Source organism: Corynebacterium sp. HMSC056F09 (genome assembly GCF_001815785.1).
In the GTDB taxonomy this organism is placed as follows: Bacteria; Actinomycetota; Actinomycetes; order Mycobacteriales; family Mycobacteriaceae; genus Corynebacterium; species Corynebacterium hiratae.
In genome coordinates, this window is record NZ_KV821943.1 from 1 (window position 1) to 49656 (window position 49656).

The 49656-nt window shown below is 60.6% G+C and carries 49 protein-coding genes and 1 pseudogene; 14 read left to right on the forward strand and 36 right to left on the reverse strand.

The features are described from left to right. From HMPREF3056_RS13060 to HMPREF3056_RS07845, 12 genes and pseudogenes are all read right to left on the reverse strand, one after another. Nucleotides 1–432 (reverse strand): annotated as a pseudogene (locus tag HMPREF3056_RS13060) (MFS transporter); the annotation flags it as partial. Nucleotides 433–744: 312 nt separating this feature from the next. Further along, complete coding sequence (locus HMPREF3056_RS07795; RefSeq protein ID WP_070545353.1) at nucleotides 745–1335, reverse strand: Maf family protein; 591 nt, start codon at nucleotides 1333–1335, stop codon at nucleotides 745–747. Between the two features lie 4 nt (nucleotides 1336–1339). After that, the gene (locus HMPREF3056_RS07800; protein ID WP_046647024.1) at nucleotides 1340–1534 is read right to left on the reverse strand and encodes an acyl-CoA carboxylase subunit epsilon; all 195 of its coding nucleotides are present in this window, start codon (nucleotides 1532–1534) and stop codon (nucleotides 1340–1342) included. A gap of 9 nt (nucleotides 1535–1543) precedes the next feature. Next, nucleotides 1544–2875 (reverse strand): carboxyl transferase domain-containing protein, encoded by a 1332-nt coding sequence (locus HMPREF3056_RS07805; RefSeq protein ID WP_070545351.1) that lies wholly within the window; start codon nucleotides 2873–2875, stop codon nucleotides 1544–1546. Between the two features lie 59 nt (nucleotides 2876–2934). Then, entirely contained in the window at nucleotides 2935–4548 is a 1614-nt protein-coding gene (locus HMPREF3056_RS07810; RefSeq protein ID WP_046647022.1) for an acyl-CoA carboxylase subunit beta, read from the reverse strand. Between the two features lie 235 nt (nucleotides 4549–4783). Beyond that, nucleotides 4784–5047, reverse strand: a complete 264-nt coding sequence (locus tag HMPREF3056_RS07815) for a hypothetical protein (RefSeq protein ID WP_046647021.1) — start codon at nucleotides 5045–5047, stop codon at nucleotides 4784–4786. A 161-nt stretch (nucleotides 5048–5208) separates the two neighbouring features. Further along, nucleotides 5209–6711: an alpha-amylase family protein gene (locus HMPREF3056_RS07820; protein ID WP_070754491.1), complete on the reverse strand. Its 1503-nt coding sequence runs from the start codon at nucleotides 6709–6711 to the stop codon at nucleotides 5209–5211. Continuing rightward, entirely contained in the window at nucleotides 6708–6893 is a 186-nt protein-coding gene (locus HMPREF3056_RS07825) for a hypothetical protein (RefSeq protein ID WP_049156366.1), read from the reverse strand. Before HMPREF3056_RS07825 ends, HMPREF3056_RS07820 begins: the two co-directional genes overlap by 4 nt. Then, on the reverse strand, nucleotides 6893–7714 hold the full coding sequence (locus HMPREF3056_RS07830; protein WP_049156365.1) for a carbohydrate ABC transporter permease: 822 nt from the start codon (nucleotides 7712–7714) through the stop codon (nucleotides 6893–6895). Before HMPREF3056_RS07830 ends, HMPREF3056_RS07825 begins: the two co-directional genes overlap by 1 nt. Next, complete coding sequence (locus HMPREF3056_RS07835; RefSeq protein ID WP_049156364.1) at nucleotides 7711–8688, reverse strand: carbohydrate ABC transporter permease; 978 nt, start codon at nucleotides 8686–8688, stop codon at nucleotides 7711–7713. The genes HMPREF3056_RS07830 and HMPREF3056_RS07835 overlap by 4 nt, the downstream gene beginning before the upstream one ends. A gap of 165 nt (nucleotides 8689–8853) precedes the next feature. Then, a complete protein-coding gene (locus HMPREF3056_RS07840; RefSeq protein ID WP_070754492.1) occupies nucleotides 8854–10143 on the reverse strand; it encodes an ABC transporter substrate-binding protein in 1290 nt (429 codons plus the stop codon). 119 nt (nucleotides 10144–10262) lie between these two features. Next, entirely contained in the window at nucleotides 10263–11252 is a 990-nt protein-coding gene (locus tag HMPREF3056_RS07845) for an ABC transporter ATP-binding protein (protein WP_070515993.1), read from the reverse strand. 71 nt (nucleotides 11253–11323) lie between these two features. Between HMPREF3056_RS07845 and HMPREF3056_RS07850 the strand changes: the two genes are divergently transcribed. Further along, nucleotides 11324–12229 (forward strand): biotin--[acetyl-CoA-carboxylase] ligase, encoded by a 906-nt coding sequence (locus HMPREF3056_RS07850; RefSeq protein WP_046647015.1) that lies wholly within the window; start codon nucleotides 11324–11326, stop codon nucleotides 12227–12229. 42 nt (nucleotides 12230–12271) lie between these two features. Here the strand turns inward: HMPREF3056_RS07850 and rbsD are convergent, their stop codons facing one another. The 6 genes from rbsD to HMPREF3056_RS07880 are packed head-to-tail and all read right to left on the reverse strand — an operon-like array spanning nucleotide 12272 to nucleotide 17939. Further along, nucleotides 12272–12646, reverse strand: coding sequence for a D-ribose pyranase (rbsD, locus tag HMPREF3056_RS07855; protein ID WP_046647014.1), 375 nt, complete (start codon nucleotides 12644–12646; stop codon nucleotides 12272–12274). Beyond that, a complete protein-coding gene (locus tag HMPREF3056_RS07860; RefSeq protein ID WP_049156354.1) occupies nucleotides 12639–13547 on the reverse strand; it encodes a ribokinase in 909 nt (302 codons plus the stop codon). Before HMPREF3056_RS07860 ends, rbsD begins: the two co-directional genes overlap by 8 nt. After that, nucleotides 13544–14458 carry a D-ribose ABC transporter substrate-binding protein gene (locus tag HMPREF3056_RS07865; RefSeq protein ID WP_070754493.1) on the reverse strand — a complete coding sequence of 305 codons (915 nt, stop codon included), beginning with the start codon at nucleotides 14456–14458 and terminating at the stop codon, nucleotides 13544–13546. Before HMPREF3056_RS07865 ends, HMPREF3056_RS07860 begins: the two co-directional genes overlap by 4 nt. Before the next feature lie 12 nt (nucleotides 14459–14470). Beyond that, nucleotides 14471–15412 (reverse strand): ABC transporter permease, encoded by a 942-nt coding sequence (locus HMPREF3056_RS07870; RefSeq protein ID WP_070754494.1) that lies wholly within the window; start codon nucleotides 15410–15412, stop codon nucleotides 14471–14473. A 2-nt stretch (nucleotides 15413–15414) separates the two neighbouring features. Further along, nucleotides 15415–16953: a sugar ABC transporter ATP-binding protein gene (locus HMPREF3056_RS07875; protein WP_070754495.1), complete on the reverse strand. Its 1539-nt coding sequence runs from the start codon at nucleotides 16951–16953 to the stop codon at nucleotides 15415–15417. Beyond that, complete coding sequence (locus HMPREF3056_RS07880) at nucleotides 16950–17939, reverse strand: LacI family DNA-binding transcriptional regulator (protein WP_046647010.1); 990 nt, start codon at nucleotides 17937–17939, stop codon at nucleotides 16950–16952. Before HMPREF3056_RS07880 ends, HMPREF3056_RS07875 begins: the two co-directional genes overlap by 4 nt. 465 nt (nucleotides 17940–18404) lie before the next feature. Here HMPREF3056_RS07880 and HMPREF3056_RS07885 point away from each other — a divergent pair, with 465 nt between their 5' ends. After that, nucleotides 18405–18848 carry a hypothetical protein gene (locus HMPREF3056_RS07885; protein WP_046647237.1) on the forward strand — a complete coding sequence of 148 codons (444 nt, stop codon included), beginning with the start codon at nucleotides 18405–18407 and terminating at the stop codon, nucleotides 18846–18848. Here the strand turns inward: HMPREF3056_RS07885 and budA are convergent. Next, nucleotides 18845–19564, reverse strand: a complete 720-nt coding sequence (gene budA, locus HMPREF3056_RS07890; RefSeq protein WP_070509501.1) for an acetolactate decarboxylase — start codon at nucleotides 19562–19564, stop codon at nucleotides 18845–18847. The two genes, HMPREF3056_RS07885 and budA, sit on opposite strands and share 4 nt — an antisense overlap. Here budA and HMPREF3056_RS07895 point away from each other — a divergent pair. From HMPREF3056_RS07895 to HMPREF3056_RS07905, 3 genes are all read left to right on the forward strand, one after another. Then, nucleotides 19550–20812, forward strand: coding sequence for a 5-(carboxyamino)imidazole ribonucleotide synthase (locus HMPREF3056_RS07895; protein WP_070754496.1), 1263 nt, complete (start codon nucleotides 19550–19552; stop codon nucleotides 20810–20812). The genes budA and HMPREF3056_RS07895 overlap by 15 nt on opposite strands. Before the next feature lie 42 nt (nucleotides 20813–20854). Next, nucleotides 20855–21355, forward strand: coding sequence for a 5-(carboxyamino)imidazole ribonucleotide mutase (gene purE, locus HMPREF3056_RS07900; RefSeq protein WP_046647007.1), 501 nt, complete (start codon nucleotides 20855–20857; stop codon nucleotides 21353–21355). An 86-nt stretch (nucleotides 21356–21441) separates the two neighbouring features. After that, nucleotides 21442–21897, forward strand: coding sequence for a YdcF family protein (locus tag HMPREF3056_RS07905; protein ID WP_070545378.1), 456 nt, complete (start codon nucleotides 21442–21444; stop codon nucleotides 21895–21897). On the opposite strand, the gene HMPREF3056_RS07910 is transcribed toward HMPREF3056_RS07905, so the two are convergent. Together HMPREF3056_RS07910 and HMPREF3056_RS07915 are read right to left on the reverse strand one after the other, a co-directional pair. Continuing rightward, nucleotides 21894–22355, reverse strand: a complete 462-nt coding sequence (locus tag HMPREF3056_RS07910; RefSeq protein ID WP_049156335.1) for a hypothetical protein — start codon at nucleotides 22353–22355, stop codon at nucleotides 21894–21896. The genes HMPREF3056_RS07905 and HMPREF3056_RS07910 overlap by 4 nt on opposite strands. Nucleotides 22356–22393: 38 nt before the next feature. Next, nucleotides 22394–23434 carry a ribonuclease HI gene (locus HMPREF3056_RS07915; protein WP_070754497.1) on the reverse strand — a complete coding sequence of 347 codons (1041 nt, stop codon included), beginning with the start codon at nucleotides 23432–23434 and terminating at the stop codon, nucleotides 22394–22396. Nucleotides 23435–23527: 93 nt separating this feature from the next. Between HMPREF3056_RS07915 and HMPREF3056_RS07920 the strand changes: the two genes are divergently transcribed. Beyond that, nucleotides 23528–24022, forward strand: a complete 495-nt coding sequence (locus tag HMPREF3056_RS07920; protein ID WP_046647003.1) for an RNA polymerase sigma factor — start codon at nucleotides 23528–23530, stop codon at nucleotides 24020–24022. Further along, the gene (locus HMPREF3056_RS07925; protein WP_070754498.1) at nucleotides 24015–25064 is read left to right on the forward strand and encodes a hypothetical protein; all 1050 of its coding nucleotides are present in this window, start codon (nucleotides 24015–24017) and stop codon (nucleotides 25062–25064) included. The genes HMPREF3056_RS07920 and HMPREF3056_RS07925 overlap by 8 nt, the downstream gene beginning before the upstream one ends. Here HMPREF3056_RS07925 and HMPREF3056_RS07930 read toward each other — a convergent pair. After that, complete coding sequence (locus tag HMPREF3056_RS07930; protein ID WP_046647001.1) at nucleotides 25061–25618, reverse strand: TetR/AcrR family transcriptional regulator; 558 nt, start codon at nucleotides 25616–25618, stop codon at nucleotides 25061–25063. The two genes, HMPREF3056_RS07925 and HMPREF3056_RS07930, sit on opposite strands and share 4 nt — an antisense overlap. Nucleotides 25619–25862: 244 nt before the next feature. Here HMPREF3056_RS07930 and HMPREF3056_RS07935 point away from each other — a divergent pair, with 244 nt between their 5' ends. Both HMPREF3056_RS07935 and HMPREF3056_RS13065 read left to right on the forward strand, forming a co-directional pair. Continuing rightward, nucleotides 25863–27038, forward strand: coding sequence for an acyl-CoA dehydrogenase family protein (locus tag HMPREF3056_RS07935; RefSeq protein WP_070509510.1), 1176 nt, complete (start codon nucleotides 25863–25865; stop codon nucleotides 27036–27038). 363 nt (nucleotides 27039–27401) lie between these two features. Continuing rightward, nucleotides 27402–28313, forward strand: coding sequence for a DUF559 domain-containing protein (locus tag HMPREF3056_RS13065; RefSeq protein ID WP_083317797.1), 912 nt, complete (start codon nucleotides 27402–27404; stop codon nucleotides 28311–28313). A 311-nt stretch (nucleotides 28314–28624) separates the two neighbouring features. On the opposite strand, the gene HMPREF3056_RS13905 is transcribed toward HMPREF3056_RS13065, so the two are convergent. Both HMPREF3056_RS13905 and HMPREF3056_RS07950 read right to left on the reverse strand, forming a co-directional pair. Beyond that, complete coding sequence (locus HMPREF3056_RS13905; RefSeq protein WP_070754499.1) at nucleotides 28625–30871, reverse strand: 3-hydroxyacyl-CoA dehydrogenase/enoyl-CoA hydratase family protein; 2247 nt, start codon at nucleotides 30869–30871, stop codon at nucleotides 28625–28627. Beyond that, a complete protein-coding gene (locus tag HMPREF3056_RS07950; protein ID WP_070754500.1) occupies nucleotides 30872–32032 on the reverse strand; it encodes an acetyl-CoA C-acyltransferase in 1161 nt (386 codons plus the stop codon). A 218-nt stretch (nucleotides 32033–32250) separates the two neighbouring features. Here HMPREF3056_RS07950 and HMPREF3056_RS07955 point away from each other — a divergent pair, with 218 nt between their 5' ends. Further along, nucleotides 32251–33504, forward strand: a complete 1254-nt coding sequence (locus HMPREF3056_RS07955; RefSeq protein WP_070754501.1) for an NRAMP family divalent metal transporter — start codon at nucleotides 32251–32253, stop codon at nucleotides 33502–33504. Continuing rightward, the gene (locus tag HMPREF3056_RS07960) at nucleotides 33495–34274 is read left to right on the forward strand and encodes a putative hydro-lyase (protein ID WP_246822487.1); all 780 of its coding nucleotides are present in this window, start codon (nucleotides 33495–33497) and stop codon (nucleotides 34272–34274) included. The genes HMPREF3056_RS07955 and HMPREF3056_RS07960 overlap by 10 nt, the downstream gene beginning before the upstream one ends. 254 nt (nucleotides 34275–34528) lie before the next feature. Here the strand turns inward: HMPREF3056_RS07960 and HMPREF3056_RS07965 are convergent, their stop codons facing one another. The 7 genes from HMPREF3056_RS07965 to HMPREF3056_RS07995 all read right to left on the reverse strand — a co-directional run bounded on the left by HMPREF3056_RS07965 (nucleotide 34529) and on the right by HMPREF3056_RS07995 (nucleotide 41710). After that, nucleotides 34529–35128: a GntR family transcriptional regulator gene (locus HMPREF3056_RS07965; RefSeq protein ID WP_070754502.1), complete on the reverse strand. Its 600-nt coding sequence runs from the start codon at nucleotides 35126–35128 to the stop codon at nucleotides 34529–34531. A 22-nt stretch (nucleotides 35129–35150) separates the two neighbouring features. Beyond that, complete coding sequence (locus tag HMPREF3056_RS07970) at nucleotides 35151–36947, reverse strand: acetyl/propionyl/methylcrotonyl-CoA carboxylase subunit alpha (RefSeq protein ID WP_070754503.1); 1797 nt, start codon at nucleotides 36945–36947, stop codon at nucleotides 35151–35153. A 24-nt stretch (nucleotides 36948–36971) separates the two neighbouring features. Further along, complete coding sequence (locus HMPREF3056_RS07975) at nucleotides 36972–38519, reverse strand: 5-oxoprolinase subunit B/C family protein (RefSeq protein WP_070754504.1); 1548 nt, start codon at nucleotides 38517–38519, stop codon at nucleotides 36972–36974. Further along, entirely contained in the window at nucleotides 38519–39280 is a 762-nt protein-coding gene (locus HMPREF3056_RS07980; RefSeq protein ID WP_070754505.1) for a LamB/YcsF family protein, read from the reverse strand. Before HMPREF3056_RS07980 ends, HMPREF3056_RS07975 begins: the two co-directional genes overlap by 1 nt. A gap of 194 nt (nucleotides 39281–39474) precedes the next feature. Further along, entirely contained in the window at nucleotides 39475–40038 is a 564-nt protein-coding gene (locus HMPREF3056_RS07985) for a prolipoprotein diacylglyceryl transferase (RefSeq protein ID WP_070754506.1), read from the reverse strand. 265 nt (nucleotides 40039–40303) lie between these two features. After that, a complete protein-coding gene (locus HMPREF3056_RS13760; protein ID WP_070754507.1) occupies nucleotides 40304–41008 on the reverse strand; it encodes a hypothetical protein in 705 nt (234 codons plus the stop codon). Between the two features lie 246 nt (nucleotides 41009–41254). Continuing rightward, nucleotides 41255–41710 carry a hypothetical protein gene (locus HMPREF3056_RS07995; protein ID WP_070754508.1) on the reverse strand — a complete coding sequence of 152 codons (456 nt, stop codon included), beginning with the start codon at nucleotides 41708–41710 and terminating at the stop codon, nucleotides 41255–41257. A 413-nt stretch (nucleotides 41711–42123) separates the two neighbouring features. Between HMPREF3056_RS07995 and HMPREF3056_RS08000 the strand changes: the two genes are divergently transcribed. Next, complete coding sequence (locus tag HMPREF3056_RS08000; RefSeq protein ID WP_070754509.1) at nucleotides 42124–43704, forward strand: peptide ABC transporter substrate-binding protein; 1581 nt, start codon at nucleotides 42124–42126, stop codon at nucleotides 43702–43704. 80 nt (nucleotides 43705–43784) lie between these two features. Here HMPREF3056_RS08000 and HMPREF3056_RS08005 read toward each other — a convergent pair whose 3' ends face one another. The 5 genes from HMPREF3056_RS08005 to HMPREF3056_RS08025 all read right to left on the reverse strand — a co-directional run bounded on the left by HMPREF3056_RS08005 (nucleotide 43785) and on the right by HMPREF3056_RS08025 (nucleotide 48189). Then, nucleotides 43785–44387: a hypothetical protein gene (locus HMPREF3056_RS08005; RefSeq protein ID WP_070702408.1), complete on the reverse strand. Its 603-nt coding sequence runs from the start codon at nucleotides 44385–44387 to the stop codon at nucleotides 43785–43787. A 176-nt stretch (nucleotides 44388–44563) separates the two neighbouring features. After that, entirely contained in the window at nucleotides 44564–45460 is an 897-nt protein-coding gene (locus HMPREF3056_RS08010) for a hypothetical protein (protein ID WP_070754510.1), read from the reverse strand. Between the two features lie 291 nt (nucleotides 45461–45751). Then, a complete protein-coding gene (locus tag HMPREF3056_RS08015; protein WP_070754511.1) occupies nucleotides 45752–46606 on the reverse strand; it encodes a sortase family protein in 855 nt (284 codons plus the stop codon). A gap of 41 nt (nucleotides 46607–46647) precedes the next feature. Then, a complete protein-coding gene (locus tag HMPREF3056_RS08020; protein WP_070754512.1) occupies nucleotides 46648–47601 on the reverse strand; it encodes a DUF2891 family protein in 954 nt (317 codons plus the stop codon). 60 nt (nucleotides 47602–47661) lie between these two features. Further along, nucleotides 47662–48189 (reverse strand): hypothetical protein, encoded by a 528-nt coding sequence (locus HMPREF3056_RS08025; RefSeq protein ID WP_070754513.1) that lies wholly within the window; start codon nucleotides 48187–48189, stop codon nucleotides 47662–47664. A 316-nt stretch (nucleotides 48190–48505) separates the two neighbouring features. Between HMPREF3056_RS08025 and HMPREF3056_RS08030 the strand changes: the two genes are divergently transcribed. Together HMPREF3056_RS08030 and HMPREF3056_RS08035 are read left to right on the forward strand one after the other, a co-directional pair. Next, nucleotides 48506–49348, forward strand: a complete 843-nt coding sequence (locus tag HMPREF3056_RS08030; RefSeq protein ID WP_083317798.1) for a RelA/SpoT domain-containing protein — start codon at nucleotides 48506–48508, stop codon at nucleotides 49346–49348. A 1-nt stretch (nucleotide 49349) separates the two neighbouring features. After that, on the forward strand, nucleotides 49350–49580 hold the full coding sequence (locus tag HMPREF3056_RS08035) for a hypothetical protein (RefSeq protein WP_070517199.1): 231 nt from the start codon (nucleotides 49350–49352) through the stop codon (nucleotides 49578–49580). Nucleotides 49581–49656: the final 76 nt, after the last annotated feature.

Here is a 49656-nt window from a genome sequence, read left to right on the forward strand (position 1 = left end):
CCCGCTACGCACTCCAAAACCGGAAGAGCCGGTTAGCCCTCCGAAGGTGCCTGTAATCATCCCAGCAAAAACGCTGAAGAAGAATAAGGAGATGAAGGCGAATTTACCCAGGCAGAGGAGTAGGGAAAAGGAAGACCAGATAGCAATCTGACTCAGGCCGTAAAGGAGAAGCAGATTCTTCTTATCGACGCGATCAATGATCATTCCGGCTGGGATGGTCATGATCAAGGAGCCAGCTGAGCTTGCTGCTCCGATGAGACCTGCTTGGCTTAGACTTCCAGTGAGGTGGAAGCTCGCAAGCGAAACGGGGATGGCAATGAGGGATGAACCCAAAGCGCTTGTTGTGTCGGCGAAGAACCACCGTAAGTAATCGGGATGACGCTTGCGTACAATAGTCCAAAAATTTCCACCAGTAGTATTGTGATCTTGCATCGGTTCTCTCTATGTTTTGACAACCGCGACTGGAAACTCATGCGCGCAGCATGAACCCAGCGTCGGATTTTCGGGGTAGACAATTCTCTCGGCGGTGAAATATTGACCCGTCGAAAGCAGCGGTGTGTCAAATAGAAATTACTGATGCAGCAATGAGGACATGGTGTGCTCCAAGTTCCTTACTTAAGCTCTGTGCGAGTTCCTGAAGCGATTTAAAACCTGTAGATTGCAGGATCTAATTCCGCTCTCTCGCATGCAGTGAAATGTGAATCACATAATATCGGTGATTAAAAATCCAGTCAATAGGTTTGATTAAACCCAGAAGCCGGAAACGTTGAGCCCAAAGGAATACAGCGCGCGGCGCAGCACCGGCAGCGAAAGGCCGATGACGGAGGAGGGATCGCCCTCAATGCGGTCGATGAACCAGCCGCCGAGGGCTTCCAAGGTAAAGGCGCCGGCGCATTCCAGCGGCTCGCCGGTGCGGGCGTAGGCCTCGATATCGGCGTCCGAGGCCTGGGCAAAGTACACCGTCGTGCGCGAGGCTTCAACGAAGCGCTCGTTGCCGTAGAGCACGCAGTGGCCGGTGATGAGCTCCGCGGCACGACCGGCCTGCGCGTGCCAGCGATCCACGGTCGCCTCGGGGGTGTGGGGTTTGCCTTGGAGGGCACCGTCGAGAAGCAGCATGGAATCCCCACCCACCACGACGTCCTCGGGATAGTCGGGACCAATGGCCTCCGCCTTCGCGGCAGCCAAGGCGCAGACGATCTCGGCGGGATCAGCACCCGCCAGGCGCTCCTCGATGGCCCGCTCGTCCACGTGGGCCGGGGCGATGACGGGTTCCACGCCCGCACCCCGCAGGATGGACAGGCGGGAGGGGGACTGGGAAGCCAGAACCAGGCGCATGCGCTTAGTAGTAGCGGACGTTGCGGAAGGCGGACGGGTTGAATACGTCACCCGGCTGTCCCCACAGGTCGCGCTCAGAGCGGGTATCGGCGGCCTTGGCGCGCGCCTCAGAGTCGAGCTGGCTGAGCACCGTGGACAGGGCCGCCACCTCAGCGTCGGTGGGGTTGCCGCGCAGAACGGTAAACAGGGAAGCGGTCATTGGACACCTCTACAAAACGATATTGCCGTGCTTCTTCGGCAGGGTCGGAATAATCTTGCGATCCAGCAGGCGCAGGCCCTCAATGAGGGAGCCACGCGTGGCTGCCGGGGTAATAACGGAATCGACGAGACCGCGCTCAGCGGCCTGGTACGGGGTCAGGTAGGCGGCGGCCTCCTCCTCGCTCAGCTCTAGCTCGGAGGCCAGTGCGGGGGCATCGGCCACGGCGATCTCGGCCGTCGGCCACGCATAGGACAGATCCGCGCCGAGCTCCTTGGAGCCGAAGGCGATGTATCCGGTACCGTGCGCGCGGCGGACGATGACGCTGATCTTGCCCACGCTCGCCGCGGAGTAGGCGTGCACCAGCTTGGCCAGCGCCGCCTTCTCCACGTCCAGTGCCGGAGTATCGACGAACTCGATGATGGCAGTATTGAAGGCATCGCACAGGCGGATGAAACGCGCGGCCTTAGCGGCAGCTTCCGCATCGAGGGTGCCGCGGTTAGCGATGATGCCCACCGTGCGTCCCTCGACGCGACCGAAACCGGTGAAGACACCGCGCACCTGGGCGCCGAGCTCAAAGACATCCTCACAGGTGGCGGTGACCACGTCGGCGAGATCGACGGCGCCGTCATCGCCCACGAGGGTATCGAGGACATGGTCGGCGTCGGTGATGTTCTCCTCCACAGAGCCCGCAACGATGGTGGCCTCGGTGCGGGGAGCGGCGGCACGGTTATTCGAGGGCAGGTAGGAGAGCACGCGCTTGGCGACGCTCACCTCGTGCTCCCCATCCGCCTGCAGGTCACCGTCCGGAGCGATAACGACATCGGACAACGCAGCCACGAGCGAGGCCTCCTTCGAGTCCGCGTAGACCGCTGTGACCTGCGGGATGAGGCCGGAAGCGGTGGTGGCGCGGGCAAGGATGCGGGCCTGCATGGCGGAGGAGACAATGCCTTCCTGGGCGCGGGGCTTGTCGCTGGCGACGAGTGCGACGATGGGCACGCCGGTCTTAATGGCGAGGTCGTAGAGCTTGGTGACCTTTTCGCCGTAGACCTCGCCCATGGTGCCGTCGAACAGCGAGGCGTCCTGCGCATAAGCGCAGACCTTGCGGCCGTCCACGGTGCCGAAACCGGTGACGACACCGTCGGTGTAGGGCCGGACGTGCTCGCGGCCGAACTCGGTGGAGCGGTGGCGAGCAAGCGCGTCGGTCTCTACGAAGGATCCGGCATCGAAGAGCGCCTCGATGGCGCTGCGAGCCGCAGGGACCTCTCCCTGCGGCGCACGGGACTCGGTGAGCTTGGCGCTGAGGTCCTCGATCTTGCCAGCGGTCGTCTTCAAGTCAGTCATGGGACACTAGTGTAATACAGTGCGTCTTCTGTACTAATCTGTGCCGATCCGAGTGCGCGTTAGAGCGGGATGTTGCCGTGCTTACGCGCCGGGCGCGCGACGTTCTTGTCGGCGAAGAAGCGCAAGTTTTTGGCAATTGCACTGCGGGTTTCGGAGGGGAGAATGACGGCGTCGATAAGCCCGCGCTCCGCTGCCTTATACGGGTTGAGCATGTGGTCTTCATACTCGCGCTCGAAGGACTTGGTCAGCTCAGCCACGTCGAGGCCCTTTTCGTGGGCTGCCTTGATCTCCTTGCGGTAGATAAAACCGACGGCGCCGGCTGCGCCCATGACGGCGATCTGGGCGGTGGGCCACGCCAGGTTGACGTCCGCGCCGAGGCCCTTGGAACCCATCACGCAGTAGGCACCACCGTAGGCCTTGCGCAGGGTGACGGTGATCTTCGGAACGGTGGCTTCGGCGTAGGCGTAGAGCAGCTTGGCGCCGCGGCGCAGGATGCCATCGTGTTCCTGGTCGGCGCCGGGGAGGAAGCCGGGGACGTCGACCAGCATGATGATCGGGATGTTAAAGGCATCGCAGGTGCGCACGAAGCGGGCGGCCTTCTCGGAGGAATCAATGTCGAGGCAGCCGGCGAAAACCTGCGGTTGGTTGGCCACAAAGCCCACGGTCTGGCCCTCGATGCGGCCGAAGGCGGTCACCACGTTATCGGCGCGATCAGCCTGGATCTCCAGGTAATCGCCGTCATCGGTGAGGGTTTCGATGACTTCCTTGACGTCATAGGGCTGGTTCGGGGAGTCCGGGATGATTTCATCCAGCAGGAGGTCATTGGCAGTCTCTTCGCCCAGCTCCTCGTAGGGCTCAGCCGGTGTCAGCTGGCGGTTATTGGAAGGCAGGTAGGTCAGCAGGTCGTGGACCCAATCCAGTGCTTCCTCGTCGCTAGAAGCGGTGTAGTGCGAGGTGCCCGACTTGTGCATGTGGACTCCGGCGCCGCCGAGTTCCTCTTGGGAGATCTCCTCGCCGGTGACGGTCTTGATGACGTCGGGCCCGGTGACGAACATCTTGGACTTCTCATCCACCATCACGACGAAGTCGGTCAGCGCAGGGGAGTAGGCGTTGCCGCCGGCGCAGGCGCCCATGATGACGGAGATCTGCGGGACGACGCCGGAGGCCTTGACGTTTTGGTAGAAGGTCTTGGCAATCCAGTCCAGGGAGACGGCACCGTCCTGGATTCGGGCGCCGGCACCTTCGTACAGGCCGATGAGTGGACGACCGGTAGTGATGGACAGCTCCATGATCTTGATCATCTTCTCGCCGTAGACCTCGCCGAGGGCGCCTCCGAAGACGGTTCCGTCCTGGGAGAAGATGCAGACCTCGCGGCCGTCGATGGTGCCCCAGCCGGTGACGATGCCGTCAGTGACCGGGCGCTTCTTGCCCATACCGAAGTCCGTGGTGCGGTGCACGGCGAGCATGTCAGTCTCGACGAAGGAACCTTCATCGAGGAGGTAGTCCAAGCGATCCCGGGCGGTGAGGCGGCCCTGGGCGCGGACCTTTTCGTGGGCCTGTTCGCCCATGGGCTGCGCCGCTGCTTCGCGACGCCTCTTCAGTTCAGCGATCTTGCCTGCGGTGGTGTCGGCGCTCAGGGAGTCAAGCTCCGACAAATGTGAGGAAATAGTCATGTTTCGACAGTGTAGAGAAGTTTTGTATAGGAATGTATAGCGGCACGCGGGTGATTTCTCTCACAGTTCACGTTTGTGCAGGTGAATGGTGGTGTAAAAGGTGAGGGAATCCTCGCATACGGCGCGTCGGGTGCATGTGGGTCAGTGTAGTGGGTGTGTAGTGAGGGGCGTCGAAAGGTGACTCAATGAAAAAGCCTCGCCCCGTAAAAGGGGGCGAGGCTTAGGTTATGTGGTTTTATTCGGGGGTGTCTGCCAGCCAACCGAGGCTGTAGAGGAAGAGTTCGGCATCTACGAGATCCTCTTCCTTGGGGAAGGTGCCCGTAAGTGTGGCGTAGGACTCTTCGATGTCCGTGTGGGTGGCTGGGATGAGACCGTGCTTGAGCAGATCTTCAGCGATGTGCGACACCAGTGGCGCCGGGTGCACCGTGTCAAGGTTGATTCCGGTGGCACTCTTGAATTCGTTAGTGATGGCGGAAAGGAATCCGGTCAGGGTATTCATTTGGCTCACCTCTCTATTTCTTGTCGTAATGATGCGGCTGTCCGCATCATGGGGTTGAACCAACTATATAGGTAAAATCCTCCAAAAGCTAGCTTTCGTTCACGGCGAGTTAACTTTTAGTTAACCTAGCGGGAAATGTGAGGTGAGTTACGAAGCACCCTTTAGGCCTCTACAGGCAGCCAAGCGTAGCCATAGGGGCCCAGCTCCACAGGGCCTAAGTCGACGGTCTGATCCGTGAAGTTGTGCAGGCACAACAACTCACCGCGCTGGAATCCCAGCACGCCCGCATAGCCGGTCTCTACGGCCTCAAAGGGCGCGGTACCGAGCTCCGGATGTGCCTTACGCTGCTGGATCAGCCCGCGCAGGCGGTGGAGGAGCGAGTCATCGTCGGCAAGCTGCTCCTCTACCGAAACCCCTACGCCGCCGACGATGGGCCGGCGCGGGTGGGCGGACGTAGTGAAGCCTGCACCCTCGCCCGGCTCCCACTGCATGGGCGTGCGCACAGCATCGCGGTCAGGCAGCTCGGGGGCATCGTTCATCCCAATCTCATCGCCGTAGTACAGAAAGGGAGCGCCCGGCAGGGTCATGAGTAGTGAATAAAAAAGCTCAATCTTGCGGTAATCATTGCCCAGCAGCGGGGCAAGGCGCCGCGCGATGCCCACGTGGGCGCGCATCTGATCATCGGGCAGGTAGTGCTCGTACATGATCGCGCGCTGGTCCGCGTTGACCATCTCTAGGGTCAGCTCGTCGTGGTTGCGCAGGAAGGTTCCCCACTGGCAGCCTTCGGGCAGTTCCGGAAGCTCCGCCATGATGTCGTAGACCGGTGTGGCATCACCCAGCGCCAGCGCCTGGTAAAGCCGCGGCATCACTGGGAAGTTGAAGACCATGTGGAAGCGGTTGCCCGTGCCGTAGAACTCCATGGTTTCCACCGGTGGCTGGTTGGCCTCCGCGATCATGATGGCCTCGGGGTAGTTCTCGTTGATGAAGGCGCGGACCTTCTCCACAAATTCGACCGTCTCCGGCAGAGACTCGCCGCCCAGTCCATCGCGTTCGTAGAGGTAGGCGATGGCATCGAGGCGGAAGCCATCCACCCCCTTGTCCAACCAGAAGGAGAGGATCTTGAAAATTTCCTCGTGGACTTTCGGGTTGTCGTAGTTCAGGTCCGGCTGGTGGGAGTAGAAGCGGTGGAAGTAAAACTGCTTGCGCTCCGGGTCCCATGCCCAATTCGAGGTCTCCGTATCGGTGAAGATGATGCGGATCTCGGGGTAGCGCAGGGGATCATCGCCCCACACATAATAGTCCCCATAGGGCCCTTCCGGATCGGTTCGGGAGGCTTGGAACCACGGGTGATCGGTAGAGGTGTGGTTAAACGCGAGATCCGTCATGAGGCGCATGCCGCGCGCGTGGAGCTCGGCGACGAGCTCGTCGAAGTCCTCCATCGTGCCGTAGTCAGGGTGGATGGAGTAGTAATCGGCGATGTCATAGCCGTCATCGCGCAGCGGGGAAGCATAGAACGGGGAAAGCCACAGGCAGTCAACGCCAAGCCACTTGAGGTAGTCAAGCTTCTCAATAACCCCGCGCAGCGTGCCCACGCCTTCGCCGGTGGTGTCCTTGTACGAGCCCACGAGGGCTTGGTAGAAAATGGCGTTGTTGTGCCAGCTCATCGGAGATCCTTCCGTTTAGCCCGCCACAGCAGATACTCCGCCAGGCACAGCGCGCCCGCGAGGAGCCCCGGCCAGATGGCGGGGGAGGGGTGAAAAAGATTGAGAACTGCCTGCACCAGCGCCAGGAAGGCGAAGAAGCCAACGAATCCCAGCGCGGTGTCCCACAGCAGTGCGCGGCGCATTAGGCCTTAACACCTCCGGCGGTGAGGCCGGCGACGATGCGGTGCTGGAAGATGAGCACCATGATGATCAGCGGAACAGTCACCAGCGCGCCCGCAGCCATGGTGGCGGCGTAGGGGTACTCGAAGGCTGAGGGGCCGGAGAAGCGTGCGATGGCCACGGTCACCGGCTCGGTGGCGGTGGTGGAGAGCTGCTTGGCCAGCATGAACTCGTTCCACGTGGTGATGAAGGCGATGATAGCCGTAGTAAACAGTGCCGGCGCAGCCAAGGGCAGGAGCACCAGGCGGAAGGCCTGACCGCGGGAAGCACCGTCCACGCGAGCGGCCTCCTCCAGTTCCCAGGGCAGCTGGCGGAAGAAGCTCAGCAGCGTGTAGACCGTCAGGGGCAGCGCGAAGGAGATATTCGGGATGATCATCGCGCGGTAGGTACCGATCCATTCGAGGTTGCCGAAGAGCTGGAATAGCGGGGTTACCAGCGCGATGGCCGGGAACATCGAGGCGGCCAGAATGATGCCGGTGACAACGCCCTTACCCGGGAAGTCATAGCGCGCCAAGGCATAGGCGGTAAACACGCCGATGAGGACCGCCACCGCGGTCGTGGCCAGGGAGATGAGCAAAGAGTTCCCTAAGGCATTGAGGAAGTCATTGCCCTTGTCCGTGGCTAATGCATCCCGGAAATTATCGAGGGTCACATGCGTGGGCCACGGGGTGGTGTCGAAGGTGTGGGACTTGTGCCGCAGGGCGGTGACAACCATCCAGTAGAAGGGCGCTAGCCCCCAGAACATGATGAAGAGGATGCCTAGGTAATGGCCGATCTTTTTCATGACTTCTTCTCCTTCTTCTGGCGGGCAGTACCGGAGACATCAGCGCCGAGGAAGCGCACCAAGATGAACGCGACGGTGAAGATAAGCAGGAAGATGAGCGTGGACAGTGCGGAGGCCGAGTTGAAGTGGCCCTGGCGCATGTCCTCCACGACGAGCTGGGAAATGGTCGCTGTCGGGGAGTTGGAGGAGGCCGAGATCATGATGACCGGCAGGTCGTACATGCGCAGTGCATCCAGCGTGCGGAAGAGGATCGCCACCATGAGCGCCGGGCGTACCAGCGGCAGGGTGATGGTGAAGAAGGTTTGGATGCGCGAAGCGCCGTCCACGCGGGCGGCATCGTAGACATCGCGCGGAATCATCTGCAAACCAGCCAGGATGAGCAACGCCATGAAGGGGGCGGTCTTCCACACGTCGGCGATAATCACCGCGAGACGGGCATAGAACGGGTCTGTGGTCCACGCGATGCGCGTGCCGACGAGCGCGTTGACGATGCCATCCGGCGCGAACATGAACTGCCACAGCTTCGCGGTCACCGCGGTGGGGATAGCCCAGGGAACCAGCACTGCCGCGCGCACGAGGCCGCGACCGCGGTACTCACCGTTCATCACCAGCGCCATGAACATGCCCAGGATGGTCTCCAGGGCAACCGTGACCACGGTGAAAAAGAGAGTGATCTTCACCGCCGGCCAGAAATCGGTGGCGATGACGCCGTCCGGGCAGGCGGTGGCCTGACCAGTGGCAGACATGCAGCGATTGGTAATCCAGTAAAGGTAGTTTTCAAGGCCGGCGAAGGAGCCTTCCTCAAACACTCCCGTGGTGGGGTTAAGCCGTTTGTTGCCCTGGAAGGACAGCATCACAGCGCGCACAATGGGGTAGCCGATGACCACAGCCAGCGCTATCAGCGCCGGTGCGATGAGCGCGGCCACACGCAGGTACTGTCTGCGGGGCTGCACGTTAGGCGGTGCTCCAGCCATGCGGTGCCTGCCTTTCTAATTCATAGGGGGAGAAGGGGTTTAACGGGGGTTGGGGAAATCATAGCGGCTAGCCCGGACTTCCTCTGGGCGAAAAGAGCCCGGATCGCAGAAGGAGGCGCGGGCAAGTCACGTGGACTTACTCGCGCCCCCATGCACGCTGGGAAATTAACCCTGCGAAGCGGCTTCGATGGCTGCCTTCATATCCTTCGTGGCGTCATCGACGGACTTGCCTGCGGTGAGCGCCGCGTAGGCGTTATCCTGAACCGCCTTGGAGATGGCGGTGTAGAACGGGGAGACCGGACGCGGTGCGGCGTTCTCTAGGGATTCCTTCAGAGCCGGCAGGTACGGGAACTCTTCGACGAGGGAGTCATCGTCGTAGATGGAAGCCAGCACCGGCGGGAAGGAAGCCTCGGCGAAGGACTTCTGGTTCTCCTCGTTGATGATGAACTTCATGAAGTCCAGGGCCGTAGCCTTGTGCTCGGAGTTGATATTGATGCCGTTGTTGTAGCCACCGAGGGTAGACACACCGACGCCGTCCTTGCCCACCAGCGGCTGGACCTCAAACTTCACGCCAGCCTCTTCGGCGTTGGTGTACATGTACGGCCAGTTGATGGCAAAAGCGGTCTTGCCCTCAGTGAAAGCAAGGTTGGTCTCCTCCTCCGTTGTGGCGGTGGAGTCCTTGGAGATGGTGCCGTCCTCGTAGGCGTCGACAAGCGCCTGCAGGCCTTCCTTCGCCTCGTCCGAGTCAACGGCGACGTTGCCCTCGTCATCCAGGATGGAGCCGCCCCAGCCCTCGATGAAGCCGGCGGTGTTCACGGTGAGACCCTCGTACTGCTTGAGCTGGGTGGTCAGGCAGGAAGCATCATCCTTGATGGCCTCACAAGCAGAAGCGATGTCGTCGAACTTCTCCGGAGCCTTGTCCGCCAACTCGGTGTTGCGGAAGAGCAGCTGGCCGTTGGTGTTCTGCGGCAGCGCGTAGAGGGTGTCGTTGTAGGTGGCGGATTCCACGGTGGGCTCCAGCAGTCCGGAGGTATCCACCTCGAGGTCACCGGTCAACGGTGCCAGCCACTGGTTAGCGGCGAAGTCCGCGGTCCAGACCACGTCCAGCGCCATGACATCGTAGTCAGAGTTGCCCGCCTGCAGGGACTGCACGAGGGTCTCGCGCTGTGCGTCGGCCTCGCCGGCGAGCTCCTTGAGCTCGACCTTCTCATCTGGGTGCTCGGCGTTCCATGCCTCGATGATGGGCGTGATCTTGTCGGTATCGTTCTTGCCCATGGCAAAGGTGATGGGGCCGCGGCCGTCAGCATCCGTCGAGGCGGCATCGGAGCCAGTGCTTGACGACGATCCCTCGTCGCTCGACGAGCAACCCGCCAAGGTCAGAGCAAGGGCAGCGGTGGTAACGACTACGCCGCGGCGGACAGAGCGCAGCGAGCTAGGGAGAAACGGCTTCTTCATGGAGTATTCACCTTTCGGAAAACTTCTGGTGACTTCAAAATAGGGGATCACCCCCACAGTGCACGTGGTTTTGACGTTTAATTCACTCAAAATGGGGGTAAAACTACCCCTGATTCTTCTTAAACCTCGATGCGCTGTCCGGTTTCAGGATCGAAGCGGTGCGCCTCCCGGGGGTTGAAGGTGAGGACGACGTTGTCCCCGCGCTGTGGAACGTTATCGCTCGCGCGGGCAACGAAGCGCTGCTCACCCACCATGACGTAGACGAAGGACTCGGAGCCTAGCTCTTCTACGAATTCCACGGTGCCTTGGAAGCCCACCGGTCCCTTGTTGATGAACATCTTCTCTGGGCGAACGCCAACGCGGCCACCGTTGTAGTCAAAGATGTTCATCGCGGGGGAGCCGATGAAGCCGGCGACGAATTCGTTAGCGGGGGAGTCGTACAGCTCGCGCGGCGGTGCAACCTGCTGCAGGACACCGTCCTTGAGCACGGCGACGCGGTCTCCCATGGTCATGGCCTCCACCTGGTCGTGGGTGACGTAGACGGTGGTGGTGCCGAGGCGCTGCTGGAGGCTGGCCAGCTCCGCACGGGTTTGCACGCGCAGCTTGGCATCCAGGTTAGATAGCGGCTCATCCATGAGGAATGCCTTGGGCTCGCGCACGATGGCGCGGCCCATGGCGACGCGCTGGCGCTGGCCACCGGATAGATCCTTCGGCTTACGCTCCAGGTACTCCGTTAACCCTAGAGTCTTCGCGGCTTCCTCTACCTTGGCTTTGATTTCAGCCTTGGGCATCTTGGCCAGCTTGAGGGCGAAGCCCATGTTCTGGGCCACGGTGAGGTGCGGGTAGAGGGCGTAGTTCTGGAAGACCATGGCGATATCGCGCTCGCCGGGCTCGAGCCCCGTGACGTCTTTGCCATCGATGAGGATGCGGCCGCTGGAGACCGGTTCAAGTCCTGCGAGGGCGCGCAGGGTAGTGGACTTACCGCAGCCGGACGGGCCGACGAGGACTAGAAACTCGCCATCCGCGATCTCGAGATTGAGGTCTTTGACCGTGGGGTTCTCGGCGCGGGGATAGGTGATGCCGACGTTCTCAAAAGTGACCTTTGCCATGCACATACACTAGCACTCGCTGCGGACACAGTGCGCGTGGTCGAGTACTAACGGCGGGTAGGGTTGGCAGTATGACAGCTCTAAATCTTGACCGCATCCGCGAAGCTCTCGACGGTGATTTTTCCGTCATCGATTACACCGAGTCCACTGGCTCGACCAACACCGATCTCATGGAGGCGGAGAAGGTTGCCGATGGCACCGTGCTGCTCGCCAACGAGCAGGTGTCCGGCAAAGGCCGCTTGGGCCGTCAGTGGGTGAGTCCGGCTGGATCCCAGCTCATTTTCTCCGTGCTCATCCTTCCGGATTCGCTCGACCACTTGGGCACCCTGCCTCTAGCCGCAGGTTTGGCCGTGACGGATACCGTCGAGGGAGCGGTACTCAAGTGGCCGAATGACGTGCAGATCGACGGCAAGAAGCTCTGCGGCATCCTCGCGGAGGCCGGTCCGGTGGGTGAGGCCTTCAAGTCTGCTCCGAAGACGGAGGTCTCCAAGACAGAAGTCAACAAGGCAGAGATCAATAAGGCTGAAATAAACAAAGCGGAGATCAACAAGGCTGAAATCAACAAAGCTGAAGTGAATAAGGCCGAAATCGCCCCGAAGACAGAGGCCGCTAATCCGCCCTCAGCCCGCGTGGTCGTGGGCATGGGCATCAACGTGACGTTGACGAGGGAGGAACTGCCCATCGAGGCAGCAACCTCCCTCTCACTCGAGGGGCTTGATACCGACCGCACCGAGCTCGCCATCACCGTGTTGAAGAATCTGCGCCACCGCATCACCCAGTGGGAGCAGCAGGATTCGCAGCTTATGGCTGATTACCGCAAGGTTTGTTCTTCGATTGGTCAGGAAGTCCGCCTCGAAGCCCCGACGGGCGATGTGACCGGCACTGTTGAGGGCGTGGCGGACGACGGCCGCATCAACGTCGGCGGTGAGTACTACTCCGCGGGTGATGTCATCCACCTGCGCCCAGCTGGTCAGTAGCGAGTTGGGAGTGCGTGCTTTTTAGAAGGATCGAAAGGTGTTTTAAAAGGGCACGCCGGAGCGAAAGATCACATTGGAAAACGGCGTTGTTGACCCAGTGCGCACCACGAAAGAGGCGTCGGCGACTTGATGTTTGAGCTCCTCGTGCGAGATTTCCGTAAGTGGGATGCTGGGAAGCAGCGTCCGAACCTCTGGCGGAGTGGCATCCGCAATCGTGGCTGCCTCTACTACTACTTCGGCGAGTAACGCGGAAAGCGTATCGCCGAAGGAAGGGATGCCAAAGGTTAACGTCAAATCAATAACTGTCACATCCTGCGGTATGGGAAGCCCGCAATCCGCGATGACGAAAGTATCGGTGTGCCCAAGGCGAGCAACGGCGCTGGCGAGTGCAGGGTTGAGGATTCCAGATTTACGCATTGTCCACCTCCGGTAAGCGTGAAGAAGTAGTTGGGTAAGAAGGCTGTGCTCCATTGCCGGTTGTAGCGAAAGCTCCGACGCGGGCAGCGAATGAGGCCGCATCGATGAGTGAGTCGCCCTGCAAGAGTCGGGAGCACAACGCGCCGGCGAAGGCGTCGCCAGCACCGGTGGTATCTATGGTGGTCACGCGTGGGGTAGGTATATCCGTGCCGCCTTCTGGGGTGGCTACGTACGCTCCACGCGCGCCAAGGGTTAAGACTACGGAGCGGAAGCCAGCCTCAATAAGTCGGTGAGCAAGCTCGTGAGGGGTGCCATCGGAGGGAAGACCGAGCTGCTCTAAAATGAGACCAGCCTCGTGCTCATTGGCAAGAAGCGGATTGGCTTGCAGCAGGCTTTCACGGTCGACTTGGACAACAGGGGCGAGGTTAACCACGACGCGTCCATTGCTGTGTTCTACTGCGGCTTGAAAACCGGAAGCAGGGATTTCACCTTGTAGGAGAACAATGTCGGCATCGGCGATGGTGGAGGCGCGAGCGGCGACAAAATCTGAGTCGACTTGAGCGTTAGCGCCGGGGGAAATGACGATGGTGTTCTCGCCGTCGGCGGAAACAGTGATGACAGCGAGGCCAGTATTGGTGTCTACCTGCTCTACTGCACTGAGATCGATACCCGAGGTCCGCATGTAATGCATAGCGGGTTCCGCATAGGGATCAGACCCTACGGCGCCAACGAAAGCGACATGCGCACCAAGTTGGGCCGCGGCCACTGCCTGGTTTGCGCCCTTGCCCCCGGCTAGGATTTCACCGCCAGAACCCAGCAGGGTCTCTCCGGGCTGAGGGTGGCGCTCGGCGTGGACGATGAGATCGGCATTGATAGAACCGACGACAGTTAACTTGCTCATTGGAAATCCTCTACGTTGTCGCGGGTAACGGTGATGACTTCTACGGGGACAGATTTCTGTGCCTTTTCACCATGCAGGAGTTGTGCGGCTTGCTCGATGGCGCGGGCACCGAGCTCGGCTGGTTGCTGAGCGATAGTAGCTTCCAGCTTGCCGTCCTTGACAGCCTTAAGTCCGTCGAAAGTACCGTCAAAGGCCACGATCTTGACCTCGGAACCAGCGCGCGATCCCAGGGCTTCGACGGCGCCAAGGGCCATTTCATCGTTCTCCGCAAAGATGGCCTTGATGTTCGGGTTGGCTTGCAAAAGGTTGGTGGCTACATTGAGCCCCTCTGTACGATCAAAACTTGCCGACTGTTTAGCAACGACCTTGATGCCCGGGTACTTGGCAATCTGTGACTCGAAGCCCTTGCCACGTTCGCGCGAGGCCGACGTACCTGCGGTGCCCTGCAGGATGAGGATGTCACCTTCTTCCCCGATGGATTTGGCCAGCTGATCTGCTGCTTGGGCACCGCCGGCGACATTGTCGGAGGCAACCATGGAATCTAAATCTACGCCGTTAACGTCGCGGTCTACACCGACCACAGGGACACCATTGTTCTTGATTCCGCGTACTGCTGGAGCTACAGCATCGGAGTCTGTGGGGTTAACAACCACCACTTTCGCGCCCATCGACGTAGCGTTGCCGAGTTGATTGACTTGCTGAGCAGGATCATCCGAGGCGTCTTGGATATCGAGGGGGACTCCGAGTTCTTTGGCCTTGTCCTGTGCGCCATGGCGTAGCTCAACGAAGAAGGGGTTTGTCTGGGTTGATAGCGCAAGAGTTATGCGCTGACGGTCTTCCTCAGAGCGGTTGCATGAGACCAAACCCAAAGCAAGAACGGCAACGAGAACTGCAGAAATGATCTTTTTCATGAGGCACTCCTTTTAGTTAGCCGTCTTATTGCGGAAGACGTCGAAGCCCACGGCCAACGCGATGACTAAACCGATGACAATCTGCTGCCAGAAGGAGGAAACATTGAGGAGGTTGAGGCCGTTTCGGATGACAGCCAGCAAAATAGCGCCAACCAGAGTTCCCGTTGCTTTGCCTTGTCCACCAGACAGCGAGGCACCACCGATGACGACTGCGGCGATGGCATCCAGCTCATAACCGGTGCCTGCTTGCGGTTGTGCAGATTCGAGTCGGCCCGCCATAACCATGCCTGCCCACGCTGCGAAGAACCCAGAAAGCGCGAAAACTGCGATCTGGATGCGCTTGACTGGGAGACCGGAGAGGCGAGCTGCTTCGAGATTTCCTCCGATCGCGTACATGGAACGGCCGAGCACAGTGCGCTCGAGGATGAACCAACAGAGGAGCCCAGCAATCACCATCATGATGATGGGCACTGGGAGGCCGGCTACGTCGCTGCCAAAGAAGTTGACCGAAGGCGCGGTCTCAATGGGAGAGCCTTGCGAGATGACGAGGGTTAGGCCACGCGCAACAGACATCATTGCCAGTGTTGCAATGAAGGAGGGAATCTTTCCCCACGCAGTGGCCATTCCACAGATAGCGCCCGCCAAGGCACCCACACCGAGACCAATGAGGAGAGTCAGCCAGCCCGGAAGCCCAGCAGTGGAGAACATATAGGCCGACACCATAGCGCCAAGAGCGGCTACAGAACCGACAGAAAGGTCGATTCCCGCGGTAACAATAACGAAGGTCATGCCGAAAGCCAGGATGGCCACGGTAGCTGCCTGGATGCCTACATTAAGTAGATTCGTTACGGTTAAAAAATACGGGGTGGCGATGAAAAGCGCTATGCACAGCGCGATGAGGCCGACGAGAGCGCCATTGTTCAGAGCCCAGTTGGCTACACGATTCTTGGTCATAATTAATCCTTGGGGTCGTGGCTAGCGGAGTTAGTAGCGGCAGCGGAAGTTGCTGAAGTTACGTTGGCTACGGCGAGGGTCATGACCTCGTCTTGAGTGGAGTCTTTTGGCAGTTGTCCGGCAAGTTGGCCCCCTGACATGACGAGGATCCGGTCAGACATACCAAGTACCTCTGGTAGATCAGAGGAAGCCATGAGGACCGCGCCACCGGCTGCCGTAATCTCGTTAATGATGTTGTAGATTTCTACCTTGGCGCCTACGTCGACGCCGCGGGTTGGCTCATCGAGTAGGAGAACCTTTGAGTTGGCGAGGACCCACCGGCCGAAGACGGCTTTTTGCTGGTTTCCGCCGGAGAGATTGCGGATAGCCTGGTCAAGCCCGGACATACGTATACGAAGTTTTTCTGCCACTTCTCCCGCACGCCGATGTTGGCCAGAACGGTCCGCAATCCCAGCTCTAGCGGTGGGGTAGAGCGTCGCGAAACCGAGATTATCTGCTACCGAAGCATCCAGAACTAGCGCCTGTGCTTTCCGGTCCTCGGGGATATGTCCCACTCCGGCGCGAATTGCGGCGCCGATGTCGCCGCCTCGAAGTTCTTGGCCATTCACACGAATGGATCCTGAATCGTAGGTGTCTGCGCCAGCAATGGCACGAATGATCTCCGTGCGGCCAGCGCCGACAAGTCCGGCGAGACCGACAACTTCGCCGGAGTGGACCTCGAAGGAGATGTCCTGAAACGAACCTTGCGTAGTCAGGCCTGCAACTTCAAGCAAGACCTCGCCGCGCTCGGGCGGAGTGTCGCGCGGGTACTGGTTTTCGATACTGCGACCGACCATCAGCCGGACCAGTTCATCCTCATCTGTATCGGAAGGGACCTCGGCGATGAAGGCACCATCGCGCAGTACGCAAATGGTCTCCGCGATCCGTGCCAGTTCATCCAGGTGGTGGCTGATAAACACCATCGCCACGCCTTTTGCTTTGAGTCCTTCGAGAACTGTAAAGAGCGCATCGACTTCTTTGCCGGTCAACGCGGCTGTGGGTTCATCCAAGATAAGGATGCGCGCATTCATGGAAAGGGCTTTGGCGATCTCAACCAGCTGCTGCTTGGCGACGCCCAACTCACCCACCGGAGTATCCAAGTCAACATCAAGTCCGATGAGGTGTAGGGCTGCTTGTGCTTGAGCCTTGAGATGCTTGCGGTTGACAAGTCCGTAGCGTTGCGGAGTGCGACCGAGCACAATGTTTTCAGCCACTGACATCGTCGGCACCAAGTTGAGTTCTTGGTGAATAGTGGCGATACCGAGGGCCTCGGAGGCCTTAGTATCGGGGATTCTAACTTCTTTGCCATCTACTAGTATGCGGCCAGAGTCCGGTTCGTGTACGCCCGCAATCATTTTGATGAGCGTGGACTTACCGGCGCCGTTTTCGCCCAAAAGAGCTTGAACTTGGCCTCGCCGAACGCTGAGGTCGACCCCTTTAATGACATCAACGGGGCCGAAGGACTTGGTTACGCCTTCAAGTTTTAGGACGGTTTCACTCATGTGAGTTCTCCAGGGAATCGGTAGGCGGTGGACATTCGTGGGATATAGCGGGTATCGATGACCGTCGATTCGGGCTGTCGCTTGTTATCAATTGCGTCAACCAAGCGAGCGGTAGCTTCTTCTCCCATGCGCGTAACGTTCTGGTCTATGACAGAGATTGGCGCTGGTTGGAAACGTAAAAAGATGAAGTCATCGAAGCCAACTAGTGCGATTTCTTCACCAATTCTTTTGCCAGCGTTATGGCAAGCTTCTAGCGCGCCTGCGGTCATCATGGAATCGCCTGCGACTATGGCTGTGACGCCTTCTTGAAGAAGCGCGATGGCGCCCTTGTATCCAGATCGGTGGCGGAAGCTGCCGTGATGGATGTGGATATCCATTCCGGTTGTTGCGTCCTTGAATGCGTTGAGGCGCTCGCGTCCGGTGGACGTTTCTTGGGGGCCAGAGAGATACCCAATTGACGTGTGTCCCTTGCTCTTGAGCTGGGCCACGGCCGCATGTATCCCGGTAATTGGGTTTGAGACCACGGCTGGGAGGTTTTTAAGAGAACGATCGATGAGTATCAGTGGGCGAGATTCCGCCGCGCGCTGCAGTGCATCTTCTGCACCTTCGAGCGGGACACTGATGATTCCGTCTACCTGGCGTTGGGAGAGGGTGTCGAGGGCCTTGGTTAGGCGCTCTGGGTCTTCTCCGCAACTGGTAATTATGGTCGAGAGTTTGCGCTTATTCGCTTCTTCTTCCACTGCAGCGGCCATGGCAGCAAAATAGGCATTGTCCAAGTTGGGGATGATAAGCCCTATGGCGTCGGACCGAGAGTTTCTCAAGGCTCGTGCCTGAGCGTTGGGCAAATAATTGAGCTGTTGCGCAATGCTCATTACCTTTGCCCGTGTTTTCTCGGAGATAGCAGGATTTCCGGCAAGGGAACGCGAGGCGGTGGAAACTGAAACCCCGGCCGCAGCGGCAATATCTTTTAATGTGGCTCCAGTCATGAAATCCTCCTTCCTGTGGCCTCTAGTGCAATCGATTGCATAGGTGTTTCTCAACCTACTGCCGGCCTTTCCCGCTGTCAAGGGTTTTGTGTCGTGCGCTAGTCGTCGTGCGCTAGTCGTGAGGTCTAGAAATTTCCGTGCACTGGCCCCATCTGCGAGGAGAGGTAACCCCGGTGGAACGCGCTAGGTTGTCACAATCCCGCATGGCGCTTTTCACAAGGCGTCTATCAGAAGGCATTAGTCAAAAGGCGTCTTTACTCCCAAAGACGCCTTTTACAGGCCGACAGATGGTGTTTTCAGGGGCAAAGACGCCCTTCGACTGATGCCTTTTAGGAAATGCCATGTGCGATGCCGCGCCGGACCGCCGGGCCGCCGGACTGCCGAGGCTAGGAGGCGGTCACCCCTCACGCTCGGGTAGCGGGGGAGGACCGTGGAACGAGTGGGAAGGTAGGTACCATGTGCCCCATGAACCTCATGCAGATGGGCCGCGGCGAGGTTGTGCGCGCGGACATGACCGCCCCGTTTCGGACACTGCTCTTTCCCTTTTTAGAGCTCGTCGTCGTCACGGGTGTGTGCTGGATTGCCATCGGCTGGTGTGACTATAACGGCATTGACTTGGCGATTCGCAATGGCTTAGTAGCTTTATGGGCCCTGCTTGCCGTCTGGCGCTTCATCGTGCCCCTTGCCAAGGCCCGCCGCAAGCGCTTCATCGTGACCAACCTGCGCGTCATCGCTCGGGAAGGCAAGCACGTCGATTCGATCCCGCTCACTGATATTCGTGGTGCGCGCCGCCGTCGCGGTGGGATTTCGCTGGCACTTCACGGCTATGAGAAGCCGATGTATTTCCCATCCATCCCCAAAGCCAAACGCGTCGAGGACATCCTCAACGAGCAACCGGTCTGGGGTTAGTCCTTAATCTCCGTCGTGTGCAGCTGCTGGTCTAGGTCATCAGGCGCCAGGTTGGCGGAGCGGAATTCGTGGGTCAGCGGCAGGCGCAGGTCGAGGTCCGTGCCGGGGCACAGTTCAATCGTGGCCTCATCCACCGTGTAGTCCAGCACGTGCCCGCCGGAGGTACGCGCAGCGTCGATGAAGTGCACGTGGCATCCGGGCACGGAGATTCCCTTCTCAAAGACCGGCGTGCGGAAACCACCGATGATGCCCTCGACGTCGTCAAAGCGCAGCTCCTTGTCACCGCCCACCGCCTGCGCCATCGGCGGGTAGGGCTTGCTCTGCTTGACCACCGTGCGGGTAACCACGTTGCTGAAGCGTCCGGTGATACGCACCGCGTACATGTAGTTGGCGGAAGGCTCGACCTCATCGATGAAGGCCGATAGCTCCTCGCGCTTCAATCCTTTGGGGGCGGCCACCTTAATACGGGGGACAAAGTTCGTGGCTACCGCGAAGGGGGTTCCCTGGTCCAAGTCAGCCACCGTCGCGGTTCCATCACCGCGCAGCTGGTAGCACACGCCGTCGAGGATAATCATCTCCCCGTCCAGCGCATCGAAGGTGCCGATGCCGAAATTGCCCTTGCCCAAGAGCTCGCCGATGGTCATTTCGCCGTCGTAAATGCCATCCAACAGCGCGGTCATGAGGGAGTTCTGAAAGATGGTATGCCGGACGATCATGGCCCCAAGGCTAGTATTGAAAGAGTGAGTGAACAACACAAACCCCTCGTTACTGTTTATGGAGACGGCCAGCTTGCGCGCATGATGCAGCCGGCCGCCGCGGAGCTCGACATCCACCTGCGCGTGCTGGCCTCCGCGCCAGACAAGTCCGCCGCCCAGGTGATCCCGGACGTCGTTTTGGGCGACTACCACGATCTCAACGTGCTCACCGCCGCTTCGGAAGGCGCGGACGCAATTACTTTTGAGCACGAGCACGTCCCCACGGAGCACGTCCAGGCGCTCATCGCCGACGGTCTCAACGTTCAGCCCCAGCCTTCCGCCCTCCTCTACGCGCAGGACAAGCTGCTCATGCGCCAGAAGCTGGCCGAGCTGGGCGCCCCGGTGCCACGCTTTGCTGCTATCGACTCGGTGGAGGATGCGCGGGATTTTGCCGCGCTTGTCGACGATCACGTGTGCCTCAAAGCCCGCCGCGGCGGCTACGACGGCCATGGCGTGTGGTTCCCCTCTGCGGAGGAGCTGGAGCCGCTGGTAGAAGAACTTCTCGCGGCAGGCACCCCGCTGATGGCTGAGGAAAAAGTGGCCCTTACCCGCGAGCTGTCCGTGCTCGTCGCCCGCCGCCCCTCCGGCGAAGTGAAGGCTTGGCCGGTCACCGAGTCCGTGCAGCGCGATGGCATTTGCGCCGAAGCTTTCGCACCCGCCCCGAACCTGTCCCCGGAGTTGGCAGAGCGCGCCATTCAGGTAGGCATCAAGGTAGCTACCGAGCTCGGCGTGACTGGCGTGCTTGCAGTGGAGCTCTTCGCCTTTGCGACGAAGCAAGACGCCGGCGCCATCATTGCGTCCGCCTCGGGTGCCCCGGGAGTATGCGTGGCGGAAGACATCGCCGTCAACGAGCTGGCGATGCGCCCGCACAACACCGGCCACTGGACCCAGGATGGTTGCGTGACCTCACAGTTCGAGCAGCACCTGCGCGCCGTGTTGGACCTGCCGCTTGGCTCCACCGCGCCATTGGCTCCCGTAACGGTCATGGCTAATGTGCTGGGTGCTGAGGAGGATCCACAGATGCCCATGCCGCAGCGAGTCCGCGAAGTGATGGAGCGCTACCCAGAGGCGAAGGTCCACCTTTATGGCAAGGACCACCAGCCGGGCCGCAAGATCGGCCACGTCAATGTCGTCGGCGATGACGTCGAGGAGACCCGCCACATCGCTCACGATGCTGCCCACTTCCTCGTCCACGCCCAGTGGGCTTAATCCCGCAGCGAGCTTAAGCCTTAGTAAAGAAGGAGATTTTTCATGGAACCTCTCGTCGGCCTGATCATGGGATCCGATTCCGACTGGCCCACCGTCAAGCCCGCCGCCGAGGTGCTCGCCGAGTTCGGCGTGCCCTTTGAAGTGGGCGTCGTCAGCGCGCACCGCACCCCAGAAAAGATGTTGGCTTATGCCAAGTCTGCCCACGAGCGCGGGCTCAAAGCCATCATCGCTTGTGCCGGTGGTGCGGCCCACCTACCGGGCATGGTTGCCGCGGCCACGCCGCTTCCGGTGATTGGCATCCCGCGCGCGCTGAAGGATCTCGATGGTCTCGACTCACTGTTGTCCATCGTGCAGATGCCGGGCGGCGTTCCGGTGGCCACCGTATCCATCGGTGGTGCCAAGAACGCCGGCTTGCTCGCCGTGCGCATCCTCTCCGCGGGCGACCCAGCCCTCGTGGAGAAGATGGCGGCCTACCAGGAGAACATGGCCGCCGAGGTAGAGAAGAAGGACGAGAACCTGCGTTCCCAGCTCCTCGGCGAATAAAGCGGGAAGTCGACCGGGGAGATTGATCTTAAGAGCCGACTACGCACATACTCATGCTGACCAGTATGCACGCTAAGCTAGCGGGCATGCAGTTTCCGCTTCTGGTGTTGGGCGCGCGCGTGGAGGGCAGCGAGCCCGGCTCGCTGCTGCGCAGCCGCTTGGACCGCGCGGTGGTGATGGCTCGCATGCTGCCGGAGGAGCCGATCATCGTATCCGGTTACGGGGAAGCGGAGCCGATGGCGCGCTACCTCATCGAGCGGGGCGTTAATCCGGAGCGGATTCGCCTCGAACCACTCGCTACGAGCACCAACGAGAATCTTGAGCGCGCACATGCGCTGTGCCCGGACTATAGCTACTTCCGCGTTGTGACCAATGACTTCCACGTGCTGCGCACCCGCATGTGGGCCTGGCACCTAGGGATTCGGGTCCGCACGCATGGTGTTGGCACCCCGCGAAGAGACCGCCCGTGGAACTACCTGCGCGAGGTAGTGGCGACCCCGCATTCGCTGCTGCGCATCGTGTGGCGGCGGCTTGTGGCCTAGGCACCGAAGAACATGAGCACGATGGCGATGAGCCAAATGACAAACCAGTGGCGCTTCTGCGGCGTGGTCGGGTTGGCTTTCTGCTGCAGCGTCTTGATGAAGTACCACGCGCCGGGCAAAGCGAAGCCGAGGCCGAAGGCTACGTCGCCATCGGTAATCGCGGTGAAGCCGACCAAGAATGAGAACAGGCTGAGCAGGCCCTTGAAGACGGAAAAGCGGTGAACCTTGCCGCCCGTTGAGTGCTGCTCGAGGGAATAGTCCTGCAGCGGGGCCGGGGCGTATGCGTGCTCAGACTCGGCAAAAGGCTCAGCAAAAGGATCCGCGAAAGGCGTCACAGGCGGAGTCGCAGAAGGCGCCGCATACGCCTCACGCGCGGGCTCCGCGAAGGGGTTCGCTCCACGGCCGCTGAAAGGCTTGGCCGGCTCCTCAAAAGGATTGGAGTCAAAGGGATTGCTCATGCGATTTACACTAGGCCACGCATGCGCCGAACCCCGAATTAGAGCTTGGCCAGCGCCTTCGTGATGCCCTCTTTCAGCGTCGCCCGCGATTGCTTCATCGGGTGCGCAATCGCGCGCAGGCCCATGTATGCAATCTGGTCTGCAGCCCGGTTCAGCGGGTCACCGGCATGCCCCAGCACGCGGCGGATGGTCACCTCGCAGACTCCCTCCACGTCATGCCACGCCTGCTGGAAGCGCGAACGCGAGCCCGAGGACAGCCCGCGCCACACGCCCCGCGAGCGCATCGCCTTCGAGCCCTTCTTCCGAATCTGCTCCACCGCTTCCAACGCGGCGACGGAGTCCGACTCGATGATCGCCTTGGTTGCGCCGACCTTGAGCAGGTATTTCAGTGCCAAGGTGAGGGATTCGAGTTCAAGCTCATCGGTGCTGGCCGTCGTCTTGCGCGTGCGCAACCGGTAGTCGCCATTGCTGGCCACGAAACACATGGAGCCTTTGAATACCGTGTCCGAGGAGGCATCCGTGGCGATGCGCACGGTAGCGCCCTCCGGCCAGGAGGAAGCCGTCGAGAAGTTCGGCCACCAGTGCGCTTTCGGCGTTTCTACCTTTACGACCTGCTTCTTGCGCGGCGCCTCGCCCTCCTTCTTCGCGCGGCGCGCGGTGATGCCGGCCTGCTTGCGCCGCACGGAGCTGGCGCTTTTCGACGCCCTATTCTCCTCCGCAAAACTCCCCGTCACGGTATAGCCGCGCTTTTCCAGCGCAGCCCGCAGCGCTGCCTGCCGCCGGCCGGTGACGATCCACTTGCGGCCCCGGAGCCCCTTGGTGGCCTTTTCGAATTCGCGGACGGCCACCTCAACGATGTCGCCCTTTTTAATCTGGCCCTTGCGCACAAAGCGCGTCTTCGTGGTGTTGACGGCAATGACCCAGCCGTCGATTGTCCCGTCCTCCGCAGAATCCCAGCGCTCGTCCCACAGTGCAATGGCCACGTGCACAGGTGCTGAGATCATGTGTTTAGTGATCTTGCGCGTGCCGTAGGTGCGCGACTGCGTGCCCGTCAGGGCGGAGAGCTCGAGAGGTTCCATCCCCTTTAGTAAACCATTTGATCAGTCCGCTGTAACGCTTGGGCGTCTGGTGCAACATACTCAGTGAGCCCGATAGAAATCTGGAGTTAATTAGTGTCTGTCCTTACCTTGCCTGGTTCGCGCAAGCGGGAGTTCTCCCGCCTGTTCCGCGAGCATTATCCAGCGGTGCTGGCCTACCTGCGCCGCCGCGTCCCACCGAGCCATGCCGAAGAGCTGGCGGCCGACGTTTTCGAGCGGGCGTGGGCCGGCTTCGACTCGTTGCGCGGCACGCCGCTGCCGTGGCTGTATGGCATCGCCCGCAACGTGATGCGCGAGTTCTACCGCACCCGCCGGGAAACGGAGAACCTCGATGATCACGAGCTGGAGTCCTACGCCGGCTATGACGCTGTCGATGCCAACCTTGACATCACGCGCGCGCTGATGCAGCTCTCGCACGCCGAGCGCGAAATTCTCACTCTCCATGCCTGGGAGGGGCTCGACCATCCCGATATCGCCGAGGTCCTCGGCATTTCCCGCAACAACGTGCGTGTTCGCCTGCACCGCGCACGCACCCACCTTTCCGAACTCACAGGAGAAACCGATGTCTAACTCTCTCGACAAACTCCGCGCCGCCAACCCCGTTCCCGACACCGCGCTTGACGACGCCTCCCTCACCCGCTCCGAAGACACCCTCGCAAAGATCACGAAGGGCCGCCCCACGTTGACCATTGCGGCGGCGTCCGTCGCGGTGCTCGCGCTCATCGGCGGTGCCTTCCCGCTGCTCAATCACTCGGAGCCCGTGGCCTCGGCTGCGGAGATCCTGACCCAGGCCGGCGAAGCTGCAGCCACTCAGCCCGATGCCGTGGATAAGGGGGTGACCGCGAAGGAATACATGAAGCGCGTCGATACGCTTGGCGATGCCACGGCGATCACCGAATATGCGGTGGATGCCGGCGGTGCCGTGGAGGTGTCCTCGCAGGGCGAGGTGCCGGGCTTCGATCCGCAGCCGTCCATTAATCCGGAGGACCTCGTCGTGGCGACCGACCGCGCCGGGCTGGAGAAGCTGGCGGATTCCGCCCCGAATCGCGCGCTAGGCGCGTTGGAGCTGCTGCTCCAGCCGGGACTGAGTAGCGAGCAGCAGAAGATTGCCTATGACATGTTGGCAGACGCGGAGGGCAATGAGGTCGGCACCGTTGAGGGCGAGGGCGAGGACCAGCTGGTCACCGTGATTCGCGATTCCGACCGCGTCTCCTTCTCCGTCCTGCCCGCCACCGGCCAGTTGGTGCGCGTGGTTGGACTCGTAGGCCCAGACGTGGAAACCACCATCGATGCCACGGCCATTTTGGACTGTGTCTCCGTCACGGGCCTGGAGGGCCCGGACCGCATCTCGCTGGCCTGTGCGGATAATAACTACTTGGTCAACCAGCTTGAATGGCAGCACTGGGGCGCGGATGCCGCGGAGGCAGACGGCGTGGCCATCGAGAATAACTGTGACCCCAACTGCGCGGAGGGCGAGTTTAGCGAGGACCGAGTGAAGGTGGTCGTCGACAAGCGCGTGGCCTGCGGCTACCACGCCGAGGTCTACTCCCGCGTGCGCGTGCAGTACCCGGATGGGCGTGAGGAAGAGCAGCAGATTGGTTGTGCGCCCTAGGTAAGCTGGCGCAGGGCGAACTGGCCGTACATGTCACCTAAAGCCTCGGCGGTGTAATCACCGTCGGGGCTGAACCATTGGGCCACGCCGATGCCCATATCGATGAGCGCCCAGCAGGCGATTTTGAGGTTCTCCGCGTGAAAGTCTCCCTCGTTGACCACGGCCATCCACCGCGCGACATAATCGCGGCGCAGTTGCAGGACGACGGACTTGTGGGGTTCTTCGAGGTTGGTGAGCTCGTTGTTGACCACGCGGACGCGCCGGGCGTGGGTGGCGTGGTAGATGACGTGGGCTTTCATGGTGGCGACGAGTTTGTCGCGGGGATCGCTCAGCCCGGCGAGGCAGGCGGCGTTGGCGCGCAGGAGGTCCTCCATGGCGGTGATGGTGACTTCGGCGAGAAGCTCTTGTTTGGAGGAGTAGTGGTTGTACAGGCTGGAGGCGCGCATGCCGACGGCTTTGGCGATGTCCTCCATGCCGGTGGCGTGGTAGCCGCGCTGGTCAAAGAGGTCGAGTGCGGCGGCGGCGATTTGGTCGCGGCGTCTCTGGTTGGCCATGGTGGGCGTCCTCCTCAATGAGCTAATGGTGGTTAGTGTACCTGCGATGCGGGCTGCGGGGGACGGTGGGGTACTGGATTGTCTGGTGGCTGTGCGTGCGTGGTCGTGCTGCATTGCGTGTGGTCGGGCCGCGTTATGTGCGGGGCAATCGCATTATGTGTGGAGCACTTGACAGCCCGGGGAGAGTCAGGTCACAATTGGGGCTAATCGCCATTCGTATTGCCTGTTTGTTGGAGAATTTACTATGTCCCACAACCTTTTCGAGCCCACCACTGATTTCTTGGGTGTTTTTGACGACCTCTCTGCATCAGATGCTGCTGGGTGGAAGCGTGCGGCGCAGTTTCGCGAGTACTCCGCCCCGGTGATCAACCAGCACTGGCAGGCTGCGGAGTACCCGCTGGACTTGGTTCAGCGCTTGGGCGACTTGGACGTGATGACGGATGGTTTGGCGGTGGAAGGCCACGAGCAGATGTCGACGCTTGGTGCTGGCTTGGCACTCATGGAGGTCACGCGTGCGGATGCCTCGATGGGCACGGTGATTGCGGTGCAGGCTGGGCTGGCCATGCGCTCAATTTCGATGCTGGGCTCTCCGGAACAGCAGGCTGAGTACCTGCCGCAGATGGCTTCGTGTTCGCTGCTCGGCGCTTTCGGGCTGACGGAGCCAGCTCACGGTTCGGACTCGATTGCTTTGGAGACGACCGCGGTGCGCGATGGCGATGAGTGGGTGCTCAACGGTGAGAAGAAGTGGATTGGTAATGGCGCTTCCGGCGGCATCACGATCATCTATGCGCGCATGGAGGATGGCAATGTTGGCGGTTTCATCGTGCCGCAGGAGGCTCCTGGTTATTCGGCTTCCGTTATTGAGGGCAAGCTTTCTCTTCGCGCTATCCACCAGGCGCACATCACGTTGACTGATTGCCGAATCCCCGCCGCCAACCAGCTACCGGGCTGCCGCAGCTTCAAGGATGTGTCTCGCGTGCTGACTGCTACACGCATTGGTGTGTCCTGGATGGCGCTGGGGTCGGCGGTGGCCTGCTATGAGATTGCCCGCTCCTATGTGCTCGAGCGCGTGCAGTTTGGCCGTGAGCTGGCGAAGGCGCAGATCATTCAGCAACGCTTGGCCAACATGGTGCTCGATTTGAGCCAAATGATGCTGACCTGCCGTGAGGTTTCTTTGCGCGAGACCGCAGGGACCTTGGCTCCGGAGCAAGCCTCGGCGGCGAAGCTCCACAACACGCGGGCCGCGCGCCGCATCGCCGCCGATGCCCGCGACATGCTCGGCGGGGTGGGCATCCTGCTGGAAAACGACATCGCGCGCCACTTCGCTGACATCGAGGCCATGCACACCTACGAGGGCACCGATACCGTGCAGTCCCTCATTATGGGCAAGAAGATTACGGGCTTCTCGGCCTACAAGTAGCGATTCGAAGTGGCCCCTATTTCACCGTGCCCATCTTTTCCCCACTATCGCGGCCCCTCTAGGTTCGAGTCCTGGTGGGGAGGCCTCTGTTGGAACCGCCGTGAGCGGTCGAAGATGGTTCTGCTCAGAAGGCATTAGTGAGAAGGTTTGTTTGGGGGCAAACGAACCTTCTTTTTGCTGTTAGAAGGTTTACTTGGGTGCAAACGAGCCTTTTGACTAGAGACTTCTGAGTGAAGCCTTGTGGGGGGAACCTTGTGGATTACTTTGTTGAAGGATCAGCCAATTATGTCGCTGGGGCGAAGTTATCCACAGGCGGGGAATCGACCGTAGCTTTTGAGGGCTGGAAGCCATGATGATGGAGACATGATTGACGATTCACACCTCATTTACCTACGACCCCTTCCGAACGACCATCCCGTGTGGAAACAGCTTGCTTCAGGTGAACTTATTCGCCTCACCTCGCGTTACGCAATAAACAGCGAGTACTATTCAACTCTTCCTTACTACCAACGCCATCTCTTTGACATCGTTGCCTTCGGGCGTAGCGCTCATCGTTCAGTTCTCGTGGAAAGATCTGCGGCCAAACTGTTGGGCTTGTGGATGCTGCCGTCTCGGAACGCTCAGGTTGTTCTAGCACGGCAATCCAAAACAGTCCCACCGAGGCGGCAATGGGATAGCAAAGTGATGTACCGGAAGATGTGGCTGCCAGCCTCAGATATTATTGAGCGCTTCGGGCTTCGGTGCACGTCGGTTGCACGCACCTGCATCGACGTCGCACGGCTTGCGACGTTTGAGGAAGGGCTGATGGCTGTCGACTCCACTTTGCGCAAACGACTCGTTAGCATTGACGAATTACGGTCAATGATCACGGCAATGGGCCGTGTAAAAGGTGCTGCTCAGGCTAGGAGAGTGATTACGCATGCCACAGCCCTCGCCGAATCTCCCTATGAGTCCTATGCGCGCGGCATGTTGATTGTGGAAGGCCTGGGAAAGAAACTCGTGGTTCAGCCAGAGCTTCAGGGTGGGTATCGGCCGGACTTGCTTATCAACGGCAAAATCATCATGGAAATAGACGGCGCTGTGAAGTACGACGGAGCGACCTACGGAAAGTCTACCGAAGCGGTGATACGGGCTGAGCGGCAAAGAGAGAAATACCTTCAGAATCTCGGATACATCGTGTTGCGTTACTCACCACGGGATCTTCTCCAGAACCGAGAACAAGTTCTCAATGAGGTGCGCGGTGCGTTAAACACAGTGCAACCTCGTTCAGCCTAGCGAGCCTCCTTGGCAGCACGAGAACGTTGCCAGAGGGTTTCAGTCAGAAGGCATTAGTGAGAAGGTTTGTTTGGGGGCAAACGAACCGTTTGTAAACACCTAGATGGTTTACTTGGGGGCAAGTAAACCATGTGACTAATGCCTTTTGAGTGGAACCATGTGCAAGGCTAAAAGTTGTAAAGAGGATGCCCAGCTCAAACTTGCAAGTGACTAGCATAAACTTGCGTGACAATTGCCGCTCCAAGTCGCAATGAACAAGGAGAAACCCCGCTCCGAAAGGGAACGGGGTTGGGAAGTGGAAGCGGCCGAGGCTAGTTGTTGAGGGGCTTGCGGGTCGCGGCCATGTGCTTGGCGCGCTCCACGTTGGCCGGCAGGAGGACCAGCGGCACGTCGAACTCCACTTCGCGCTCGCAGAACTCGGTGAAGCTCAGTGAAACCGGGTCCGAGCTGGATTCAGGAGCAGGGGCGTCAGTTGAGGAGGCAGCGGAGGTGGAGCTAGGAGCGGTGTACATCTCGGCGAGCTTGGACACGATGACGTGGTCGTTCTCGGTGGTGCCGTCGATGGGCCACTCCCGGTCCAAGGCGGGGGAGCCGGAGTACATCTCGATAGAAGCGTCCGCGGGCGGGGTGTAGGAGGCAGCCAGGTCGGCAGCTTCGCACAAAGCGCGGGCGAGGACGTGGTCGAAGGACATGAGCACGACGTCATCCGAGGACAAGAAGCCAGCCTTCTGGGCTTCGAAAGCAGAGGAGAAGTTGCGTGCCGAGGCAATGAAGTCGAAGGCCTTCTGGTGATAGTCCTCGACACCGGCCGCCTTGAGGCGTTCCAGCGAGGAGATAGTGCCCGTCCAGCCTGGGTAGAGACCCACGGTGCGCTCCGGGAAACCGAGGCGCGTATCGGCGTGCGCCACGATGCGGTCGCAGGCCAGCGCAGTTTCAAAGCCGCCGCCCAAGGCCACGCCACGCACAGCTGCCACCACGGGGACCGGAGCGAACTTGAGTGCACGCAGGGTCTTTGAGCCATCCGCAATCAAAGATTCGACGCGCGAAGCAGAACCCGATTCGCCCGCAGCCGCAATAGAAGCCAGGTCCGCACCCGCGCAGAAGACCGGCTTGTCGTTGCTGATGACAAGCGCGACGAGATTCTCTGAGGACACAGCGTCGAGAGCAGCGCGAATAACTGAAAGGGCAGGGGTAGGCAAAGAGTTCATCGGCGTATGCAGGTCGATGATGCCGATGCGCCCAGCAGACGTGGACACCGCGTGAACCGCGCCCGCGTCCAGAGACACGATGGTCTCCTTCTCAAGAGAAGCCAAGGTCACCACACCCTCGCGCGGCGCGAGCTCCTGGCGCGAACCAGTCGAGGAGAGCACCGAGCCCTCGCCATAAAAGCCACCCGCCTGAGCAGCGGCCGAGACCAATGCAGGAACATCGGAGCCGTAGGCGGAGGCGACCCAGTCGATGCCGATGGCGTCGGCAAGTGCGAAGATGCCCTTCTTCCAGCCGAAACCAAGAGTAAGGCCCTCGTCGATGAGGCCCACGTGGTCCGCAATGTCAGGTGCGACCTCGCAGCAGTAGGCCAGCGTATCGAGGAAGACCGCGCGGGCGAAGCGGCCGCCGGGGGAGTCGGTGTCCATGACCTCGCGGGGGTCCTTCAGGCCCACGACCGGATCAGACAACGTCGAGCGGGGTACGTACTCGTAGGACTCAGAAATGACCTCGTTTCGGCCGCGGTAGAAGCCGCCCTCACCAGTGCGGCCGGTCAGCCCCCGAGAAACGAGCCCTGCGATGAAGGGATCATCACCGAGGGGGACGTCGAGAAGCGGATCGCCTGCCGGCAGGGCCGTCTCCAACGACGTCCAAATAGGCTTGACCAGCTGCAATCCGATGTAATCGAGCAGCCCGAAAATGCCGGTACGGGGAATGCCGAAGGCGCGGCCGAAGGAAGCGTCGGCAAGCTCGTAGCTCACGTCGAACTCGCGGGCACGGGCCACGCCGGCGGCCATCCAGTAGCAGCCCACGCGGTTGGCAATAAAGCCCGGGGTGTCGCGGCACTCGAGCGCAATCTTGCCCAGGGTTTGCTCGATGGTGGTGCGCAGTGCAGCCTCCGTCGGGCCAGACGCGATGAGCTCCACCAGGCGCATGACTTTCGGCGGGTTGAAGAAGTGCGTGATGGCGAACTTATCGCGGCGGGTCTCCGGCACGCCTTCGAGCAGGGAGGCCAGCGGCAGGGTTGAGGTATTCGAACTCAACAGAGCGTCCGCAGACAAATAAGGCTCAATGGCCTGATAGAGCGAATGCTTGGCGCCCAGGTCTTCGAAGATGGCCTCGATGACCCACTCGCGGTCCTTCAGCAGGGCGTAGTCATCGCTGGCGCGAACGCGCTCGGCAAATTCCGGCAGGTGGAAGCCCTTGCGCTTGAGCTGGATCTCGACACCTCTCTGGGCACCCTCCGCGTTCTGGTCCAGCAGCACGACGTCCATGCCTGCGGAGGCGCAGAGCGCGGCGATGCCAGAACCCATAGACCCTGCGCCGATGACGGCTACCTTGGTGATGCTCATTTACTTCGCTCCATTCTCAATAATCAAGGCGATTCCTTGACCGCCGCCGATGCACATGGTGACCAGGCCATAGCGCTTACCCTGACGGCGCAGCGCATAAGCCAGCTTGGTCAGCAGGATGATGCCCGTGGCGCCAACCGGGTGGCCGTGCGCGACGGCACCGCCATAGATATTCGTCTTCGCCGGGTCAAAGCCCAGCTGGTCCTGCACGGCGATGGCCTGGGCAGCGAAGGCCTCGTTGGATTCGATGAGGTCGATATCGTCTAGGCTCAGTCCGGCCTTCTCTAAAGCCTTCGGCACCGCGGCGACCGGGCCAATACCCATGCGCGTCGGGTCCACACCCGCGATGGACCAGGACACAATCTTCGCCAGCGGGTCCAGGCCACGCTTGGTCACTTCCTCCGCGGTGGCCAGCACGGCGGCCGCGGCACCATCGTTGATGCCGGAGGCGTTGCCGGCGGTGACGGTGCCGTCCTTAACAAAGACCGGCTTGAGCTTTGCCAGCTTTTCGACGTCCGTCTCCCGCACCCCCTCATCAAAGTCCAGCTCGCCGACGGGGACGATTTCCTCGGCGTGCACGCCTTCCGTGCGAGCCTTCACGGCGCGCTCCTGGGACTCGGCGGCGAACTCGTCCTGGCGCTCGCGGGAGATGGCGTTATCCGCGGCGACGTTTTCCGCGGTCACGCCCATGTGGCCGGTGCCGAAGGGGCAGGAGAGTGCGCCGGTGAGCCAGTCGTAGAGTTTGCCGTCGCCCATGCGCTTGCCAAAGCGTGCGCCTTCGACGGAGTAGGGCGCGTTGCTCATGGATTCCGCGCCGACGGCCAGCGCTAGGGAGCCGTCGCCAGTCTGCAGGAGCTGTGCCGCGCTGATGACGGCCTGGACGCCGGAGCCGCAGAGGCGGTTGACGCCCATGGCGGTGGAGGAGTCCGGCATTCCGACATTCTTGGCAATGGCACGTGAGAGGTAGAGGTCCTTCGGCACAACGGGCATGACGTTGGAGGCCACGGCAGTGTCGAGGTCTGTGCTTGCAAGGCCCGAACGGTCAATCGCCGCTTCGGCCGCAAGGGAGCCAAGTTCGGTCAGGGAAAGTCGCGCGAGGCTGCCGCCGAATTTGCCGATAGGCAGGCGTGCAGCTCCGGCGATGTAAATGTCCTGGGGCATGGGTTCCTCCGTTGATGAATACGAATGACGATTAGTTAACTTAGTATCCTAGGTCACCTTTTGGAGGCGCGCAACGGTGTGCGGTCAGGGTGTGGGGGTGGCTGCACCTTTGGCGTGGGTGTAACGTGCGCCACCCCCGCGCTGTTTACAGATTGTTGAACAACCCCTATGCTTTCACCAACGTTTAATGCGACCTTCGTCACGAAAGGTGCCCAACAATGAGCTTGGAACCCACCAACCCCTCCGCTTCCCAGGAAGCCGCCCAGAACGCGCCGCAAGAAGCGCAGGCCCCCAAGGGCATCGGCGCCATGGCCGGCGCCATGTTCCTCATGGCCACCTCCGCCATCGGCCCGGGCTTTTTGACCCAAACCTCCGTCTTCACCGTGCAGATGGGCGCGGCCTTTGCCTTCGCCATTGCGCTGTCGATCATCGTCGACATCGCCATCCAGCTCAACGTGTGGCGCGTGCTTGCTATCTCCGGCATGCGTGCCAACGAGCTGGGTAATACCGTTCTGCCTGGCCTTGGATGGTTCCTCGCGGTCCTAGTCTTCATCGGTGGCATGGTCTTTAATATCGGCAACATCGCCGGCTCTGGCTTGGGTCTTAACGCCCTGCTCGGCATCGATGCCCGCATCGGCGGCCTCATCGCTTCCGCCATCGCCATCTTCATCTTCCTGTCCAAGCGCGCAGGCATAGCATTGGACCGCATCGTCGCCGCGCTCGGCGCCATCATGATTCTGCTCATGCTCTACGTGGCGATTGTCTCCCAGCCGCCGGTAGGGGAGGCCCTGAAGAACACCGTCATGCCGGAGAGCGTCGATTTCTTCGTCATCACCACCCTCATCGGCGGTACGGTGGGCGGCTACATCACCTTCGCCGGTGCACACCGCCTCATCGACTCCGGCCTCTCGGGCCCGGAGAACGTCAACGCGATTACCAAGACCTCCGTTCTCGGCATCATCATCACCGGCATTATGCGCGTGCTGCTCTTCCTCGCGGTCCTCGGCGTTGTGTCTACTGGTGTTGCGCTCTCTGAGGACAACACGGCCGCCGATGCCTTCCGCCACGCCGCCGGCGAGTTCGGCCTCCGCGCCTTCGGCGTCGTCCTCTTCGCCGCAGGTCTGTCCTCCGTTATCGGTGCCTCCTACACCTCCATCACCTTCGTGACCACCCAGAAGGTCAGCCCGCGCACCCGCAACTTCCTGACCGTCGGGTTCATCGTGGTCTGCGCCATCCTCTACGGCATTCTCAACTCTGCGCCGCAGAAACTCCTCATCTTCGCGGGCGCCTTCAACGGCATCATCCTGCCTATCGCCTTCGCCATGATCATGTGGGTCGCGTTCAAGCGCCACGACCTCACCCACGGTGTCAAGCAGCCGATGTGGCTCCTCATCGCTGGCGTGCTAGCGCTCGTGCTGGAAATCTTCATCGGCATCAAATCCATCTCCGGAATCGTTAACCTATGGGCATGATGCAGACTCCGTCAGAGGTGCGCGCCTTTGCTCGCACGCACGACATGATCACCACTGCCGGCCACGCCCGCGGCTTCATGCAGGCCAACCTCATCGCGCTGCCGAGCAAGTACGCTTTCGACTTCCTCCTCTTCGCTCAGCGCAATCCCAAGCCGTGCCCCATCGTCGGCGTGCTGGAGGCGGGGCAGTACACCTCTGAGCTCATCCCGGGCGGCGACATCCGCACCGATATCCCCGCCTACAACATCTATGAGGACGGCCAACTCACGCATACGCTTGACGACGCTTCCCCGTTCTACTCCGACGACATCGTCTCCTTCCTCATCGGTTGTTCCTTCACCTTTGAGAATGCGCTCGTGGAAAACGGCATTTCCATCGCTCACATTGACCAGGGGCGCAATGTACCGATGTATCGCACCACGATTCCCTGCGCGCCGGCCGGCGTCTTTTCGGGGCCCATGGTGGTCTCCATGCGCCCGATTCCTGCGAGCCAGGTTTCCGATGCCGTCCGCATCACCTCCCGCTACCCGGGCGTCCATGGCGCCCCGGTTCACGTGGGTGACCCAGCGGCCATCGGCATCGAGGACTTGTCGCAGCCCGATTTCGGCGAAGCCGTCGACATTCCCGAGGGCACCATCCCGGTCTTTTGGGCGTGCGGCGTGACCCCGCAGGCTATCGTGATGAACTCGCGGCCCAGCCTGGCCATTACGCATGCCCCGGGCAAGATGCTCGTCACCGACATTCCGGACCGCGACTTCCTTATCCCTTAAATTCTGTGCGGTGGTGCTACCACCCCCAAGCTCTCAGTGCTCCGATACAAGGTTCTACTCAGATGGTTCTGGTCAGAAGGTTTGTTTGGGGGCAAACAAACCTTCTTTGCGTGCATAGATGGTTCACTTGGGGGTAAACGAACCTTTTGACATGAACCATCTCACTCGAACCATGTGGGCTGGATTTCTTCGCGCAGGTGGAACCGGCTAACAGGAGCGGAGGCCTTGCCAGGGGACTCGGAAACTAAAGGAAACTAAAGGACCCGGAGAATCGATTCCATCGCGCGCATCAGGTCTGCGCGGCAGGCATCGGCGGCGGCCTCGCGCTCACCTTGTGCAATGAGGTGGGCCAAGTCGATGTTGGCTTGCACGTGGTTATCGTGAATCTGCGGATACCGTTCCAGTGTCAACAAGAAGGTCAAGCGCATGCGCGCCAGGAGGTGCGACATGGAGCGATCCAGCGTCGGCGAGCCCAAGCCGGCGACCAGCTGTTTGTGGAAGCGCTGGTTGATGAGGGGGCGGGGAGCGTCGTTAAGCACTGCGGATTCGGTCAGTTGTACCAGCTCGCCTGGGTCCTCGAAAGTGGCATAGCGCGCCGCGGCCGGCTCGATGGCTGCGCGCGCCAGATAAAGATCGCGCACGAAATTGGCATCCGGGGTGGCAATGAACACGCCCCTGTGCGGGATGCGCTCCACGATGCGCTCGGAAGCGAGCATGGCGAAGGACTCCCGCAGCGTGTTGCGGGAGCACTCGAAGCGCTCGGCCGCGCGGACCTCGCTGAGCTGCTGCCCAGGCATGTACTCGCCTTCGGAGATGGCGGCGCGAAGCGCGGAGGCGACGGAATCTGCAAGCATGCGACTTACAGTAGCCCGCCGCTTAAGAAATCGTGGCGATCACCGCGCCCGGTTCCAGCCTCGAGCCTTCCTTTGCCACACGGCTTAGCTTGCCCGCGGACGGGGCCTTGACCGCGGATTCCATCTTCATTGCCTCGATCGTGGCGATGGCCTGGCCTTCTTCGACGGTCTCGCCGTCTTCTACGTTCCATGCCACGAGGTTGGCCTCGTAAGGGCAGGTCACTTCGTTGCCGCTGGCGCTGGCACCGGACGCCGCGCTTGCCGACGCCCCCTTCGCCGGCCCCTGCGACAACATATCGGTGGGGAAGCCCACGCTGACCAGCTTGCCGTCGATTTCCAGTGCCACGCGGGTGCGCTGCGCGTAGATGGCCTCGACGGGGACCGTTGTGCTCGTGGCCTCCGCGGAGGGGCGGTAGTTGTGGTCGAGCCAGTCGGTGTAGATGCCGGCCGCGGCATCGGCGTCGCCATGGTCCACGAGGACCTGGGAGGAGACCATATCGCGGTGGAAGGGCAGCACGGTGCGAACACCTTCGATATCGAATTCCTGAAGGGCCTGCTGCGCGCGTTTCAGCGCGATCTCGCGGGTTGGGCCCCAGACCAGGAGCTTGGCCACGAGCGAGTCATAGTAGGGCGGCACGATGGATCCGGAGCGCACACCCGAATCGACGCGGATGCCAGGACCGGTCGGCGGCTCAAAGCGCACGATGGTGCCGGGGCAGGGAGCGAAGCCGTTGAGGATGTCCTCGGCGTTGATGCGGAACTCGAAGGCGTGGCCATCGGACACAGGGTCCGATGCGTCTGAAGTTTGCGCTTCAGACGAGGAAGAGGAATCAGACGGGGAATCGGACGCGAAGGAGAGGGGTTCGCCGGAGGCGATGCGGAATTGCTCCGCAATGATGTCCACGCCCGTGACCATCTCAGTCACTGGGTGCTCCACCTGCACGCGGGTATTGACCTCGAGGAAGGAGATCGTGCCATCCTCGGAGACGATGTACTCGACGGTGCCTGCACCGGTGTAGCCCACCTTCGCGCAGATGGCGCGGGCACCCTCGTGGATGCCGGTGCGCTGCTCGTCGGAAAGCGCGGGCGCCGGGGCTTCCTCGATGAGTTTTTGGAAGCGGCGCTGCGTGGAGCAATCGCGGGTGCCCAGCACGGCGACGTTGCCGTGCGTATCGGCCAGAATCTGCGCCTCCACGTGGCGCGGGTGGGTCAGGAACTTCTCCACGTAGCATTCCGCGCGGCCGAAAGCCTCCTTGGCCTCGCGGCCGGCGGAGTTGAAGGCCGCCTCGATGTCCTCGAGGTTTTCCACCACCTTGAGACCACGTCCGCCGCCGCCGTAGGCAGCCTTAATAGCGATGGGCAGGCCGTGCTCCTCAGCGAAGGCGCGGGCTTCCTGCCAGTCATCGATGGGATCGGAGGTACCTGGTGCCAGCGGGGCACCGACCTCCTCGGCCACGCGGCGCGCGGCAATCTTGTCACCGAGCAGCTCGATGGACTCCGGCGAGGGACCAATCCACGTCAGTCCGGCCTCGGCCACGGTGCGGGCAAAGTCGGCGTTCTCCGAGAGGAAGCCGTAACCGGGGTGGATGGCGTCAGCGCCGGCGCGCACGGCGATGTCGAGGAGCGCCGGGATGTTCATGTAGGTATCCGCCGCGGAGTTGCCGGGAAGCGCATAAGCTTCGTCAGCCACCTGGGTGTGCAGGGCGCCGGCATCGGCTTCGGAATAAATGGCGATGGAGCGGATGCCCAGGTCACGCGCGGTGCGGGCAATACGGACGGCGATCTCGCCGCGGTTAGCAATAAGGACTGCAGAGATCATGGGTGGGTGTTCCTTTACTAGTGTTTAAGCGAGTTCAAAGCGGACCGTCGCCCCCGGCGGGAGCTGTGCGGCGATATCAATATCTTCTTCAAGGACGGTAGCGATGACCGGGTAGCCACCGGTTACTGCGTGATCGCGGAGGAAAATCACGGGCTCGCCGCTCGGCGGTACCTGGACCGATCCGGCGACCATGCCCTCCGAGGGCAGCTCGCCCTCGCGGGCGCGACCCAAAGACACGGATCCCTCCGGGCCTACTAGGCGCACGCCCACGCGGTTGGACTGCGCGGTCACGGTCCACTCGGTGGCCAGGAACGCCTCCAGACTTTCGGGCGTAAACCAGTCATCGCGCGGGCCGAGCACGCAGCGCAGCACACCCTCGGTCTGGCCGTGCGCGCCTTCGAGAACGCGCATCGGGTTGCTCAGCTGCGCATCCGTCATTGCGGTGGAGCGGGGGAGGACACCAATGACATCGCCCAGCCGCACCGGGGCAGGCCCCAGTCCGGAGAGCACGTCGGTGGAGGCTGAGCCCAGCTCCGCATCCGCCACGATGCCGCCGCGGATGGCGATGTAGCTGCGCAGGCCCACCGTTGCGGGATCCACGGTTACCGTCGAACCAGCGGTGACGAGCACTGGGCGCGCGAGGTGTACCGGCATATCGTCGAGAAGCACGCGGGATTGGGCGCCGGTGACGCACACGACGGCGTCGGTCAGCGCGCGCAAGCGAATGCCGCCGATATTCTCCAGCACGGTGGCGCCGCGTGGGTTGCCCACCGCGACGTTGGCCGTGGCTGCCGCAGCCAAGTCCGCAGCACCCGAGGGCGTGACGCCCAGGTTGCCGCGGCCAGGGCGGCCCTGATCCTGGAAGAGGGTGAGCAGGCCCGCATCGAGGACCTCCAAGCGCGGCAAGCGCGCCGGGGTGCGGCGGCCAAAAGGCGTGGTAGACACCACCTCCGGCAGCGAGCTCACCGCGCGGTAGCGTACGCGGTCACCGGGCTGGACCAGTGCCGGCGGGTGGGCATCAGATTCCCACATCGGAGTCGAAGTGGTGCCCAACAGCTGCCAGCCGCCGGGGGAGACGCGCGGGTAGACCGCGGAGAAACCGCCAGCAATACCCACGGCACCCGCCGGCACCGCGGTGCGCGGGGTAGCACGGCGCTCGATGTTAAAGTTTTGCGCCGGGTCAGCCGGGGTGCAATACGTAAAGCCGGGCGCGAAGCCGCCAAAGGCCGCGAGCCACTCGGTGGACGTGTGCCAGTCAATGAGGCCTTCGCGCGACATGCCCATCAACTCGGCGGCCTCATCGAGGTCCTCGCCGTCATACAGGACGTCGATCTCTACAAAGCGCGGATCCTCGCCCGCCTGCGCGGTGGGGTGGAAATCCTGCAGCTTCTCGGCGGCAGCGGCGGCAGAGTTCGGGGTGGCAAAGGTCAACAACAAGGTCGTGGCGGCGGCAATCGCATCGACTTGGTCCTTGAGCGGATTGGCGTCGAGGGCCGCGTGCCACGCCATGACCTGGGATAATTCCTCCAGCTCCACGAGCAGCGCGCGCGTTCCTACGGGGTGAATCTGCATCAGATGGCGCTCCGAATCTCGATTCCGCGCTCCTGCAGCTCGGCGACCACACCGCGCAGCAGTTGCACCGCGCCGGGCGAATCACCGTGCGTGCACACCGACTGGGCATCCACGTTGAGCACGGAGCCGTCGATGGCGGTGATGGATCCGGTTTCGGCGACTTCGAGCACGCGCTTGACGACGTCCCCCTCATCACCCATCACCGCATTCGCTTCGCGCCGAGAGACGAGCGTGCCATCGGGGTTGTAGTTGCGGTCGGCGAAGGCCTCGCGGATGACGGTGAGTCCCTTCTTCTCGGCGATGTCGACGGCGACGCCGCCTGGCAGCAGCATAACGGGCAGATCGCCGAAGGCTTTGATGCCGTCGATAACCGCATGGGCCTGAGCCTCGTGGTGGACGATGGTGTTGTACATCGCGCCGTGCGGCTTGACATAGGCCACGCGGGTTCCGTTGGCCTGGGCTAAGGCTTGGAGGGCACCGATTTGGTAGGTGACTTCGTCGGCAAGCTCGGCAGGATCGTAATCGATGAAGCGGCGCCCGAAGGCTGCTGGGTCGTTATAGCCCACGTGCGCGCCGACGGTGACGCCTGCTTCTGCGGCCGCCTTGAGGGTGCCCGCGATGGAGTGCGGATCGCCGGCGTGGAAGCCGGTGGCGACGTTGGCGGAGGAGACGAGCTGGAGCATCGCAGCGTCATCGGCCACGGGGTTGCCGGCGGTGGTTTCGCCGAGGTCAGCGTTGAGGTCTATGTGCAGCGTGCTCATGACAGGAGGACACCTCTTCTATAGTTCTCGAATTGTTGAACAATCTATGGGTGCCTAGTGTAGTCCGCATCACGTCAGTTTGTGAAGTGTGTCCCGCAACTGCGTTGTGGGGGTAAGTGAAAGCGCCCCCGTGCCACAGGTTCTGTGGCGCGGAGGCGCTGGTATTAGGTGCCTGTGCAACAGGCGTTAAAGACTTAGAGCTTCAGGGCGTTCTTGACGAACGGGAAGGCAGCTGCGATGACGGCGAGAACGCCGGCAACGATAGCAGCGATGCCGAGCGGGGTCGGCTTGTTGTCCTCGGAAGAGAGCTCATCCTTAACGGAGCTCTTCTTGTCCTTATTCTTGTCCTTGTCCTGCTCGTTCTTGTCCTTGTCCTTGTCTTCGTCCTCGACAGGTGCAGGATCCTGGCGCTCGCCGTCGACGATATCGAAGTCGACCTTGCCCGGGCCGCCCTGGGAAGCGCCCCAATCGCCGAGGTCGATCGATTCGGAGTCGCACACTGCTGCGCCTTCCTTGGCCATTTGGAAGACATCGAAGCGGCTCAACGTGAGCTCTGCATTGTCGGTGGCCTGCCAGGCGAACTCGCTCACCTTCTTGAAGGTGTGCTCCTTGCCGTCGACGGTGGCAGTGAACTCAGCCTTCGGGGAACCGCAGTCGATAGTGGTGGCAGCTTCCTCAGCAGAGGCGACGGTGGTGCCAGCGAATACGAGAGAGCCAGTCAGGGTTGCGGCGAGCAGGCCGCGGGAGAAGTTATTCATGTTGTCTCCAATAGAGATGAAATAGAAGTGAAAAATAGTGAATCGGAAAGGTTTAAGAACCAATCAGATAACCGGTATCGGCTGAGGCAAGAGTGTAGTTTGCTCGTGCGGTGGATGTCGCAGTGTTGAATATAAATTTGACTATTTTTAATCTGACCCTTAGCTAACGGGTGTTTTCCGGACATTGAAAACACCCCCATCACTTGAATGAAGTGATTGGGGGTGACTAGTCAACGCCGAAGAAATGGCGTTTTAGTGCTTCAGGTTAGAACGGAAGCTTGATGCCCAGTGCGCGTGCAGCATTCGGGACGATTGCAGCCAGTGCGCCAAGGACGCCAATGACGATTGCTGCGATGCCCAGGTCGGTCGGCTTGCCGTCCTTGGAGGACAGTGCGTCCTTGATGCCATCAAAGGAGCTCTTGTCCTTGTTTTTATCCTTGTCGCCCTCCGACTCGTCATCGTCGCCGTTTTCGGAGTCTTCGTCGTCGCCGCCCTCAGACTCGTCGTCGTTGTCGGCGTCATCGTCACCGCCCTCGGACTCGTCGTCGTCGCCGTTGTCAGCGTCGTCATCGCCGGTGTTGTCGTCGGACTCGTCGTCGCCGTTTTCGGAATCTTCATCGTCGCCGCCGGTCTCGTCGTCGCCGTTGTCAGCGTCATCGTCGCCGCCGGTGTTGCCGTCGGTCTCGTCGTCGATATCGATAGGTTCGGAGTCGCATACGTCTTCGCCATCCCTAGCCAGATTGAAAATATCGGCGCGGGTTAGCTCGACCTCTTCATCGTCGGTGGCCTGCCACAGGAATTCGCTGACTTTCTTAAAAGTGTGCTCCTTGCCGTCGACGGTGGCAGTGAACTCAGCCTTCGGGGCACCGCAGGAGATGGAGGTTTCTTCGGCGCTGGCGGCGGTGGCCCCAGCGAATGCGAGTGAACTGGTCAGGGTTGCGGCAAGCAGGCCGCGAGAGAAGTTAGACATAAGAACTCCGAGAATAGGTAGTAGGTGAAAGGGTGATGGAAAGTGGAATGAATCATTCCGTTAACCGGGATCGGTTGGGTTCGGAGTGTAACCCAGATCCCACGCGTGCGGCTGATGTAAGACGAAAAACCTTCGATTTTCGGGAGTACTCCCCATGAACACACAAAGGCACCCCCAATCCACGCGATGGTGGTGGGGGTGCCTGTGTGCTTAACGACGTCCCTTAGGACGTTCAAGCTTCAGTGATTAGAACGGAAGCTTGATGTTCAGGGCCTGAGCAGCGGCCGGAACGGCAGCAGCGATTGCGCCAAGGACGCCGAGAACGATGGCAGCGATGCCCAGATCGGTCGGCTTGCCTTCCTCGGAAGACAGCTTGGCCTTAATGTCGTCGAAGGAGCTCTTCTCCTTGTTCTCGCCCGGCTTCTTGCCCTCGCCCGGCTTCTTGCCCTCGTCCGGCTTCTTGCCGTCGTCCGGCTTGTTACCTTCGCCAGCGTTGTCGCCGTTCTCGCCCTCGGTCTCGTCAGTGTTGTCGCCGTTCTCGCCTTCGGTCTCACCAGTGTTGTCGCCGGCCTCGGTGATGGCGTTGATGGCATCGTTGACGGTTACGTCAGTGTTCTCCTCCGCGTTGGCGGCGGTGGCGCCAGCCAGTGCGAGGGAGCTCGCCAGAGCGGCAGCGGTGAGGTTGCGGGAAATGCGCTTCATATTATTTCTCCTGGGAATAGATCGGGGACATCTTATGAAAGTGAAAGGCCGTCATCAGGCGATGTTCGTCATCGCTTACTGACTTCGACCTCCCACATGCTAACGAAGGTCGGAAAGGGATTGGTCAAGCTGTGAAAGGTTATATGGGTATTCCACGACAGCTGCCAAGGGCTTATCAGCGCGCAATAATGTTTGCTGACGCGATTATGGTGCTACGAAAACGCGAAAAAGACTGTATGGCGGTAGTGCGGCCGGGGAGAGGTGTGGGTGAGGAGCCGAGGATGTTGACAGGCGTTACACAGGGGATCTGCGCAAGGTTCCGGCGGCGGAGAGTGCATTTATTGAGTGAAGCGCAACATATCGCCGTATTGTTATGAGGGAAGTCACGCATACGATACCCCTAAGGAGAACTCATGAAAGGGACAAAAGTCGGCGCGAGCCTCGCCGCTGTCGTCGCAGCAGCTGGCCTGACTGCATGCGGAGGAGACGGATCGGGTGGTGCGGCGGATGTTGATTTCATCAGTACCAACTCCACCGAACCCCAAAAGCCGCTCATCCCTGCAGATACCAGCGATGTGCCGGGCGCAACGCTCATCGACCTCATCTACTCGGGACTCGTGTACTTCGATGAGAATGGTGAGGTGCACAACGACCAAGCAGAGAGCATAGAGAAGACCGATGACGTGACGTACAAGGTCACGCTCAAGGAGGACGCGGTGTTCTCCGATGGCTCCCCGGTGCGTGCCCAGGACTATGTCGATACGTGGAACAACGCCGTAAAGAACAGCATGCTCTCTGCCTATTTCTTCGAGCCCATCAAGGGCTACGAAGAAGGAACAGAGAGCATGGAAGGGCTCACGGTTGTCGATGAGAAGACGTTCACCATTGAACTTGATGAGCCCACGGCGGATTTCGAGACGCGTTTGGGTTACTCCGTCTTTTTCCCCATGCACGAATCAGCCTTCGATGACATCGACGCCTACGGCCAAAACCCAGTGGGAAGTGGCCCTTATAAGCTGCAGGAATGGAACCATAACCAGAACGCGATCCTCGTTCCCAACGAGAGGTATGAAGGCGACCGGAAGGCGCAGAACGATGGTCTGAACTTCGTGTTCTATGCCGATGCCAGCGCAGCCTATGCTGACTTACTTTCGGGGAATCTGGATGTTTTGGACTCGATTCCGTCCTCGGCCATGGCCAACTTTGAAACTGATCTCGGTGAGCGCGCAGTGAACGAGCCTGCCGCAGTTTTCCAGTCCATTACTATCCCCGCTGGGGATGAGAACTTTAGCGGGGAGGCGGGGGCGTTGCGTCGACAAGCACTGTCCATGGCCATTGACCGTGAGGAGATTACCCAAACCATTTTCCAGGGGACGAACACCCCGGCGGTGGATTTTACGTCGCCTGTGCTTAACGACGGTGCCACAGACATCCCCGGCAACGACGTCCTAGCCTATGACCCGGACAAGGCTCGCGAGCTGTGGGCCAAAGCGGAGGAGATGAAGCCATTCAAGGGGCCGTTCACTGTGGCGTATAACTCCGACGGTAGTCACAAGGAGTGGGTCGATGCTGTCGTGAACTTCATTCGAAACACCCTTGATATTGATGCGCAGCCAGCGCCGTATCCGGATTTCAAATCGCTACGCGATGAAGTCACGAACAAGACTATCGAGGGTGCGTTCCGCACCGGCTGGCAGTCGGTATACCCGTCGCCGTCGAGTTTCTTGGAACCGTTGTATGCCACGGGTGCTGCGACTAACGACGCTGACTATTCCAACCCCGAGTTCGATTCGCTTCTGAAGAAGGCCGCCGCGGCAGCTAACGAAGAGGAGAGTGTTGAGCGGGTCAATGATGCCCAAGCGGTGCTCATGAAGGACCTTCCAGCAATCCCGCTCTGGTACACCAACTCCACTGGTGGCTACTCCGAGCGTGTCGATGACGTGATCTTTACGTGGAAGTCGAAGCCGCTGTATTACAAGGTAACTCTGAAGTAGATCGATACACGTCCTGCTACGTGAAAAGCGCTCCTCAACGATTGGTGGTGAGGAGCGCTTTTCTTAAGCGGGCGGAGCTGTTAGAAAGGCAGCTTAATGCCCAGGGACTTTGCCACGTTCGGAGCGACAGCAGCGATGGCGCCGATGACGCCTAGGACAGCAGTGACGATGGCGGCAATGCCAAGATCGGTCGGCTCACCGTCCTTGGAGCTGAGGGCTTCATCGAAGGAGCTGGACTCATTGGTGCCGGTCGGTGCCTGCGAAGGGTCATCCGCTGGCTCCACGGGCTTCTCCGTCGGGGTGGTCGGCGTTGTCGTCGTGGACGTCGTCGAGCTCGGCGGGTTCTTGGCCAGGGATTCCTGGATTTCAGCGGCTGCGGTGTCCTGCTTGCCACAGGCAGAGGCGTCGTCCTTGGCAATCGCCATGACCTCGGCGCGGTTCAGGGTCAATTCTTCATTGTCAGTGGCGCGCCAGAGTCCGAATTCCTCCTGCTTGAAGGTGTGCTCGGTGTCCTCAATGGTGGTGGTGAACTCTTCGGCTGGGGCCCAGCAGAAGTTGATTTCGGTAGCCGAGGTGTTGGTGGCGTTTGCGGTGGACTCGTCGGCGGTAGCGATGGTCGAGCCAATAACACACAGAGAGCCCGCCAGAGCGGTGGTGGCGAGAGCGAGTGAAGCCTTCTTCATGGGATTCTCCTAGAAATAGAGCGAAGGAAAGTGAAAGATAGAAAACCCTTGGTGTGCAGGGGCTATCCAACTATATTAACGCTACCTCAAGCTCTAAGCACAAAACTGCGAGAACCGCGTTCCTCCATGCTCTTAAAGTAAGGCCTGGAGGCACGCGGAACGCGGCGCAGGGACTCTTAGATAAAGAACTTGCGGCGGGCGGCGAAAGCACCAGCTGCAATCATGGCTGCGATGGCCAGTGCGGCGAGGCCACGAGCAACGGTGTTGGAACCGGTCTCAGCGGAGATACCGCGCGACTGTACCTGGGACTTCTCGGCGGTGCTTTCGGCAACCTGACCACCCTGGGCGATGACCTCGTCCTTGTTCTCCTTGAGCATCTGCTCAGAAGCGGCCTTCTCCTCGGCACTCGGAGCGTCGTTCTGGGCTGCCTCCTGGGACTTCACGTAGGTCTTGCCATCCTTGGCCAGGTACCAGGTCACGCCACCGATGACGAGGGCGGCCGGCAGAGCCAGCCATGCCAGCTGCTTGGCGTCGAAATCGGAATCCTCGGCGGAACCGGCCGGGGGCTGGGAGCCGCCCGTCGGATCGGTCTCTCCAGAGGGCGGAGTAGCAGGCTCGTCCTTGCCCTCACCGGCCTTCGGATTCTCGTTGCCGGCCTCGGGCTGCTCGCCGCCAGCCTCCGGCTTCTCCGGGTCATTCTTAGAAGCGTCGCTGCCGTTGTCGATCGGGGTGTCGACCTTGGACGGGCCGGCCGGAGCCGGGTCCGGGTTGGCCGGTGCAGGAGCGTTGTCCTGAGAGTCTTCATCAACCGGGGCTGCTGGATCCTCGGCGGGAGCTTCCTTTTCTTGTTCTTGCATGCGTTCCCACACAGCCTGTGCGTGGTCTGCAGTGAGAGTTGTGGAGCCCAGTGGATTGGTGCTCTTGTAGGAGCCGTCGGCTTGGCGCTGGTAGGTGTAGCCTTCGAACTCGAACTCAGCCGGAGCCGGAATCTGTGCAGAGGCAACGGCGGTGCCGCCCAGTGCGAGGGAGCCAGCCAGTGCGGCTGCGGTCAGGGTGCGGTGGATGCGCTTCATATGTTTCTCCTAGTGGGTTTGTGAGAGGGAGTCCATCAGACCAGAACCACAATAGTCACAATTTTCACATTAGTCACAGGGGTTACGTGAAGATGTTCCGTAATTTATGGGAGATGTGTCGTGCTGATCTGGGGCAGTGTTCGATGAGCGTGAAGTATAAGTTGTAATGTAAAGGGGCTGGCTGTTTAGTAGAAGAGCAGGTTCTGGTGGGGGCTGCTGGTTGTAGGGTGTTCGACAACGACCTGTCAAAACGGGTACCCCTGTACGGGGGTTGAAAAGTACGATTGAGCGCTAGCTTGCGGCCGGCTCAGGTGTGGTCGTTATGCCCTCAAACTGCCAGCCCACCACCGCGTTGCGCACTGCAGAAGCCAGTGGGTTGGCCGGCTGAATGCAGCTGATGGTCAGCAGGCGGCCCGGTTTGGCATCGGCGCCCCAGATACTCTCGTCCTGCTCAAGGCCTTCCTTTGAAGGAGCGTGCAGATCCGTGGCTATATACACCAGCCACTGCTCGCCGGAGTTCTGCGTGCGCAGATACAGCTTGTCGCCCACCGCGGCCTTGTGCTCATCGGCGCGGCCGTCGTAGAGGTTATTGAAGACCGCCGGCACACCCGCGCCCGTGTGACCAGCAATGACCACGATGTCCGGCGAGTCCGTTCCGGGCAGCGAATAGGGCTTGTCCTCTGCGGTATAGGTACAGGCCTTATTCATGGAGTCCGGGTTGATCTTATTGTCCTTGACCCGGCAGGAACCTTCCTCGAATTCCGCGCGCACATCAATAGTCGGAATGTACATCTCGACTGCCGGTGAAGGCTCGATGACGGCGGCGGGTTCCGTTACCACTTCTGTGGGCTGCGGTGCGGGTGTGTCCGGTTCCTGATTGAGCTTGAGCGCGGCGATAATACCGACCAGCACCACCGCCATAATGGCTACGAGGCGGAGACCTCGGCTGTCGCTGGGCTTGCGATGGCGCGCTGTGACCTGGTTGGGCCGTCGTCGAGGGCGGTGGGGCTGCTGCTTGGCGACGGCCCCCGCGCGGCCGTATGAGGAGCGGCTTCGGCGGCGGGCGCGTTCTGCGCGGAGATCGATGCGGATTCCCTCTTCCGGCAGGCGGTAGCTATCGCGCCGCGCGGAGTAACGAGAATCCATGGTGTGCTCCTGAGAGATAGATGATTAGAAAAACTACAGTACTACTCGACGGCGAGCTGGTAGCGCAGTGCGTAGGTGATAAGCCAGTGGGTGGACATGAAGTGGCCGTCGACAAGCTGCGGACGCGCGCTGGCCACCAAGGCTTCGGCGCGCGGCAGGGCAGAGCCGCCGAAATACTCGGCGAGCTCAACAATCATCCACGCCCTTGTGAGAGCTAGGCCGTAGAGATGGGCCAGGCGGCCATCGGTCGGGTCGAGCACCTCCGGGATGTCAGTGAGAAAATCCAGTGCTTCGGTGCGGCGGGGGAGGAAACCGTCGAACCACTGTGGGAAGTCCGGGAGAACGCGCGACATGAGCAGAGCTTCTGATAATCCATTGGAAAGGAAATCGTGCCCGGACAGCTCCCACTCGAGTGGGTAGTTGCGGTCATCGCCGAAAAGGCGAACCGCAGCATCGCGCACCGAATCCGCCAGCGAATCCTGCCCGATCTTCTCCGCGGCCTCGAGGATGAGGAAAAGGTTGAAGGCTGTATTGGAATGCATGCCGTGGCGCACTGGTTGGTTGAGCGACCCCAGCCAGTCGTGGCAGTGCTGCGCGGTGAGCTCGACGAGCTTATCCATCGATTCGCTGGGACGGATGGAGGCTAGTTGCAACAGCCAAGCGCGCCCGTAGGGCATTTCATACCCGGGGTGTTCGACAAGGTAGTCGTATTCGACGGTGAGGGCTTGGGGGCTGAGGCGATCGTCGAGGAGCGTGGCAAGACTGGTGGGAGACTTGGGCCCGAGCATGGTATCCAACAGCGCCCCGGAATACTGCATGTGGACGCTGGAATGCCAGTCGAAACAGCCGTAGAAACTGGGGTGCAGCTCGCGTGGGCGCACGGTGCAATCATCAGCTGAGCTGCTCGTGTGGTGCATGGCGGCGGGAAATTCGCGCTCGAGGGCGTCCACAATTGTCTCCGCCCAGGTTTTGGCCCAATTCTCTAGCGTGGTCATGCGTCAAGTATGACAGAGACCCCGGACATCTATCACGACCTGCAGTTTCGTGGTTGTGTGCTACAGGGAAAGTGCAGCCTTCAACTGCGGGAGGAAAAACTCTGCTGCTTTAGCAAGCCCAGCCACCGCCGCGGTGACGAGAGCAACGACGCCACCGGCTGCGAGCAGGGAGAGGCGCTTTTCTTTCGCGCCAATCTGTTCAAGTTCGTGCTCATGCTCGTCGCGCAGCGCGTCTTTGACGTTGATATCCATGTTGAACTCGCCCCATGCCTGGGAGGCGGACCGATATTCCTCTTCGGCTGCTTTTATCTCTTCCGCTGAAGCGCCGGAGTTCTTTAGCTCTTCCAGCTTGAGGCGGGCGTCTTCAGCGTTCTGCCACATCTCTTTAGCCCGGGCTTCATCTTCTTCAGATGGCTTGTACTCTTCGGCCCCGTCTGCCTTGCTGCTAAATGCGCTGAAGCAGTCTTCGCGCAAGCACCGAGAGGATTCCACGTTGAGCTCCTGTGCCGTCGCAGTAGGAACCGCTACGAGGCCTGCGGCGATGACTGTTGCCATTCCAAGGCCGGACCGGCGATGCCACGAATTCATAGAAGTCTCCTTCAATAGGGAAAGTAGGGAAGCGGCTTTACTGTATCGCGGGACGCGTCCGAGCGCTGAAAAATGGGAGGGTTCTGTTGGTCAACAAACCATTCTTTCCTGACTGTATAGCCAGAATTCGGCTGGTAATTTTCGAGTCAGTCGAACAAAGGATCGATTGTGTGAGTTATTGTCTTAGCTTCTTTCTAATGTGTAAAGCAGACATCTGAAGCGTTGGGGAATCGGTTCATTGTGGGGCGCAAGGGTGTCCACAGCATAGGATGCAGTTCACAGAAGAGGACTGCTGCACAACTCACGAGGGGGAGCCATGAGGTTCTTAGAACAAAAGCCGACAACTTTTAGTAAAGGGCAGATACATCGAATAGGCAGTGCGCTGCGCGCTGGGAAAGAGTTCGATGAGGGGCTATACCGGCTCATATTGGTTCAACAGTCTGCCTTATGCGACCATCTTGAGTCCTTGGCCGTATCAGCATTGAGTAAATCGGGTGTGCCACTGGAGCGTTCGACAAATGCCGTTGTGGAGCCGGATTCGAATCGTTTCTTCGTAGGATCGAGGGTTAAGACCCGGCCAGTGCTTGTTGAGAAACTAAGGAGAATGCCGAGCTTTCCGCTGGAGAGCATCCAGGATTTTTCGGGAGTGCGAATGGACTTTGATGTCTCGCTTTCGGAGCAAACAAAAGTCGCTGAAATACTTGCCCAAGACCTTGAAGAGCAAGGCGCTGCTCGCGTCAAAATTCAGGATATGAGAGAAAAGCCGCACTCTGGGTATCGGGCGATCCATCTGCACATTTATTCTCCGGCAGGCCGTGCCGAGTTCCAACTACGCACAGCACTCCAATCACGATGGGCCAACCTCTACGAACTGGCTGGTGACTTATACGGTCGGGGCATTCGATACTTGGAGTTTGGTGAGCAAGTACCGCGGCAATTCAATACCCAGGTCCGCTCACTCCATGAGCTTTCAGACGTTGTGTACAAAGTGGAGAGGTATTTCGATGCGCTTTCCCCTCCGTTTGCCGAGCATATCCTCGAAACAGTAGGGCTGCGTGAAGCCCGTTTATTGCGGCAAAAGACTTCTACGATGTTGGATAGATTCATTAGTCGGCTCGACAAGAGATGGGCAGACAATGGGTCGGAAAGGAGCGAATAGCATGCCGGCTTTTCTCATCAAGTATCACCGCCCGACGGGTGCATTGAATGTTACCGAGTTTGGAACCTTGACTGAGGCAACTCTTGCCCGTCATGACCTTGATCAAATCAACGATGACCCCGATGTTGAACTCGTTGCTATTGGTGCTACGAACTTGGAATCCGTCCGGCACACGCATGCGCGTTACTTCTTCCGTGAGAAAACCGCGCCGCCGTACCCTTTTGTGGCTTAAGTGGCTCTTCCGGTTTTAGAGTGCGTAGCGGGGTGAGGTAGAGCTCGACGGGTTCAGCGGGTCACCACAACATGTA

Excerpts from the sequence above, each read along its gene's own strand:
- HMPREF3056_RS07795 (WP_070545353.1), bottom strand. The coding sequence starts at position 1,335 with ATGCGCCTGGTTCTGGCTTCCCAGTCCCCCTCCCGCCTGTCCATCCTG.
- HMPREF3056_RS07800 (WP_046647024.1), bottom strand. The coding sequence starts at position 1,534 with ATGACCGCTTCCCTGTTTACCGTTCTGCGCGGCAACCCCACCGACGCT.
- HMPREF3056_RS07805 (WP_070545351.1), bottom strand. The coding sequence starts at position 2,875 with ATGACTGACTTGAAGACGACCGCTGGCAAGATCGAGGACCTCAGCGCC.
- HMPREF3056_RS07810 (WP_046647022.1), bottom strand. The coding sequence starts at position 4,548 with ATGACTATTTCCTCACATTTGTCGGAGCTTGACTCCCTGAGCGCCGAC.
- HMPREF3056_RS07815 (WP_046647021.1), bottom strand. The coding sequence starts at position 5,047 with ATGAATACCCTGACCGGATTCCTTTCCGCCATCACTAACGAATTCAAG.
- HMPREF3056_RS07820 (WP_070754491.1), bottom strand. The coding sequence starts at position 6,711 with ATGAGCTGGCACAACAACGCCATTTTCTACCAAGCCCTCGTGGGCTCG.
- HMPREF3056_RS07825 (WP_049156366.1), bottom strand. The coding sequence starts at position 6,893 with ATGCGCCGCGCACTGCTGTGGGACACCGCGCTGGGATTCGTTGGCTTC.
- HMPREF3056_RS07830 (WP_049156365.1), bottom strand. The coding sequence starts at position 7,714 with ATGAAAAAGATCGGCCATTACCTAGGCATCCTCTTCATCATGTTCTGG.
- HMPREF3056_RS07835 (WP_049156364.1), bottom strand. The coding sequence starts at position 8,688 with ATGGCTGGAGCACCGCCTAACGTGCAGCCCCGCAGACAGTACCTGCGT.
- HMPREF3056_RS07840 (WP_070754492.1), bottom strand. The coding sequence starts at position 10,143 with ATGAAGAAGCCGTTTCTCCCTAGCTCGCTGCGCTCTGTCCGCCGCGGC.
- HMPREF3056_RS07845 (WP_070515993.1), bottom strand. The coding sequence starts at position 11,252 with ATGGCAAAGGTCACTTTTGAGAACGTCGGCATCACCTATCCCCGCGCC.
- HMPREF3056_RS07850 (WP_046647015.1), top strand. The coding sequence starts at position 11,324 with ATGACAGCTCTAAATCTTGACCGCATCCGCGAAGCTCTCGACGGTGAT.
- rbsD (WP_046647014.1), bottom strand. The coding sequence starts at position 12,646 with ATGCGTAAATCTGGAATCCTCAACCCTGCACTCGCCAGCGCCGTTGCT.
- HMPREF3056_RS07860 (WP_049156354.1), bottom strand. The coding sequence starts at position 13,547 with ATGAGCAAGTTAACTGTCGTCGGTTCTATCAATGCCGATCTCATCGTC.
- HMPREF3056_RS07865 (WP_070754493.1), bottom strand. The coding sequence starts at position 14,458 with ATGAAAAAGATCATTTCTGCAGTTCTCGTTGCCGTTCTTGCTTTGGGT.
- HMPREF3056_RS07870 (WP_070754494.1), bottom strand. The coding sequence starts at position 15,412 with ATGACCAAGAATCGTGTAGCCAACTGGGCTCTGAACAATGGCGCTCTC.
- HMPREF3056_RS07875 (WP_070754495.1), bottom strand. The coding sequence starts at position 16,953 with ATGAGTGAAACCGTCCTAAAACTTGAAGGCGTAACCAAGTCCTTCGGC.
- HMPREF3056_RS07880 (WP_046647010.1), bottom strand. The coding sequence starts at position 17,939 with ATGACTGGAGCCACATTAAAAGATATTGCCGCTGCGGCCGGGGTTTCA.
- HMPREF3056_RS07885 (WP_046647237.1), top strand. The coding sequence starts at position 18,405 with ATGAACCTCATGCAGATGGGCCGCGGCGAGGTTGTGCGCGCGGACATG.
- HMPREF3056_RS07895 (WP_070754496.1), top strand. The coding sequence starts at position 19,550 with ATGCCGGACGATCATGGCCCCAAGGCTAGTATTGAAAGAGTGAGTGAA.
- budA (WP_070509501.1), bottom strand. The coding sequence starts at position 19,564 with ATGATCGTCCGGCATACCATCTTTCAGAACTCCCTCATGACCGCGCTG.
- purE (WP_046647007.1), top strand. The coding sequence starts at position 20,855 with ATGGAACCTCTCGTCGGCCTGATCATGGGATCCGATTCCGACTGGCCC.
- HMPREF3056_RS07905 (WP_070545378.1), top strand. The coding sequence starts at position 21,442 with ATGCAGTTTCCGCTTCTGGTGTTGGGCGCGCGCGTGGAGGGCAGCGAG.
- HMPREF3056_RS07910 (WP_049156335.1), bottom strand. The coding sequence starts at position 22,355 with ATGAGCAATCCCTTTGACTCCAATCCTTTTGAGGAGCCGGCCAAGCCT.
- HMPREF3056_RS07915 (WP_070754497.1), bottom strand. The coding sequence starts at position 23,434 with ATGGAACCTCTCGAGCTCTCCGCCCTGACGGGCACGCAGTCGCGCACC.
- HMPREF3056_RS07925 (WP_070754498.1), top strand. The coding sequence starts at position 24,015 with ATGTCTAACTCTCTCGACAAACTCCGCGCCGCCAACCCCGTTCCCGAC.
- HMPREF3056_RS07930 (WP_046647001.1), bottom strand. The coding sequence starts at position 25,618 with ATGGCCAACCAGAGACGCCGCGACCAAATCGCCGCCGCCGCACTCGAC.
- HMPREF3056_RS07935 (WP_070509510.1), top strand. The coding sequence starts at position 25,863 with ATGTCCCACAACCTTTTCGAGCCCACCACTGATTTCTTGGGTGTTTTT.
- HMPREF3056_RS13065 (WP_083317797.1), top strand. The coding sequence starts at position 27,402 with ATGATTGACGATTCACACCTCATTTACCTACGACCCCTTCCGAACGAC.
- HMPREF3056_RS13905 (WP_070754499.1), bottom strand. The coding sequence starts at position 30,871 with ATGAGCATCACCAAGGTAGCCGTCATCGGCGCAGGGTCTATGGGTTCT.
- HMPREF3056_RS07950 (WP_070754500.1), bottom strand. The coding sequence starts at position 32,032 with ATGCCCCAGGACATTTACATCGCCGGAGCTGCACGCCTGCCTATCGGC.
- HMPREF3056_RS07955 (WP_070754501.1), top strand. The coding sequence starts at position 32,251 with ATGAGCTTGGAACCCACCAACCCCTCCGCTTCCCAGGAAGCCGCCCAG.
- HMPREF3056_RS07960 (WP_246822487.1), top strand. The coding sequence starts at position 33,495 with ATGGGCATGATGCAGACTCCGTCAGAGGTGCGCGCCTTTGCTCGCACG.
- HMPREF3056_RS07965 (WP_070754502.1), bottom strand. The coding sequence starts at position 35,128 with ATGCTTGCAGATTCCGTCGCCTCCGCGCTTCGCGCCGCCATCTCCGAA.
- HMPREF3056_RS07970 (WP_070754503.1), bottom strand. The coding sequence starts at position 36,947 with ATGATCTCTGCAGTCCTTATTGCTAACCGCGGCGAGATCGCCGTCCGT.
- HMPREF3056_RS07975 (WP_070754504.1), bottom strand. The coding sequence starts at position 38,519 with ATGCAGATTCACCCCGTAGGAACGCGCGCGCTGCTCGTGGAGCTGGAG.
- HMPREF3056_RS07980 (WP_070754505.1), bottom strand. The coding sequence starts at position 39,280 with ATGAGCACGCTGCACATAGACCTCAACGCTGACCTCGGCGAAACCACC.
- HMPREF3056_RS07985 (WP_070754506.1), bottom strand. The coding sequence starts at position 40,038 with ATGAATAACTTCTCCCGCGGCCTGCTCGCCGCAACCCTGACTGGCTCT.
- HMPREF3056_RS13760 (WP_070754507.1), bottom strand. The coding sequence starts at position 41,008 with ATGTCTAACTTCTCTCGCGGCCTGCTTGCCGCAACCCTGACCAGTTCA.
- HMPREF3056_RS07995 (WP_070754508.1), bottom strand. The coding sequence starts at position 41,710 with ATGAAGCGCATTTCCCGCAACCTCACCGCTGCCGCTCTGGCGAGCTCC.
- HMPREF3056_RS08000 (WP_070754509.1), top strand. The coding sequence starts at position 42,124 with ATGAAAGGGACAAAAGTCGGCGCGAGCCTCGCCGCTGTCGTCGCAGCA.
- HMPREF3056_RS08005 (WP_070702408.1), bottom strand. The coding sequence starts at position 44,387 with ATGAAGAAGGCTTCACTCGCTCTCGCCACCACCGCTCTGGCGGGCTCT.
- HMPREF3056_RS08010 (WP_070754510.1), bottom strand. The coding sequence starts at position 45,460 with ATGAAGCGCATCCACCGCACCCTGACCGCAGCCGCACTGGCTGGCTCC.
- HMPREF3056_RS08015 (WP_070754511.1), bottom strand. The coding sequence starts at position 46,606 with ATGGATTCTCGTTACTCCGCGCGGCGCGATAGCTACCGCCTGCCGGAA.
- HMPREF3056_RS08020 (WP_070754512.1), bottom strand. The coding sequence starts at position 47,601 with ATGACCACGCTAGAGAATTGGGCCAAAACCTGGGCGGAGACAATTGTG.
- HMPREF3056_RS08025 (WP_070754513.1), bottom strand. The coding sequence starts at position 48,189 with ATGAATTCGTGGCATCGCCGGTCCGGCCTTGGAATGGCAACAGTCATC.
- HMPREF3056_RS08030 (WP_083317798.1), top strand. The coding sequence starts at position 48,506 with ATGAGGTTCTTAGAACAAAAGCCGACAACTTTTAGTAAAGGGCAGATA.
- HMPREF3056_RS08035 (WP_070517199.1), top strand. The coding sequence starts at position 49,350 with ATGCCGGCTTTTCTCATCAAGTATCACCGCCCGACGGGTGCATTGAAT.